Origin of the sequence: Micromonospora sp. NPDC048835 (genome assembly GCF_040649995.1) — a bacterium.
GTDB lineage: Bacteria > Actinomycetota > Actinomycetes > Mycobacteriales > Micromonosporaceae > Micromonospora.
The window spans coordinates 115,490-172,396 of record NZ_JBEZGM010000012.1 but is presented as its reverse complement, the minus strand read 5'-3'; the positions used below and the strand labels follow the sequence as shown (position 1 = coordinate 172,396).

General features: G+C 71.6%; 53 protein-coding genes and 1 tRNA gene (1 of these 54 running past the window's edge). 20 read left to right on the top strand and 34 right to left on the bottom strand.

The genetic code is table 11. From position 1 onward, the window contains the following. The first annotated feature begins 40 nt into the window (after positions 1–40). On the top strand, positions 41–538 hold the full coding sequence (gene greA / locus AB0C15_RS17095; protein ID WP_357352839.1) for a transcription elongation factor GreA: 498 nt from the start codon (positions 41–43) through the stop codon (positions 536–538). Between the two features lie 97 nt (positions 539–635). Here greA and ilvA read toward each other — a convergent pair whose 3' ends face one another. The 4 genes from ilvA to AB0C15_RS17075 all read right to left on the bottom strand — a co-directional run bounded on the left by ilvA (position 636) and on the right by AB0C15_RS17075 (position 5,831). Next, positions 636–1,856 (bottom strand): threonine ammonia-lyase, encoded by a 1,221-nt coding sequence (ilvA, locus tag AB0C15_RS17090; protein WP_357352837.1) that lies wholly within the window; start codon positions 1,854–1,856, stop codon positions 636–638. A gap of 255 nt (positions 1,857–2,111) precedes the next feature. Beyond that, positions 2,112–3,521, bottom strand: coding sequence for an amidase family protein (locus AB0C15_RS17085; protein WP_357352835.1), 1,410 nt, complete (start codon positions 3,519–3,521; stop codon positions 2,112–2,114). A gap of 12 nt (positions 3,522–3,533) precedes the next feature. Further along, positions 3,534–4,676 (bottom strand): cystathionine gamma-synthase, encoded by a 1,143-nt coding sequence (locus tag AB0C15_RS17080; protein ID WP_357352833.1) that lies wholly within the window; start codon positions 4,674–4,676, stop codon positions 3,534–3,536. 111 nt (positions 4,677–4,787) lie between these two features. Then, entirely contained in the window at positions 4,788–5,831 is a 1,044-nt protein-coding gene (locus AB0C15_RS17075; RefSeq protein ID WP_357352831.1) for a hypothetical protein, read from the bottom strand. Between the two features lie 140 nt (positions 5,832–5,971). Here AB0C15_RS17075 and AB0C15_RS17070 point away from each other — a divergent pair, with 140 nt between their 5' ends. Then, the gene (locus tag AB0C15_RS17070; protein ID WP_357352829.1) at positions 5,972–6,394 is read left to right on the top strand and encodes an HIT family protein; all 423 of its coding nucleotides are present in this window, start codon (positions 5,972–5,974) and stop codon (positions 6,392–6,394) included. A 76-nt stretch (positions 6,395–6,470) separates the two neighbouring features. Continuing rightward, the gene (msrA, locus tag AB0C15_RS17065) at positions 6,471–7,139 is read left to right on the top strand and encodes a peptide-methionine (S)-S-oxide reductase MsrA (RefSeq protein WP_357352827.1); all 669 of its coding nucleotides are present in this window, start codon (positions 6,471–6,473) and stop codon (positions 7,137–7,139) included. Position 7,140: 1 nt separating this feature from the next. Here the strand turns inward: msrA and AB0C15_RS17060 are convergent, their stop codons facing one another. Continuing rightward, complete coding sequence (locus AB0C15_RS17060) at positions 7,141–7,659, bottom strand: hypothetical protein (RefSeq protein WP_357352825.1); 519 nt, start codon at positions 7,657–7,659, stop codon at positions 7,141–7,143. Positions 7,660–8,268: 609 nt separating this feature from the next. Between AB0C15_RS17060 and AB0C15_RS17055 the strand changes: the two genes are divergently transcribed. Together AB0C15_RS17055 and AB0C15_RS17050 are read left to right on the top strand one after the other, a co-directional pair. Beyond that, positions 8,269–8,610, top strand: a complete 342-nt coding sequence (locus AB0C15_RS17055) for a hypothetical protein (RefSeq protein WP_357352823.1) — start codon at positions 8,269–8,271, stop codon at positions 8,608–8,610. Positions 8,611–8,613: 3 nt separating this feature from the next. Further along, a complete protein-coding gene (locus AB0C15_RS17050; RefSeq protein WP_357352822.1) occupies positions 8,614–8,934 on the top strand; it encodes a nucleotidyl transferase AbiEii/AbiGii toxin family protein in 321 nt (106 codons plus the stop codon). Here the strand turns inward: AB0C15_RS17050 and AB0C15_RS17045 are convergent. Together AB0C15_RS17045 and AB0C15_RS17040 are read right to left on the bottom strand one after the other, a co-directional pair. Then, positions 8,882–9,067, bottom strand: a complete 186-nt coding sequence (locus AB0C15_RS17045) for a DUF397 domain-containing protein (RefSeq protein WP_357352928.1) — start codon at positions 9,065–9,067, stop codon at positions 8,882–8,884. The genes AB0C15_RS17050 and AB0C15_RS17045 overlap by 53 nt on opposite strands. After that, positions 9,064–9,831: a DUF5753 domain-containing protein gene (locus AB0C15_RS17040; RefSeq protein WP_357352820.1), complete on the bottom strand. Its 768-nt coding sequence runs from the start codon at positions 9,829–9,831 to the stop codon at positions 9,064–9,066. Before AB0C15_RS17040 ends, AB0C15_RS17045 begins: the two co-directional genes overlap by 4 nt. Positions 9,832–10,192: 361 nt before the next feature. Between AB0C15_RS17040 and AB0C15_RS17035 the strand changes: the two genes are divergently transcribed. From AB0C15_RS17035 to AB0C15_RS17015, 5 genes are all read left to right on the top strand, one after another. Then, positions 10,193–10,492, top strand: a complete 300-nt coding sequence (locus AB0C15_RS17035) for a hypothetical protein (protein ID WP_357352818.1) — start codon at positions 10,193–10,195, stop codon at positions 10,490–10,492. Further along, the gene (locus tag AB0C15_RS17030) at positions 10,492–10,776 is read left to right on the top strand and encodes a hypothetical protein (protein ID WP_357352816.1); all 285 of its coding nucleotides are present in this window, start codon (positions 10,492–10,494) and stop codon (positions 10,774–10,776) included. The genes AB0C15_RS17035 and AB0C15_RS17030 overlap by 1 nt, the downstream gene beginning before the upstream one ends. Before the next feature lie 131 nt (positions 10,777–10,907). Then, a complete protein-coding gene (locus AB0C15_RS17025) occupies positions 10,908–11,042 on the top strand; it encodes a hypothetical protein (RefSeq protein WP_357352814.1) in 135 nt (44 codons plus the stop codon). A gap of 543 nt (positions 11,043–11,585) precedes the next feature. After that, the gene (locus AB0C15_RS17020) at positions 11,586–12,515 is read left to right on the top strand and encodes a ribonuclease Z (protein WP_357352812.1); all 930 of its coding nucleotides are present in this window, start codon (positions 11,586–11,588) and stop codon (positions 12,513–12,515) included. Next, complete coding sequence (locus AB0C15_RS17015; protein WP_357352810.1) at positions 12,512–13,021, top strand: GNAT family N-acetyltransferase; 510 nt, start codon at positions 12,512–12,514, stop codon at positions 13,019–13,021. The genes AB0C15_RS17020 and AB0C15_RS17015 overlap by 4 nt, the downstream gene beginning before the upstream one ends. A gap of 584 nt (positions 13,022–13,605) precedes the next feature. Here the strand turns inward: AB0C15_RS17015 and AB0C15_RS17010 are convergent. Both AB0C15_RS17010 and AB0C15_RS17005 read right to left on the bottom strand, forming a co-directional pair. Then, entirely contained in the window at positions 13,606–14,976 is a 1,371-nt protein-coding gene (locus AB0C15_RS17010; RefSeq protein WP_357352808.1) for a cystathionine beta-synthase, read from the bottom strand. Positions 14,977–15,048: 72 nt separating this feature from the next. Continuing rightward, the gene (locus AB0C15_RS17005) at positions 15,049–15,405 is read right to left on the bottom strand and encodes a YkvA family protein (RefSeq protein ID WP_112582466.1); all 357 of its coding nucleotides are present in this window, start codon (positions 15,403–15,405) and stop codon (positions 15,049–15,051) included. Between the two features lie 150 nt (positions 15,406–15,555). Here AB0C15_RS17005 and AB0C15_RS17000 point away from each other — a divergent pair, with 150 nt between their 5' ends. From AB0C15_RS17000 to AB0C15_RS16990, 3 genes are all read left to right on the top strand, one after another. Beyond that, positions 15,556–16,608: an SGNH/GDSL hydrolase family protein gene (locus AB0C15_RS17000; protein ID WP_357352806.1), complete on the top strand. Its 1,053-nt coding sequence runs from the start codon at positions 15,556–15,558 to the stop codon at positions 16,606–16,608. Further along, on the top strand, positions 16,605–17,417 hold the full coding sequence (locus AB0C15_RS16995) for an SGNH/GDSL hydrolase family protein (protein ID WP_357352804.1): 813 nt from the start codon (positions 16,605–16,607) through the stop codon (positions 17,415–17,417). Before AB0C15_RS17000 ends, AB0C15_RS16995 begins: the two co-directional genes overlap by 4 nt. A 78-nt stretch (positions 17,418–17,495) precedes the next feature. Further along, positions 17,496–18,758 (top strand): acetyl-CoA C-acetyltransferase, encoded by a 1,263-nt coding sequence (locus tag AB0C15_RS16990; RefSeq protein ID WP_357352802.1) that lies wholly within the window; start codon positions 17,496–17,498, stop codon positions 18,756–18,758. Between the two features lie 12 nt (positions 18,759–18,770). Here AB0C15_RS16990 and AB0C15_RS16985 read toward each other — a convergent pair whose 3' ends face one another. The 4 genes from AB0C15_RS16985 to AB0C15_RS16970 all read right to left on the bottom strand — a co-directional run bounded on the left by AB0C15_RS16985 (position 18,771) and on the right by AB0C15_RS16970 (position 21,034). Continuing rightward, a complete protein-coding gene (locus tag AB0C15_RS16985; RefSeq protein ID WP_357352800.1) occupies positions 18,771–19,091 on the bottom strand; it encodes a hypothetical protein in 321 nt (106 codons plus the stop codon). A 46-nt stretch (positions 19,092–19,137) separates the two neighbouring features. Further along, entirely contained in the window at positions 19,138–19,896 is a 759-nt protein-coding gene (locus AB0C15_RS16980; protein WP_357352798.1) for a Bax inhibitor-1/YccA family protein, read from the bottom strand. 136 nt (positions 19,897–20,032) lie between these two features. Further along, positions 20,033–20,848: a Bax inhibitor-1/YccA family protein gene (locus tag AB0C15_RS16975; protein ID WP_130407392.1), complete on the bottom strand. Its 816-nt coding sequence runs from the start codon at positions 20,846–20,848 to the stop codon at positions 20,033–20,035. A 105-nt stretch (positions 20,849–20,953) separates the two neighbouring features. Beyond that, positions 20,954–21,034 (bottom strand) — tRNA-Leu (locus AB0C15_RS16970). Positions 21,035–21,135: 101 nt separating this feature from the next. Between AB0C15_RS16970 and AB0C15_RS16965 the strand changes: the two genes are divergently transcribed. After that, positions 21,136–22,995 carry a hypothetical protein gene (locus tag AB0C15_RS16965; protein WP_357352796.1) on the top strand — a complete coding sequence of 620 codons (1,860 nt, stop codon included), beginning with the start codon at positions 21,136–21,138 and terminating at the stop codon, positions 22,993–22,995. A gap of 27 nt (positions 22,996–23,022) precedes the next feature. Here AB0C15_RS16965 and AB0C15_RS16960 read toward each other — a convergent pair whose 3' ends face one another. From AB0C15_RS16960 to eno, 16 genes are all read right to left on the bottom strand, one after another. Continuing rightward, complete coding sequence (locus AB0C15_RS16960) at positions 23,023–24,354, bottom strand: NAD(P)/FAD-dependent oxidoreductase (RefSeq protein WP_357352794.1); 1,332 nt, start codon at positions 24,352–24,354, stop codon at positions 23,023–23,025. Positions 24,355–24,456: 102 nt separating this feature from the next. Next, positions 24,457–25,020, bottom strand: a complete 564-nt coding sequence (locus AB0C15_RS16955) for a hypothetical protein (RefSeq protein ID WP_357352792.1) — start codon at positions 25,018–25,020, stop codon at positions 24,457–24,459. A gap of 96 nt (positions 25,021–25,116) precedes the next feature. After that, positions 25,117–26,559, bottom strand: coding sequence for a DUF58 domain-containing protein (locus AB0C15_RS16950; RefSeq protein ID WP_357352790.1), 1,443 nt, complete (start codon positions 26,557–26,559; stop codon positions 25,117–25,119). Further along, complete coding sequence (locus AB0C15_RS16945; protein WP_357352788.1) at positions 26,559–27,566, bottom strand: MoxR family ATPase; 1,008 nt, start codon at positions 27,564–27,566, stop codon at positions 26,559–26,561. The genes AB0C15_RS16950 and AB0C15_RS16945 overlap by 1 nt, the downstream gene beginning before the upstream one ends. Next, positions 27,566–28,150 (bottom strand): hypothetical protein, encoded by a 585-nt coding sequence (locus tag AB0C15_RS16940; protein WP_357352786.1) that lies wholly within the window; start codon positions 28,148–28,150, stop codon positions 27,566–27,568. The genes AB0C15_RS16945 and AB0C15_RS16940 overlap by 1 nt, the downstream gene beginning before the upstream one ends. After that, positions 28,147–28,932: a DUF4129 domain-containing protein gene (locus AB0C15_RS16935; protein ID WP_357352784.1), complete on the bottom strand. Its 786-nt coding sequence runs from the start codon at positions 28,930–28,932 to the stop codon at positions 28,147–28,149. Before AB0C15_RS16935 ends, AB0C15_RS16940 begins: the two co-directional genes overlap by 4 nt. Positions 28,933–28,954: 22 nt before the next feature. Beyond that, positions 28,955–29,668 (bottom strand): uracil-DNA glycosylase, encoded by a 714-nt coding sequence (locus AB0C15_RS16930; RefSeq protein WP_357352782.1) that lies wholly within the window; start codon positions 29,666–29,668, stop codon positions 28,955–28,957. Positions 29,669–29,687: 19 nt separating this feature from the next. Beyond that, positions 29,688–30,374 (bottom strand): dienelactone hydrolase family protein, encoded by a 687-nt coding sequence (locus tag AB0C15_RS16925; protein WP_357352780.1) that lies wholly within the window; start codon positions 30,372–30,374, stop codon positions 29,688–29,690. A 199-nt stretch (positions 30,375–30,573) separates the two neighbouring features. After that, positions 30,574–31,311, bottom strand: coding sequence for a hypothetical protein (locus AB0C15_RS16920; protein WP_357352778.1), 738 nt, complete (start codon positions 31,309–31,311; stop codon positions 30,574–30,576). 130 nt (positions 31,312–31,441) lie between these two features. Continuing rightward, entirely contained in the window at positions 31,442–32,482 is a 1,041-nt protein-coding gene (locus AB0C15_RS16915) for a hypothetical protein (RefSeq protein ID WP_357352776.1), read from the bottom strand. Beyond that, positions 32,479–32,811 (bottom strand): PadR family transcriptional regulator, encoded by a 333-nt coding sequence (locus tag AB0C15_RS16910; protein WP_357352774.1) that lies wholly within the window; start codon positions 32,809–32,811, stop codon positions 32,479–32,481. The genes AB0C15_RS16915 and AB0C15_RS16910 overlap by 4 nt, the downstream gene beginning before the upstream one ends. A 291-nt stretch (positions 32,812–33,102) precedes the next feature. Beyond that, on the bottom strand, positions 33,103–34,047 hold the full coding sequence (locus tag AB0C15_RS16905) for a Ppx/GppA phosphatase family protein (protein WP_357352926.1): 945 nt from the start codon (positions 34,045–34,047) through the stop codon (positions 33,103–33,105). A 103-nt stretch (positions 34,048–34,150) separates the two neighbouring features. Next, positions 34,151–34,672, bottom strand: a complete 522-nt coding sequence (locus tag AB0C15_RS16900) for an amino-acid N-acetyltransferase (protein ID WP_357352772.1) — start codon at positions 34,670–34,672, stop codon at positions 34,151–34,153. Continuing rightward, positions 34,669–35,226 (bottom strand): DUF501 domain-containing protein, encoded by a 558-nt coding sequence (locus AB0C15_RS16895; protein WP_357352770.1) that lies wholly within the window; start codon positions 35,224–35,226, stop codon positions 34,669–34,671. Before AB0C15_RS16895 ends, AB0C15_RS16900 begins: the two co-directional genes overlap by 4 nt. A gap of 34 nt (positions 35,227–35,260) precedes the next feature. Beyond that, on the bottom strand, positions 35,261–35,899 hold the full coding sequence (locus tag AB0C15_RS16890) for a septum formation initiator family protein (RefSeq protein WP_357352924.1): 639 nt from the start codon (positions 35,897–35,899) through the stop codon (positions 35,261–35,263). A 32-nt stretch (positions 35,900–35,931) separates the two neighbouring features. Next, positions 35,932–37,215 (bottom strand): phosphopyruvate hydratase, encoded by a 1,284-nt coding sequence (gene eno / locus AB0C15_RS16885; protein WP_357352768.1) that lies wholly within the window; start codon positions 37,213–37,215, stop codon positions 35,932–35,934. A gap of 213 nt (positions 37,216–37,428) precedes the next feature. Here eno and AB0C15_RS16880 point away from each other — a divergent pair, with 213 nt between their 5' ends. Continuing rightward, the gene (locus AB0C15_RS16880) at positions 37,429–38,121 is read left to right on the top strand and encodes a hypothetical protein (RefSeq protein WP_357352766.1); all 693 of its coding nucleotides are present in this window, start codon (positions 37,429–37,431) and stop codon (positions 38,119–38,121) included. 114 nt (positions 38,122–38,235) lie between these two features. Here AB0C15_RS16880 and AB0C15_RS16875 read toward each other — a convergent pair whose 3' ends face one another. The 4 genes from AB0C15_RS16875 to mfd form a co-directional block, all read right to left on the bottom strand. Further along, positions 38,236–39,855, bottom strand: a complete 1,620-nt coding sequence (locus tag AB0C15_RS16875) for a DUF885 domain-containing protein (protein ID WP_357352764.1) — start codon at positions 39,853–39,855, stop codon at positions 38,236–38,238. A 133-nt stretch (positions 39,856–39,988) separates the two neighbouring features. Next, on the bottom strand, positions 39,989–40,987 hold the full coding sequence (locus AB0C15_RS16870; protein ID WP_357352762.1) for a nucleoside triphosphate pyrophosphohydrolase: 999 nt from the start codon (positions 40,985–40,987) through the stop codon (positions 39,989–39,991). Between the two features lie 2 nt (positions 40,988–40,989). After that, positions 40,990–41,796: a hypothetical protein gene (locus AB0C15_RS16865; protein WP_357352760.1), complete on the bottom strand. Its 807-nt coding sequence runs from the start codon at positions 41,794–41,796 to the stop codon at positions 40,990–40,992. 62 nt (positions 41,797–41,858) lie between these two features. Continuing rightward, positions 41,859–45,488: a transcription-repair coupling factor gene (gene mfd, locus AB0C15_RS16860; RefSeq protein WP_357352758.1), complete on the bottom strand. Its 3,630-nt coding sequence runs from the start codon at positions 45,486–45,488 to the stop codon at positions 41,859–41,861. Between the two features lie 569 nt (positions 45,489–46,057). Between mfd and AB0C15_RS16855 the strand changes: the two genes are divergently transcribed. The 3 genes from AB0C15_RS16855 (at position 46,058) to ppc (ending at position 51,222) form a co-directional block, all read left to right on the top strand. After that, positions 46,058–46,972 (top strand): cyclase family protein, encoded by a 915-nt coding sequence (locus tag AB0C15_RS16855; RefSeq protein ID WP_357352756.1) that lies wholly within the window; start codon positions 46,058–46,060, stop codon positions 46,970–46,972. A gap of 306 nt (positions 46,973–47,278) precedes the next feature. Beyond that, a complete protein-coding gene (locus AB0C15_RS16850) occupies positions 47,279–48,307 on the top strand; it encodes a hypothetical protein (RefSeq protein ID WP_357352754.1) in 1,029 nt (342 codons plus the stop codon). A 128-nt stretch (positions 48,308–48,435) separates the two neighbouring features. After that, complete coding sequence (ppc, locus tag AB0C15_RS16845) at positions 48,436–51,222, top strand: phosphoenolpyruvate carboxylase (RefSeq protein ID WP_357352753.1); 2,787 nt, start codon at positions 48,436–48,438, stop codon at positions 51,220–51,222. Between the two features lie 222 nt (positions 51,223–51,444). Here the strand turns inward: ppc and AB0C15_RS16840 are convergent, their stop codons facing one another. After that, complete coding sequence (locus AB0C15_RS16840; RefSeq protein ID WP_357352751.1) at positions 51,445–52,245, bottom strand: hypothetical protein; 801 nt, start codon at positions 52,243–52,245, stop codon at positions 51,445–51,447. 54 nt (positions 52,246–52,299) lie between these two features. Between AB0C15_RS16840 and AB0C15_RS16835 the strand changes: the two genes are divergently transcribed. Together AB0C15_RS16835 and AB0C15_RS16830 are read left to right on the top strand one after the other, a co-directional pair. Beyond that, a complete protein-coding gene (locus tag AB0C15_RS16835) occupies positions 52,300–53,475 on the top strand; it encodes a DNA recombination protein RmuC (protein ID WP_357352749.1) in 1,176 nt (391 codons plus the stop codon). 137 nt (positions 53,476–53,612) lie between these two features. Continuing rightward, positions 53,613–56,907, top strand: partial view of a S8 family serine peptidase gene (locus tag AB0C15_RS16830; protein WP_357352747.1) — the 5' portion only. Its footprint extends 2 nt past the window's final position; 3,295 of the gene's 3,297 nt are visible here — the first part of the coding sequence; the start codon lies at positions 53,613–53,615; only part of the stop codon is in view: it crosses the right edge, with 1 base visible at position 56,907.

Here is a 56,907-nt window from a genome sequence, read left to right as displayed (position 1 = left end):
TCACCTGTCAGCCAGCCACGCACAACTGAGGAGAACGCCTGTGTCCACTGGCAACGAGGCGCCCGCCACCTGGCTGTCCCAGGACGCGCACGACCGCCTCCAGGCCGAGCTCGACGAGCACATCGCCAACCGCCCGGCGGTCGCAGCCGAGATCAACGCCCGGCGCGAAGAGGGCGACCTGCGGGAGAACGGCGGCTACCACGCCGCCCGCGAGGAGCAGGGCAAGGCCGAGGGTCGCATCCGCTACCTGCAGGAGCTGCTGCGCACCGCAAAGGTCGGCGAGGCTCCGACCGCCGACGCGGTGTCGCCGGGCATGGTCGTGACGATCTACTTCGACGACGACACCAGCGACACCGAGACGTTCCTGCTCGGTTCCCGGGAGATCGCGGCGACGACCGACCTGACCGTCTACAGCCCCGAGTCCGCGCTGGGCAAGGCGATCCTGGGCGGTCGCCCCGGGCAGACCTGCACCTACACGGCCCCCAGCGGCGCCGACATCAAGGTGACTGTGGTCAGCTTCGAGCCGTTCTCCGGCTGACCGGCGCCGAGCGCGCCACCCGACGCCGGCCGGGCCCACCAGGTCGGCACCCGCTCTCGAAACACCGCGCAACCGAGGCGTGGCACCCACCGAGGTGTCACGCCTCGGCCGCGAAGACCACCTGATAGCCGCTGGCCCGCAGGGCGCTGATCAGCGTGTCCGAGTGCTCGACGCCCCGGGTCTCCACCGACAGGGCCACCTCCACCTCGCCGAGGCCGAGGTGCGGGTTGGCCCGCTGGTGCTCCACGTCCACCACGTTGGCCCGGTGCTCGGCGATCTGGCTGAGCAGCGACGCGAGCTGCCCCGGCCGGTCCGAACAGCGGACGGTCACCCGCAGGTAACGACCTGCGGCGGCCAACCCGTGCTCGATCACCCGCAGCATGAGCAGCGGGTCGATGTTGCCGCCGGAGAGCACCGCGACCACCGGCGTCTCCACCTCGACCACGCCGGCCAGCAGCGCGGCGACACCTACCGCCCCGGCCGGCTCCACCACCTGCTTGCCGCGCTCGAGCAGCATCAGCAGGGCCCGGGAGATGTCCTCCTCGGAGACCGTGACGATCTCGTCGACCAGCTTGCGTACGTGCGTGAAGGTGATCTCGCCCGGCCGGCCGACCGCGATGCCGTCGGCGATCGTGGAGAACACGGGGAGCCGCACCGGTTCCCCGGCCACGAGTGAGGGCGGGAACGCCGCCGCACCGGCCGCCTGCACGCCGATGATCCGAACGTCGGGCCGTAACGCCTTCGTGGCCACCGCCATGCCCGAGATCAGACCGCCACCGCCCACCCCGGTGATGATCGTCTTCACGTCCGGGCACTGCTCGAGGATCTCCAGCGCCACCGTGCCCTGCCCGGCGATCACATCGGCGTGGTCGAACGGGTGGATCAGCACCGCGCCGGTGCGCTCGGCGTACGTGTGCGCGGCGACGAGCGACTCGTCGACGGTGTTCCCGGCCAACTCGACCTGCGCGCCGTACCCCTTGGTGGCGGCCACCTTCGGCAGCGGCGCGTTGACCGGCATGAAGACGGTGGCGTGCGTGCCGACCAGGCCGGCGGCGAGGGCCACGCCCTGTGCGTGGTTGCCGGCGCTCGCCGCGACCACACCGCGCTCCCGCTCCGCCGCCGACAACCGGGAGATCCGCACGTACGCGCCGCGCACCTTGTAGGAGCCGGCGCGCTGCACGTTCTCGCACTTGAGCCAGGTCGGCCCGCCGAGCGCCGCGCTGAGCGGCCGGGAGGGCTCCAGCGGGGTGGTGCGGGTGACGCCAGCGAGCAACTCCCGTGCGGCCCGCACGTCGTCGAGACCGACCAGTTCCGTCATGCCCCGATCGTGCCATCCGCGCTCCCCGACCAACCCGCCGGCCAGGCCCACCGAAGCGCCGGCCGACCAGGGAACGGGTCGTCCGGGGCGCGGGCCGTTCAGGGCGCGGACCGACCGGACCGGGTTGATCCACTCGGTATCCCGGAAAACGCGGCATCCGGGCCGTCCGGACCCCCGACGTCAAGGATCCCGAGTGGATCACGAAGCTGGCGCGACGGGCCAGGTTGCGCGTCGGTGCGCGCACACGCTAGACGATCATGCGACGGCCGCCGACCCCGTTTCGGCGCGGGGATAACCGGGAGCGTGGCGCGTCCAGGGGGCGGCCATCTCGAACTGGCCGGCCACACCGAGCAGCAGCAGCTCCGAGCCGGGCGGACCGACGAGCTGCACGGCGACCGGCAGGCCGTCCGGGCGGCGGCCGATCGGCACGACCACCGCCGGCAGGCCGGCAACGTTCCAGGGCGCGGCGTACGGGGCGTACCGGATGTTTGCCGTCATGTTCGACCGCCAGGACCGCTCCGACCAGCGTGCCGCCTCCGGTGGCGCGCTCGCCAGCGCCGGGGTGAGCAGCAGGTCGACCGAGTGGTCGGTGAAGAAGTCGACCGACCGTTGCCGCCAGGCGGCCCGGTCCGCCTCCCGCACGTAGCCGCGACGCTGCGCCCACTCGCCGAGCGCGACGTGTCGGCGGGTACGTCGTTGCAGGCCACGCCGGTCCAGACCGGAGGCACGGACGTCGGCGGCGGCCGCGGCGAACCAGGTGGCGATGCCCTGCAGGCCGAGCGCGGTGGGGTAGACCGGATCGGCCGGCACGGTGTCGTGCCCGGCGGCGGCGAGGAGCCGACCGGCGGCGGCGACCGCGTCCCGGTTGGGCGCGTCGGGTGCGACACCGCGCACCGGGGAGCGCAGCGAGACGCCCACCCGCAGCCGCTGCGGGGGGACCAACTTCTCCGGGCGCCGGCCGGCCAGCACCGAGAAGCCGACTGCCGCATCGGCGACCGTGCTGGTCAGCATGCCGTGCTCGGTGAGACCGAACCAGTCGTCCGCCCCGAGCTGGCAGGGCACCACACCCCGACCAGGCTTGAGGCCGACCAGCCCGCAGCAGGCCGCAGGGATCCGGATCGAGCCGAGGCCGTCGTTGGCGTGCGCGATCGGCACCAGCCCGGCGGCGACCGCCGCGGCCGCACCACCCGAAGACCCACCGGGGGTACGCGTGCTGTCCCACGGGTTGCGGGTCACCGCGCTCTCGTCGTCGGTGAGGGCCCACAGGCCCAGCTCCGGCATCCGGGTCACGCCGAGGATCACCGCGCCGGCGCCACGCAGCCGACGCACCACCTCGTGGTCGGCCTCCGCGACGTCGGTACGGGCGGCAGCCGACCCGTTCCAGGTGGGCAGGCCGGCGACCGGGGTGTTCTCCTTGACCGCCACCGGGACCCCGGCCAGCGGCAGGTTGGCCAGGTCCTCCTGCTCGTCGACCTTCTCCGCCTCGGTGATCGCCTCACCGCCGCGAACGGCGCGGAACGCGGCCAGCTCACGGTCGGCTCGGGAGATGTACTCGAGGTGGTCGGCGACGACCTGGGTCGCCGAGACGTCACCTCGGCGTACGCCCCGGGCGATCTGCTTGGCGGTCGCTCCGACCCAGGTCGCCATGATGTCCTGCACGGCCATCCTCCCCAGCGGTCAGCCCAGCGCCTGCTCCAGATCGGCGAGTAGGTCGTCGACCGTCTCGATGCCGACAGACAGTCGCACGAGATCGCCGGGAACTTCAAGCGGCGAGCCGGCAGCACTTGCGTGTGTCATCCGACCCGGGTGCTCGATCAGGGATTCCACGCCTCCGAGCGACTCGGCGAGCACGAAGAGCTTGGCCCGGTTGCAGATGTCCACGGCGTGGTCCTCACCACCGGCGGCGCGGAACGAGATCATGCCGCCGAACCGGCGCATCTGCTTGGCGGCCACCTCGTGACCGGGGTGCGAGGGCAGCCCCGGGTAGAGCACCTGGGCGACCTTGGCGTGCCCGTCCAGGTAGGCGGCGAGCCGCTCGGCGTTGTCGCAGTGCCGGTCCATGCGTACCCCGAGGGTCTTGATGCCCCGCAGGGTGAGCCAGGCGTCGAACGGGCCGTTGATCGCGCCCATCGCGTTCTGGTGGTAGCGCAACTCCTCGCCGAGCCCGGCGTCGGCGACGACGAGCGCGCCACCGACCACGTCGGAGTGCCCGCCGATGTACTTGGTGGTGGAGTGCACCACCACGTCCGCGCCGTAGGCGATCGGCTGCTGGAGGTACGGCGAGGCGAAGGTGTTGTCCACCACCAGCAGTGCGCCCGCGTCATGGGCCACGGCGGCCAGGGCGGCGATGTCGGCGATACCGAGCAGCGGGTTGGTCGGCGTCTCCACCCAGACGATCTTCGTGCGGCCGGGCTGGACGGCCGCCCGGACCGCGGCCGGGTCGGAGACCTTGGCCGGGCTGAACTCCAGGCCCCAGCGTTGGGCGACCCGGGCGAAGAGCCGGTACGTGCCGCCGTAGGCGTCGTCCGGGATCACCACGTGGTCGCCGGGCTGGCACACGGCCCGCAGCAGGGTGTCCTCCGCCGCCAGACCGCTGGCGAAGGCGAGCCCCACCGGACCACCCTCCAACGCCGCCAGGCACTCCTGGAGGGCGTCCCGGGTCGGGTTGCCGGAACGGCTGTACTCGTAGCCGAGCCGGGGTGCGCCGACGGCGTCCTGGGCGTACGTGCTGGTCTGGTAGATCGGTGGGATCACCGCGCCGGTGCGGGCCTCAGGGTCCTGACCGGCGTGGATGGCGAGCGTCTCGAAGCCGTGACTCATTCTGGTGAGGCTAGTGCCCCGTCGGAGAGGGCTGGAACGGAACCCGTGCTCCGGCGTGAGGGCCGGACCATCCGGCCCGACCCCCACGCCGGTCCAAGGCCGGCGGGCCGGTCAGCCAGCCGGTACGGGCAGGACGTGCAGGGTGGCCTGGTTTCTCCCGGTCCAGTCGTAGGAGAGCGCGTAGAGCCGTGCGCCGTTCGGCGACCAGGCCAGCCCTCGCGGGCTCAGCTCACCGCCTCCCAGCAGGAAGCGGGTCAGTTCGGTGCCGTCCGGCTGATAGACGAACAGGTACGAGGTGTCCGCCGCGGCGGCGATCCTGGTGCCGTCGCGGGACGGCTCGACGGCGGCCGGGTACGCGCCGGTGGGGAAGGTCGCGGAGGGGGTGGTGATGTCGGCGAACGGGAACGCCTGCACCTCGTACGGGGCACCGGCTGCGGTGTAGAGCGTGGTGGCGGTCGGGTCGAGGGCGATGTCCTGCAGGTTGCTGCCGATCACCACCGAGGTGTTCGCCCGCAGCAGGGCCAGGTTCCCCCCGGTCCCGATCGCGTACGCGTAGACCGACGCCGGGCTCAACGACACCTGCCCGGCCAGCAGCACCGAACGGTTCTGACTTGCGGCGGCCAGCAACGGAGCGCCGTAGAAGTCCTGAGTGGTGGCCATCCCCGTGGTGACCCGGGCCGGCTGGCGTCCGAGGTCGATCCGGCCAATGTTGCCGCCCCACTGGTCACAGCCGTAGCCGAACCACAGGTACCGCCCGGTCGACGCCAGCGACGACGGGCACTCGCCCGCGCCGGTGTCGTACCGGGCCGACTCGATCAGCGAACCGGTGTCGAAGGCGGCGATGGCGTTGGCGGTGGGCAGCGCCACGTAGAGCGTCCGCCGGTCGGCGCTGAGCAGCAGGTCGGTGGGGCCGGGCAGGCCCGACAGGGCACCGACCACCGTGCCGGTCGCGCTTGTCACCACGACATCCGTGGCGGAACTGCCGCCGCTGACGAAGACCCGGTCACCTGTCGACACCACGTCGGCCACGGTGTTCAGCGGCAGCAGGGTGGCGGTGGGTGCGGCGGCCGCCTGGGCGTGGCCCGGGACCGCGCCGGTGAGCAGACCGGCGGTGAGCGCCGCAAGCGCCAGGGTGGTGCCTCTTCTGATCCGCAAAGTTCGTCCTTTCGGCGCGTCGACGGGTCGGCCGGCGGCCGAGGTCGTCCGCGCTGATCCATTCAACTAGATGACTATCACAGTCGGTTCGCGCGTAGGGGGCGCCAGGACCCACGAGGTCGGCGGCATAGCCTGGCCCGATGAGCGGTTGCGTCTTCTGCGGCATCGTGACGGACGAGGTGCCGGCGTTCCGGGTGGCTGACACCCCGGACGGGGTGGCGTTCCTGGACACCCGGCCGGTGTTCAAGGGGCATGTGCTGGTGGTGCCCCGGGTGCACCTGGTCACCCTGGCGGAGTTGCCGGCCGACCTGCTGCCCGGCTACTTCGCCATGGTCCAGCGGCTGGCGGTGGCGGTGGAGACCGCTCTCGGTGCCGGTGGGACGTTCGTGGCGATGAACAACAAGGTGTCCCAATCAGTGCCCCACCTGCACACCCACGTGGTCCCGCGGACCAAGGGCGACGGGTTGCGGGGCTTCTTCTGGCCGCGCACACGGTACGAGGACGACACCGAGGCCCAGACGTACGCCGACCGGATCGGCACGGCGCTCCCGGGTGGGGCCTGACTCACGCACACGCGGGTAAGGAAGCTGAACCCTCCGGTGTTACACGCTGGGAGAGGTACGAGAGGAGATCCCCACCGTGTTTTTGCGCCGTATGAACGCCGATATGGTCTCGCCCGACCAGGCCCTGCCGGGCCGTCCGATCGCCATGCCGGTCGCCGACCGCCACGAGGTGCTGGGCACCCCGTTGAAGGGCCCGTTCCCGGAGGGCCTGCAGGTGGCGGTCTTCGGCATGGGCTGTTTCTGGGGCGCCGAGCGGTTGTTCTGGACGCTGCCCGGCGTCTACACCACCTCCGCCGGCTACGCGGGTGGCATCACCAAGAACCCGACGTACGAGGAGACGTGCTCCGGCCGGACCGGGCACGCCGAGGTCGTCCAGGTGGTGTACGACCCCAGCAAGATCAACTATGAGGACCTGCTGAAGGTCTTCTGGGAGAACCACGACCCGACCCAGGGCATGCGCCAGGGCAACGACGTGGGCACCCAGTACCGCTCGGCGATCTACACGACCACCGACGAGCAGCGGACCATCGCGGAGTCGTCCCGGGACGCGTTCCAGCCGATCGTGACGCGCGCCGGCAAGGGTGAGATCACCACCGAGATCGCCCCGCTCGGCAGCTACTACTTCGCCGAGGACTACCACCAGCAGTACCTGGCACCGACCAAGAACCCGAACGGGTACTGCAACCACGGCCCGAACGGGCTGAGCTGCCCGGTCGGCGTGGCCCGAGTCGCTGAAGCGCACTAGCTCATCGGGCGTCCTGGGGGAGGGGGACCTTGAAGTCTGGTCCCCCTCCAGCCAAAACGAAAGGCGCGAACCCGATGTCGACCGTGTCGACGGCCAGGTCCGAGAAGACCAGGGAGATGTTGTGGCCGTTCGTCCCGATGGCGGCTTCGTGAAACGGAAGATCTAGATCTTGTGACCACCGCTCCGCGTCGGGCGAGTCAGCCAGCAGTCTCATACCTGGGTACAGCTCCTGCCACTTGACGCCCCATACGTATCCGTCGAGGTCAACGCCCTGTTCATAATCAACGAGCCGCTCGTCGAGTGAGTCTTTCCAGACGGCGGGCGGTACGGCGGAGGTGGCCACGGCCCGGACGCAGTACTTGAACCGGTACCTCAGGTGCTTGGGTGCGATTCCGGTGCTGGGGTCGGCGGTGGCATAGATGAAGACGTCGTAGTCACGCATGTGGTCGGCGAAGCCGTGGAACAGGATGGCTTGATCGAATACGTCCTCGAACGCGGCCCGGATCTCGTCGATGTCCACGTCCGCATGATCGCATCACTCGGGAACCGCCCCGGCTGAGCCATCGCCGGGCCTTCCGAGCACTACATCGTCCGTCAGAGTCGAAGAACCCGAACGGGTACTGCAACCACGGCCCCACAGGGCTCACTTACTGTGCCCCTAACCTCGGGCTCAACAGCACGCCTTGATGAAGGCGGAACGCCCCGGCCAACGGCCGGGGCGTTCCTCTGTCTCCCGGCTGGACCGCCTTACCAAAACGTTTCCGTTCGGCACGTTGCGGAGATCTTGCCCTGCGTCGACACTGGGACGACGACCCCGGCCATGGTCGAGCGCCTGGAGGAGGAGCGAACCCGGCTGCGGGCGCAGGCCGCAGGGCTCGCCGCCACTCTCGAGAGGCTCGATGAGGTAGTCGTGGAAACGCGCCTGAGGCTCCTGGCGGCCTGACGTCGGGGCAGGTGATCCCCCGCTACCCGCGCACTGGCCTCGCGCATGTGCGCACTACGCGCACAGCCGGATCTCTATGCGGGTAACTGCATCCTGCACCGAACGGGCTGAGCTGCCCGGTCGGCGTGGCCCGTGTCGGCGGCTGAGTCGAGGCGTTAGCCTGATTCAGACGTACGGGAGGGCACGATGAGCGGTGACAGCGCCAGCCGTCCACACGGTTACGCCAAGCCGGTCGTCGTGCCCGAAACCCTTGATGATCTTCGCGGGCCCACATCCGGGGTGGTAGATCTACCACGCCACTTGAAGTGGTCCGGCAACTCTCGTTACGACCTTACGCAGCCCGGGCGCGTCGGCGACCTGTACCGAACCGTCCTCAACGAGGCCGCTAGTCCGACTGACCTCTACGCCTACGTCAGCCGCGACTCGCTGATCCAGCTCTGGCCATCAATGTGGTTACCCCAAGCCGTTCGCCGCGCCTGGGAAGAACGCTTCCCCGAACTCCGCAGCGTCCCTCGACGCGCCGCCTGAACGATGCTGCCGAGCCACATCAAGATCACCAGAGTCGCTCTCGCGGCTGCCGGCCGATTTGGCTTCGCCCTGGCCGGTGGCTACGCAGTGAGGGCGCACGGCATGGGCAATCGACTCAGCGGCGACGTGGATCTCTTCACGGCCTGGCATCTACGCGCCTCGTTCCCGGAAGCGGTCGACAACGTCATCAAAGCTGTGGAAGAGCACCAATACGCGCCGTCGCCCCACGCGAAAGCCCCCGACCCGGCCGGGGGCTTTCGCGGTCAGTCGTTCAGCTGGCGTCTCGCGCCATCGACACGAAGCCACGCCACGCGGCGGCGCTGAAGGTCAGCGTTCCCCCGTCGCGATCCTTCGTGTCACGGACGAGGACGACGCCCGGGAGGTTGTCGGCGACTTCAACGCACGATCCGCCGTTGTTGCCGCTCTTCGTGCTCTTACGCCACTGTGCGCCGGTCATGTCCATGATCCCGCTGCTTTCCTGATCAGGTCTAGAGACTGAAGACGGGACAAAGCCTCACTCCTGATGCGCTCCCATCTGCGATTCAGCGTAGCAATGTCCGCAGCCTGATTTACGATCTGCGCCCGCGCCTGGCTGTCGACGTGCGCCACGTGCTCGCCGTCGGGTAGCTCCGCCACGATGAACCCACCACCTAGGCCCGGATACATCCCGACGTCCCGCGGCACCACTAGCACCTGAACCGACGGCAGCGCGGCGCACTCGGCGAGGTGTTCGCACTGCTCCCGCATCAGCGCCCGATCGCCATACGCCGACTGATACAGCACCAGTTCATGAATGACCGCGACCAGCAGGGGCGGACGCTCGCGACGCGCGATGGCTTGTCGGTCCATGCGCGAAGCTACGACGTCTGCAACCTCGTCCGCGGTCAGAGCTTCGCCCGCGAGCGTTGCCCGCGCATATGCCTCGGTCTGCAACAGGCCGGGTACCCATGTGTGCTCGAACCACCGAATCGCGACCGCCTCGCGCTCCCAGTCGACCCACTCGCGCAGCCATTGCGGCTCGCGCCGTTTCAGGACATCCGGCCAGAGGTCCCCAACGTCCCGCCGGAGGATCGCTGCTAGCTTCGCGCGCCGTCGCGGTTGCGGCACACGTCCCGGGCTTATCCACCGCGCTGCTGTCTTCGGGTCAACACCCGTTTGAACTGCCAAACTCTCTGCTGTCTCGCCAGCCTCGGTCATCGCCGCCTGAAGTGCATGGTTCATCCCGCCTCCACGATGGACGTCCCGAACGTCCCCTGAGAATAGACCAACGTCGTGTACTGGTCCCATCACTGTTCGCGATGGTGGTGGGTAAGCGGCACCGCTGGTGGAGGCGCAGCCCGGCGGCGGTGTTAGCCCGGGGCCGCCTCGCGGGCGAGCACTCAGGGGCGGCCCCCCTAATCCTGACGAGGGGGAGCGCCGTGCCGGACAAGCCGAAGCCAGAACCGAAGCCTGAGCCGAAGACCGACCCGAAGCCCACGCCTCCGCCGATCCCGTGGCCGCCGGGGACCGTCGTTCCAATCTGGCCTGTCACACGCGCCAACCGTGTCCCTGACACCCGCTGGCGCCCGTCGGGGGTGGCCGCATGACGGAGGCCGTGCGCACGCCGAGGACGGGCGACGTCTTGCGCCTGACCGCCGCCGCGAGTGTGCAGTTCATGCGCCCGATCATCGTGCGCGTCATTCGGGCGCTCGATTGGCCGACCTACTACGGGTGGCTTTGGATCGACGTCTACCAGTTGGGCGCGAATGGCGACGCTGTCGAGCGACGTTCGTTGTTCGTCATGCCTGCCGGCCTGATCTGGCAGGATCCGCCCGCCCCGGCCCCGTCCGCTGGACGGACTACTCGCCGTCCGGTCGCCCGTACCCCTGTCCGGGTCGGCTGATGACCGAGCGCGCGTTCGTGGCAGGGGACGTGGTCCGCTTGACGCGGGCCGCGAGCCCTCAGTTCGTGCGCCCGATCGTTGTGCGGGTCGCTCGGGAGCTGACCGACCGGCGCAAGCCCTACGGGTGGTTGTGGCTCGAAGGTTACGAGCTGGACCCGCACCGCGGGACAGGCGCGAAGCGCGAGCTATTCGTGATGCGCGCGGGCGTGGATTTGATCGCCCAGGCCCCGCGCCGTGCCGACGAGGCCCGCATACCCTCGCCGATCCGGCCGGGGGCCGACTAATGCGGCCCCGCCCGCACCACCCCGGTATGCCGCACTGGCGGTGCACGCGCTGCGGCTCGCACTGGCCGTGCTCCGCCGCGCGGCTATCACTGCTCTCCCGCTGGCGCGGCGACCGCGTCGGGATGCTCCTCATGCTGACCACGCTCGCGCGAGAAGCGTTCACCGACGCTCTGCGGCTGGGCCTGAAGCCTGACCCGGCGGCGTACGCCGAGCGGTTCCTGGGGTGGACGCGCCCGCGCTCGGAAAGAGTCGACGAGAAAGTCTGAACGCCCCGGGACCTCCTGGCCCATACGACCGACGTCCGCACCACACGACGATTGCGCCCAGGAGGCCCCCTTGTCCGGTCGTATCGAGATGCCCAGCGTCAGCGCCTTTCGCGGCGACGGCGAGATGCACATCGTCGGGCGACGAGATCATGATCGTCTTCACCGTCGCGAAGATGCGGAGGATGGGGTACGCCGACCCGACCTTCGCCACCTGAGCAACTGGCCGGGGCATTCCCGTTCGGCCCTGTGATCGAAATCCGTTGCCGAGCCCGACGAGAACTCGATAACGTGGCCGTACACGTGAAAGGAGGTGGTCCAGACTTGTATAGCAATCGGACTCGTGAGGTGGCTGTCAGCTAGCCGCTGTCCTCGACAGTGATCGGCTCGCCGCGAGGCGGGCAAAAGCACCATCGTCGAGACCGTGTGGCAGCGGTGCGGCGAATCCACGACAGCCACCCGACCCCCGGGGTGCCGGCCAAGTCCAGCCGGCCCGCGCACATGCGCGGAGCGCCCCGGGGGTCGCTCCATATCCGGAGGCCCTCGATGTCGATGCGCGAACTGGTGGTGCTGGGGACGGCCAGCCAGGCGCCCACCCGGCAGCGCAACCACAACGGGTACGTGCTGCGCTGGGACGACGAGGTGATCCTCTTCGACCCGGGTGAGGGCAGTCAGCGTCAACTCCTGCACACCACCGTCACCGCCACCGACCTGACCCGGATCTGCGTCACCCACTTCCACGGCGACCACTGCCTCGGCCTGCCCGGCACCATCCAGCGGCTCTCGCTGGACCGGGTGGCGCACCCGGTCGCCGTGCACTTCCCCGCCGGCGGCGCCGAATACTTCACCCGGCTGCGGTACGCCACCTCGTTCTACGAGACCGCCGAGCTGCACGTCGAGCCCATTGAGGCCGACGGGCAGCGGATCGCCCTGCGCTGCGGCACGCTCGAGGCACGTCGGCTCCGGCACCCCATCGAGACGTACGGCTACCGCCTGGTCGAGCCGGACGGGCACCGGATGCTGCCGGAGAGGCTGTCCGCGTACGGCATCGTGGGGCCGGCCGTCGGCGAGCTGATCCGCGTCGGGCACCTGGACCTCGACGGACGTCGCGTCACCCGCGCCGAGGTGAGCGTGCCCCGGCCGGGGCAGCGGTTCGCGTTCGTGATGGACACCGGCCTCTGCGACGGGGTGTACGCCCTCGCCGAGCACGCCGACCTGCTGGTCATCGAGTCGACGTTCCTGGAGTCGGAGGCCGCGCTCGCCGCCGAGGTCGGCCACCTGACCGCGGCGCAGGCCGCCCGGGTGGCGACCGAGTCCGGGGTACGCCGACTCGTGCTCACCCACTTCTCCCAGCGCTACCCCGACCCGCGCCGGTTCCACGACGAGGCGCGCGCCCACTTCGACGGTGAGCTGGTCATCGCCGAGGACCTCACCACCGTGCAGCTGCCGCCGCGCCGGGTAGCCTCGGCCGGGTGACCGTCACGCTCCGCCCCGCGACCGAAGGCGACCTGATGGCGGTGGGTGCTCTGCACCAGCGCTCCCGGGTCGCCGCGTACTCCGCCTTCCTGCCGGCCGAGGCGCTTGCCGACCCGACAGCGGAGGCGATGGGGCGCTACTGGGTCGAGCGGTGGCACTGGGAGCGCGACACCCATCGGATGACGGTGGCCGAGCGGGCCGGGGCGCTGGTCGGGTTCAGCCACCTGGGCCCGGACGACGAGGACGACCCCGGCACCGGGCTGCTCAACGCGATCCACCTCGACCCGCGCGAGCAGGGCCGGGGCGTCGGTCGCGCGCTGATGGTGGACTCGCTGGACGCCATGCGCGCCCGAGGTTGGCGGCGCGGGGTGCTCTGGGTACTCCGGGACAACGCCCACGCCCGCTCCTTCTACGAGCGCGGCGGCTGGACGTCGACGGGCGTGGAGCGCGAGGAGCACATCGGCACCGCCCTCACCCCCCAGCTCCGCTACACCCGCCCCCTCTAACCCCAACTCCCACCCCACGCACCCCCACCCCCACCCGCGCCCGGCCCCGCGCCACCCGCGCCCGCGCCCTGCGCCGCCCGCGCCCGCGCCCGCGCCCGCGCCGATCTTGCATCTTCTGTTGTCGCAAAACGTGACAAGAGCGGTATTTGGGCGACAGTAAGTACAAGATCGACGGCGCGGGGTAGGGCAGGGGCGCAACGGTCCCACGGTGCCCCGCCCACGCCGACCTGCCTGGTCGATCATGGACTTGTGGTGGGCGCCTTGGTGACTTTCACCCCCTTTGCACACCACCACAAGTCCATGATCGACGCGAGCAGCCGGGGCGGGGGTCAGTGCGACGTGAGCGCGGAAGGCGGGGTCAGCGCGACGCGAGCAGCCGGGGCGGGGGTCAGTGCGGGGTGAGCGCGGAAGGCGGGGTCAGCGCGGAGGTGAGCGCGGAAGGCGGAGTCAGCGCGGGGGGTGAGTGCGGGGTGAGCGCGGGGGTGGGGTAAGCGCGGCGGTAAGGGTGGTGCGTATGCGTCAGCAGAGCAAAGGGCCGGACGGTCACCCGGTGCCCCGCCCGCAGGCGGGGCACCGGGCGGGAGTCAGTGGGCGCCCAGGTGGGCCAGGAGGTCCTGGCGGGTCAGGACGCCCTTGGGCTTGCCGTCGACCAGGACCAGGGCGGCGTCGGACTTCTCCAGCATGCCCACCGCCTCGCTCACCGGCTGACCGCCACCGATCATCGGCAGCGGGTCACCCATGTGCCGCTCGATCGTGTCGTGCAGGTGGGCCTGACCGGTGAACAGCGCGTCGAGCAGGTCCCGTTCGGCGATCGAGCCGGCGACCTCACCGGTCACCACCGGCGGCTCGGCCTTGAGGACCGGCAACTGCGAGACGCCGTACTCGCGCATGTAGTCGATCGCGTCCCGGACCGTCTCGGTGGGGTGCACGTGCACCAGCTCGGGCAGCTGGCCCGGCTTGCTTGCCAGCGCGTCGGCCACCGTCGGCTCGGCGCCGGAGTTGTCGAGGAAGCCGTACCGGGCCATCCACGAGTCGTTGAAGATCTTCGAGAGGTAGCCGCGGCCGCCGTCGGGCAGCAATACCACCACCACGTCGTCCGGGCCGGCCCGACGGGCGACCTCCAGGGCGGCGACCACCGCCATCCCGCAGGAGCCGCCGACCAGCAGGCCCTCCTCGCGGGCCAGTCGCCGGGTCATGTCGAAGGACGCCTTGTCGGAGACCTCGACGATCTCGTCGGCGACACCCCGGTCGTACGTCTCCGGCCAGAAGTCCTCGCCGACGCCCTCGACCAGGTACGGCCGACCAGTGCCGCCGGAGTAGACCGAGCCCTCCGGGTCCGCCCCGACGACCCGCACCCGACCCTCGGACGCCTCCTTCAGGTAGCGGCCGATGCCGGAGATGGTGCCGCCGGTGCCGACGCCGGCCACGAAGTGGGTGAGCTCGCCGTCGGTCTGCTTCCACAGCTCGGGGCCGGTGGTCTCGTAGTGCGAACGCGGGTTGGCCGGGTTGCTGTACTGGTTGGGCTTCCAGGCACCGGGGATCTCCCGGGTCAGCCGGTCGGAGACGTTGTAGTACGAGCGCGGGTCCTCCGGCGCGACGGCGGTCGGGCAGACCACCACCTCGGCGCCGTACGCCCGGAGCACGTCCTGCTTGTCCTGGCTGACCTTGTCGGGGCAGACGAAGACACACCGGTAGCCCTTGAGCTGGGCGACGAGGGCCAGACCGACGCCGGTGTTACCGCTTGTCGGCTCGACGATGGTGCCGCCGGGCTTGAGCAGACCGGCGGCCTCGGCGTCCTCCACCATCCGCAGCGCGATCCGGTCCTTCACCGAGCCGCCCGGGTTGACGTACTCCACCTTGGCCAGCACGGTGGCCTGGATGCCCTCGGTGACGTTACGCAGACGCACCAGAGGGGTGTTTCCGATCATGTCGACGACGTTGTCGTAGTACTGCACGGTGTGCCCTTCGTTGCGGCGCCGACGGTGGCGGCCGGGGAAGACGTTCCTCGCCGCCAAGCGTACGTGCCGTCAGGGCACCAGCCCCCCGGGGATGACCGAGCTGCGGCGGGCCTCCCACTCCAGGAAGCGGTCGGTCTCGGCCAGCACGCTGCCGGCCAACCAGGTGACCATGACGGCGTCGTCGGCCAGCCCGAAGATCGCCAGCGGGATCTCCGGGAGCAGGTCGATAGGCGAGACGATGTACGCGGTCGCCGCGGTCATCAACGCCAGCCGGAGGCCACCGTCGTACTCCCCCTTGGTGGTGGCTCGGATCATCCGGGGCAGCGCGGCCAACCGGGTGCCGATCGACGGCCCGTTGCGCGCCCCGGCCGCAAGTGCCCGCGCCAGGGCCGTGAATGCCGCGCTGCGCTTCAGTGTCTTACCCATCGTCGCGCTCCTCTCCGCCGGATCATCGTGGCGGGTCGGCGCAAGTCGGCCGGCCTCTCCCACTCAGGTACCCCGTCGCGTCGGTTTCCAGGCACCCGGGTGCCGTCACGACGACAGCGAGCTGTCGTGCCCGCGCGATAATGTCGCGGTATGGGGGTGGCACGTTCCGTCGTACCCGCTAGCGAGCGCTGGCGGCAGGCCCGGCGCGTCGCGCGGCTGGCAGCCATCGGGACAGGCGCCACCGCGGCGGCCGCGGTGGCGACCGGCGGGGTGCTGCTCGGCCAGGCCCGCCAGGCCCGCCGCACCATCCCGATGGCCGAGGCGCCGCCGCCGCGCTGCGACGGGATGTACGGTGCCAAGTTCCCCGGTCCGGCGCTCACCATGGTGGTGCTCGGTGACTCGTCGGCGGCCGGTTACGGGGTGCACCGCCGTCGCGAGACACCCGGGGCGCTGCTCGCCACCGGCCTGTCCCGTCGACTGCACCGTCCGGTGCAGCTGCACCGCTTCGCGGTGGTCGGCGCCATCTCGGCGGCGCTGCGCCACCAGGTGGAGGCGGCACTGGACTGCCGACCCGACATCGCGGTGATCCTCATCGGTGGCAACGACATCACCAACCGCACGCCGCGTGGTCTGGCGGTGCGTTATCTGATCGAGGCGGTGCACACGCTTCGCGACGCGGGGTGCAAGGTGGTCGTCGGCACCTGCCCCGACCTGGGCGCGATCCGTCCGATCCAGCCGCCGCTGCGCTGGCTTGCGCACCGCTGGAGCCGCCAACTCGCCGCCGCCCAGACGGTGGCGGTGGTCGAGGCGGGTGGCTGGACCGTCTCCCTCGGTGACCTGCTCGGCCCCCGGTTCGCGGCCGAGCCGACCCGGATGTTCGCCTGGGATCGGTTCCACCCCTCCGCCGAGGGGTACGCGATGGCCGCCGCCGCGCTTCTGCCGACGATGCTCTCCGCCCTCGGCGCGATCCCGGAACGACGGGCTACTCCGACGCGCGGCGACGGCGTACGGTCGCTGCCAGAGGCCGCGCAGGAGGCGGCCCGCCACGCCGGCACGGAGGTCAGCGGCGTCCAGGTTCGGGGCCGCGACCGAGGGCCGGCGGGCCGGTGGGCGCAGTTGCGCCGACGGGCGTTCTTCGGTGTCGGTGCGGTGCCGCAGCACGGGTCCGCCTCGGACACCTCGACAGTGGAGGGACTGGCATGAACGAGCGCAGCGCGCGGAGCGTGACCGCCGGCCTCGCCGGCCGACTGGGCCGGGCGGCGGCGTTCTCGCTGCTCGCCGGCACCGTTGGGGGCGCCGCCGTGCTCGCTGGTGAGGCGTTCGTCGCCCGGCACCGGCGCTACGCCCAACCGGAGCTGGGCCTGGCCCTGCGCGCCACGGTCGGCCGGGCGGGCGCCTCTCCGCTGCGACTGGTGCTGCTTGGCGACTCGTCGGCCCTGGGCGTGGGTGTCGACCGTCTGGAGGACACCGTCGGCGGGCAGTTGGCCAACCTCCTCGCCGAGGGCCCGACCGGCCGCCGGGTGCACCTGTCCAGCGTCGGTGTCTCCGGGTCCCGCTCGACGGACCTCGCCACCCAGGTGGCCCGCGCCCTGCTCGGTGAGCGGCCCGACGTGGCGTTGATCCTGATCGGGGCGAACGACGCCACCGGGCTGCGTCGACCGTCCGAAGCGGCGGCCTATCTCGGCGCGGCGGTGCACCGGCTGCGTGAGGCGCGCGTCGAGGTGGTGGTGGGCACCTGCCCCGACCTCGGCGCGGCACGAGCCATCGCGCCGCCACTGCGCCAGGTGGTCGGCTGGTCCGGGCGCCGGGTGGCCCGCGCGCAGACCACTGCCGTGCTCGAGGCGGGCGGCTCCGTTGTCGACCTGGCCACCGAGACCGGGCCGGTTTTCCGGGCCGACGCGGGGACGCTGTGCCAGGACGGCTTCCACCCTTCCGCCGACGGCTACCGGGTGTGGGCACACGCGCTGCTGCCCGCGATCGTCGCCGCGGCGGCGGCCACGACCCGGCGCTAGATCGCCCCGGCTGGGGGTGACATTTCCCGCCGTGCCGGCTTCTTCCGCGCCATGTTACTGGCGGGTTAACGTTGGTCCATGCCGATTGAGTCGTCCCGCGACGCCGTCATCGTCGCCACCGCCCGCTCCCCCATCGGCCGGGCGCACAAGGGGTCCCTGCGCGATGTCCGCTCCGACGACCTCGCCGCGACAATCGTCCAGGCCGCACTGGACAAGATCCCCGCGCTCGACCCGACCACGATCGACGACCTCCACCTCGGGTGCGGCCTGCCCGGCGGCGAGCAGGGCTTCAACATGGCCCGGGTGGTGTCCACCCTCCTCGGTCTGGACACTGTCCCCGGCGCCACGCTGACCCGCTACTGCGCCTCCTCGTTGCAGACCACCCGGATGGCGATGCACGCGATCCGGGCCGGTGAGGGCGACGTCTTCGTCTCCGCCGGGGTGGAGATGGTTTCCCGCTACGCCCGGGGCAGCTCCGACGGGCTGCCACCGGAGGCGCAGGCCCTGGTGGGTGGCGGTTGGGAGAACCCCCGCTTCGGCTCGGCGGGCGAGCGCTCGAAGCGCCGCGCGCAGGGCGACGCCGAGGTGTGGACCGACCCTCGGGACGCCGGCGAGCTGCCCGACGTCTACCTGAGCATGGGGCAGACCGCGGAAAACCTGGCCCAGGTGTACGACGTCACCCGCGCCGACATGGACGAGTTCGGCGTACGCAGCCAGAACCTCGCCGAGAAGGCCATCGCCGACGGCTTCTGGGGCCGGGAGATCACCCCGGTCACCACGCCGGACGGCACAGTGGTGAGCACCGACGACGGGCCCCGGGCCGGCGTCACCCTCGACGCGGTCGCTGGCCTGAAGCCGGTGTTCCGCCCGGACGGTCGGATCACCGCTGGCAACTGCTGCCCGCTCAACGACGGCGCGGCAGCCGTGGTGGTGATGAGCGCCGAGCGGGCCGACCAACTCGGGCTCACCCCGCTGGCCCGGATCGTCTCGACCGGGGTGACCGCCCTGTCGCCGGAGATCATGGGTCTCGGGCCGGTCGAGGCGTCCCGGCAGGCGCTGCGTCGAGCGGGTATGACCATCGACGACGTCGACCTGGTCGAGATCAACGAGGCGTTCGCCGCGCAGGTCATCCCCTCCTACCGCGAGCTGGGTATCCCGGAGGAGAAGCTGAACGTGATGGGCGGGGCCATCGCGGTCGGTCACCCGTTCGGCATGACCGGCGCCCGGATCACCGGCACCCTGCTCAACGCACTTGAGTGGCACGACAAGACCATCGGTCTGGAGACCATGTGCGTGGGCGGTGGCCAGGGCATGGCCATGGTGCTCGAACGGCTCAGCTGAGCCGGGTCGCCCTCAGAGCGCGCCGCGGGTCGCCGTCACCTCGGCGGCGGCCCGGGTCAGCGCCTCGGCGCCCGGGTCGGCGGCCAGCAGGTCCGCAGTGACGACCCGCAACTGGTCGGGCAGGGCCAGGTCGTTGTCGAGCCGGGGCACGACCCGACGGGGCTCCCCCTCGGCGTCGGCGGCCAGGTTGGCGACCTCCTGCACCAGGCGGTGCACCAGGTCGGCGCGGGACACGTTGCCGGCGGTCGCGATGGCAGCCCACCGGGGCTGCTGCCAGTGCGCGATCTGACCGACCAGCAACTGCACGGTCTTGTCCAACTCCGCTGCGCTCATCGCCGACGAGTCTACGGCCGACACCTGCCGCGCCGGGTCGGGCCGGTCAACGGCGCAGGTAGCTGAGCAACCGCAGGATCTGCCAGTAGAGGAAGACCAACCCGGTGAGCAGGCCGAACGCGCTCAGCCACGCGTACCGACGGGCTCGACCGTCGCGTACCGAACGCTCGACGAGGTCGAAGTCGAGGATGAAGCTGAACGCGCCGGCGATGATGGCCACCACCGAGAAGGCGTACGGCAGCCAGCCGACCTCCCCGCTGACGCTGTAGACCGCCAGACCCGCGCGCCCGGTGATCAGGTACGAGACCAGGTTGACCACGCTGAGCACGGCGATGCCGAGCAGGGTGCCGATCACCAGGCGGGCCAGCCGGGGCGTCGCCCGGATCACCCGGGCCCGGTAGAGCGCGGCCATGCCGAGGAACACGCCGAAGGTGCCGGCCACCGCCTGCACCACGATGCCCGGATAGACCTGCTCGAAGGTCCGGCTCGCCACCCCCAGCAGCAGACCCTGAAGGACGGCGTAGCCGACGATCGGCACCGGGTTCGTGATCCCCCGCAACGAGATGACCAGGACCAGCGCGATCGAGGCGAGCGCGCTGCCGGCCAGCGCGGCGCCCAGCCACACGGCGTCGGGGATCACCGCCCAGGACACCGCCGCGGCCGCTCCGGTCACGAGCAGCAACCCGACGGTACGGACCACCACGTCGTCGACTGTCATCGGCTCGACGTCACGGGCGCCGAGCACCCGGGCCTCCACCCGGCCGGTCTCATCCAGCCGCCTGAGCACCGGGTTCTCGCTGCGCACCGCCGCCTCCTCCGCCCGCGTACCCCTCGCAGTCACTCTCCCCCGGACGGACCGGCGGCGGCGGGCAAACGGCGCGGACGACGGCGCCCGCCCCCACCGGAGTGGGAGCGGGCGCCGGTCGGCAGTGCGGACGAGGTCAGTCGTCGCCCTGGAAGTAGCTCAGCAGGCGCAGGATCTCGATGTAGAGCCAGACCAGGCTGACCAGGATGCCGAACGCGGCCACCCAGGAGTAGCGCTGGGGCAGGCCCATCCGGACGCCGTCCTCGATCTCCTTGAAGCTGAGCACGAAGCTCAGCGAGGCGACCACGATGCAGACCAGGCTGAAGCCGATGGCCAGCGGGCTGCCGTCGCGCAGGCCGGTGTTGACGCCGAACAGCGCCAGCACCAGGTTGATCATCATGACCGCGAAGAGGCCGGTCATGACCGCGATCATGCCCTTGACGAACGCCGGGGTGGCCCGAATGACCTTCGCCTTGTAGAGCATCGCCATCAGGAAGAAGATGCCGAAACTGGCTGCGGCGGCCTGCAGCACGATGCCGTCGTAGGCCGTCTCGAACGCCTTGCTGACCATGCCGACGAAGACGCCCTCGACGACCGCGTACGCGATCACGAGCGCCGGGTTGGCCATCCGGGAGAACGAGATGATCAAGCCGAGGACCAGGCCGACCACCGCCGCACCGATCCAGGCGGTACCGACCAGCGCGTCGGGCACGAGCACCCAGGCGGCTGCGGCGGTGATGCCGAGGATGCCGAGCAGAGCCACCGTCTTGACGACCACGTCGTCGACGGTCATGGGCGCCACGGTCGGTGGCGCGGCCGGGTAACCGGCCTGGGACGGGTACTGCTGGGGAATGCCGGGCTGTCCGTACGGCCCGGCCGGGGCGTACCCGGCGGAGCGCTCCCGCTCGGCCGCCTGGCCGAGCCGGGCGAGCACCGGGTTCGAGGTCTTCACTGTCTGGCCTCCCTCAGGGGGTCGTTGCACGTGAACGTGCCCTCCAAGAGTAGACGGCACAGCCAAGTCCCGGAGATCACGAATGAGAATGGGTGAGTCGACAGGTGCCCGGGGCGGGGGTCGAACCCGCACGCCTTTCGGCAGCCGCTTTTAAGGCGGCCGTGTCTGCCTTTCCACCACCCGGGCGAGTGGCACCGGCGCGCCGACACGCCCTGTGCAGTGTCACCGTAGCCGGTCTACGGCGACCCGGCGTACCCCGCAGGCCTGGCCACATTAGGGTCGATGCCGTGAGCAGCGCAGCCCCCACGGCCCCCGACGCCGCCCCTGAGCAGGCATTGCGCCTCGCCGATCGGGCCAACCGCCGCCCCCGGGCCGTCCGGCTGCTGGCTGCCGTCCGCCGACACCGGGCGGACCTGCTGGCCGCTCTGATCTTCGCGGTGCTTGCCGGCTGGCTCACCCACGGGCTGTGGCCCGACCCGAGTGGCCGCACCCTGGCCCTCAACCCGGAGGACCAGACCCTCTACGAGTGGTTCCTGGCGGTGGACGCCCGCGCGCTGCTCGGTGACTTCGACCTGCTCACCGACCGGCTCAACGCTCCCGACGGCGTCAACCTGATGGCCAACACCACGGTGATCGCGCTCGGCGTCCTCCTCGCGCCGGTCACCCTGCTCCTCGGCGCACCCGTCACCTTCGCACTGCTCGCCGCCGCCAACCTCGCCGGCACCGCGCTCGCCTGGTACCTGCTGTTCCACCGGACACTGCGCGCCCGCCGGGTGGCCGCCGCACTCGGGGGCGGGCTGTGCGGGTTCGGACCCGGCATGGTCTCGCAGACGAACAGTCACCTGCACATGACCGCCCAGTGGCTGGTGCCGGTGATCATCTGGTTGGTCGTCCGGCTGCTGCGGGCGTCCGACCCGGGGCCCGGAGCACCCGACGGGGCCGGCCGGGGCCGAGCCGTCGGGCTGGACCGCCGACGGCTGTTGACCTCCGCGGCGGGGCTGGCCGGCGCGGTCACCGCGCAGGTCTTCATCGGCGAGGAGGTGCTCTTCCTCGCCGCGATCACGCTGCTGGTGATGGCGGTCGGCTACGCGGTGGCGGACCGGGACCTGGCCCGCCGGGCGCTCCCCGGGTTCGCCGCCGGGTTGGGGATCGCCGCCGGGCTCGCACTCCTGGTGCTCGGCTACCCACTGTGGTTCCAGTTCGCCGGACCGCAGGGCGTGGCCGACGGGATGTTCACCCCGGCCTACTTCTCCGCCGACCTGGCCAGTTGGTGGGCGCTGTCCCCGCTGTCGATCGCCGGCACCGACGGATCGGCCCGGCTGACCACCGGCCCCGCCGAGTACAACACGTTCCTCGGCTGGCCACTGCTGCTGGTCGCCGCGGTCTGCGTGGTCTGGGCCGGGCGACGCCGACTGGTCTTCGCCTGCGTCGTGGCGGGTCTGGTGATGGCGGCGCTCTCACTCGGCCCGGAGGTGGTGCTCGGCGGCACCAAGACGGCGATCCCCGGTCCGTACGCCCTGATCGGAGGGCTTCCGGTGGTGGACGGCGCGTTGCCGATGCGGTTCGCGTTGGCGTTGCTGCCGATCGTCGCGACGCTGCTGGTGCTCGCGGTCGACCGGGCTCTGCGCGGCTCCGGTCGCGCCCGGCGGCTGGTCCCCCTGGCCGTCGGCGTGGCGCTGCTGCCGATCTTCCCGACCCCCCTGCCGACCACCGGACGACCGGCCGTGCCGGAGTTCGTCACCGGCGGTCACTGGCGGCAGTGCGTGCCGCCGGGCGGGGTGCTGGTGCCGGTGCCGCTGCCCACGCCGAAGGAGCCGTGGCCGATGCGCTGGGCGACCGCCGCCGACGCCGGTTTCGGGCTGCCGGAGGGCTTCTTCATCGGGCCGTACGGACGCGGCGGCAGCGCGGCGATGGGCACGTTCAAGCAGCCCACCTCCGCGCTGCTGGCGGATGTCGCCCGGCGCGGCGACCAACCGGCGATCGGCGACGAGCAGCGCCGCCAGGCCGCCCGCGACGCGGACTTCTGGGGTGCCTCCTGTGTGGCGCTCACCGACGACGCCCCGCACGCCGAAGCCCTACGGGCAACCCTGGAACAGCTCTACGGCCCGGCAACCCGAATAGCCGACGCCTGGACCTGGCGCGTCTGACCCCGCCTAAGCCCAGACCCGGTGAAGCTACACGCGGGGCGCGCCGACCGGCTGGGACGCCTCGACGAACTCCTCGCGCGGGTCGTGCAACTGACCGAGGGCGACCACCTCACGCTTGAGGAAGAACGCCAACGACCAGTCCACCACCACGCGGACCTTGCGGTTGAACGACGGAATCCGGCTCATGTGGTACGTCCGGTGCATCACCCACGCCGGCCAACCGGTCATCTTGATCCCGTACACCTGGGCCACGCCCTTGTGCAGGCCGAGGCTCGCCACGCTGCCGACGTGCTTGTGCTTGTAGTCCACCGGCTCCCGGCCCCGGATCACGGCCGCGATGTTGTCGGCCATCCGGGCGGCCTGGCGCACCGCGTGCTGGGCGCTCGGCGAGCAGAAGTTGCCCGGCTCCTTGGTCAGGTCCGGAACGGCGGCGCAGTCACCGGCGCTCCAGGCACCCTCGAGCACCTGGTCACCGTCGACCACCTGAAGCGTGGGAATGCAGGTGATCCGCCGACGGTCGTCACGCGGGAAGTCGGTCGCGTCGAGCATCGGCGACGGCTTCACACCGGCCGTCCAGACGATCGTGTCGGAGCGGAAGCTGTCACCGTCGGAGAGCTTGACCACGCCGTCGACGCAGGACTCGAGCCGGGTGTCCAGCCGGATGTCCATGTTCCGCTTCAGTAGCTGCTGCACGGTGTAGGCACCCATGTCCCGGTCGACCTCGGGCAGCACCCGCTGGGTGGCTTCGACAAGCACCCAGCGCACCTCGTCCTGCTTCAGCTCCGGGTAGTAGCGCAGCGCGTCGCGAGCCATGTCCTCCATCTCGGCGAGCGCCTCGATGCCGGCGTACCCACCGCCGACGAAGGTGAAGGTCAGCGCCGACCGGCGGACGTCCGGATCCGGCGTGGCAGCCGCCACGTCGAGCCGATCCAGCACGTGGTTGCGCAGGTAGATCGCCTCACCGATGGTCTTGAACCCGATGCCCTGCTCGTGCAGGCCGGGGATCGGCAGGGTGCGGGAGACCGAACCCGGGGCCACGATCACGTGGTCGTAGGTGATCTCCCGGGCCGGGCCGCTGATCGGCTGCACGGTGGCAACCTTGCGGTCGTGCTCGATCCGCGTGACCGTGCCGGCCACCATCTTGCACCGCCGCAACTCTCGCCGCAGCGGCACCACGGAGTGCCGCGGGGAGATGTTGCCCGCCGCCGCCTCCGGCAGGAACGGCTGATAGGTCATGTGGGGTTGGGGGTCCACCACCATGACCTCAGCCTCACGGGAGCTGAGCTTCTTCGACAGGCGCAGGGCGGCGTACAGACCGACGTGCCCGGCACCAACCACAAGGATCCGCTTCGGATTCACGTTGTCTATCTTTCCCCGGCCGGCTCAGGTAATCCCGCTCGCGCCCCCCATCTGTGACGGAGCACAACCCGTGTGACCTGCGTAACCCTCATGTCGCAGCGGTCACCGCCGGCGCAGCAGCCACCCCAGCAACGCTGCCGTCCCCACCGCCACCAGCAGCCCCAGCACGGTCACCCACTGGTATCCGGCGCCACCACCCGCCCCCGCCGCCTCCAGCAGCACGACGCCGAGCACGGCGGCGCCCAACAGCACGGCGGCCGCCCGCACCAGCCAGCGCGTGATCAACTCGGGGTCCACCACCGCGTCGTACGGCAACAGCGCGGCAAGCGCGCAGAGGGTGTGACCCAGGTAGAGCAGGGCCGCGACGGCGAGCAACCGCCAGAGGGCCACCGGACGGCCGTACCCGTCGGTGGCGAGCAACCAGCCGCCAACCGTGACCAACGCCGTGAAGGTCGCCCAGATCCGACGCGGCCCGATCGCGGGCAACAGGGCGGCAACCGCCAGGAAGAGGATCGGCCGGCCGGCAAGCACCTCGGCGGGGAACGCCAGGGCGAAACCGGCGAGCACGATGACGAAGATCGCAGCCCGGACCAGCAGCGGGGCAACGCTGATGCGGGCAACGGCGCCCTGCGCCGCCCGCACCCGCCCGGTAACGGCATCGATCATCGGTGCCTGCCCTCGTTTCTCGCGCTCACCACGCCCGCCCTCACCGCGCCCGCCCTCCGTTCGCGACTGCGGGGCTCGCAAGCTCACCCCTCGCGCTCACCGGCCACCGACCCTTGGGGCCGTCGCCAGCCGGGCCACGTCCCGCAGCACCAGGTCCAGGCTGCCCGCGCCGGCCCAGCGCACCACCGGCACGCCGTGCTCCCGGAGCTGCCCGATCATGATCTCCCGGTCCAGGCGCCACAACCGGTACGCCACCTCGGCCCAACCCCGGTCCTTCGGCGACGCCAGATCGGTCGGCAACGTGTCGACCGCCACCACGAACCGCCCACCGCGGGCCAACCGGGCGAGCATCTGCGCCGACCGTTCGTCGAGCAGCGGGGTGAGCACCACCACCAACGCGTCCGAGGAGAGCAACTGCGGGCCGAAGACCTGGTCGTACGGCTCGTGCGCGGACGCGTGGACCCGGACGTCGAGCAGCCACTCCAGGACGGTCAGGTACTGCCGCCGCCCGGCGGCCGGCCGGAGCCGACGGGCTGCCGGCCCGTACTCCAGCAGCGAGACCCGGTCACCCCGGTGCAGGTAGTGCTCGGCGATCGCCGCGGTGGCCCGGACGGTGGTGTCCAGCACCGAGGCCGCGCCGTCCACCCCGCCGGAGCGGCCCGCCTCGGCGAGCACGTCGAGCAGCACCACCACCTCCGCGTCCCGGTCGGAGAGGGTGGCGGCCACGTGCAGTTGCCGCGCCCGCAACGACACCCGCCAGTCGATCCGGCGCAGCCGGTCCCCCGGGGCGAAGACGCGTACGCCGGCCAACTCGCCGCCCTCGCCAGGTCGACGGGAGTGGTGCGCCCCGACCAGACCGGCGGCGCGGGGCATCGCCTCGACCGCCTCGAACGGCTCGGTACGCGGGTACACCCGTACCCGGACCGGTTCGGAGATCACCGCCCGGGAGACCAGCAGACCTCCCGCTGTGGCGACCCGGGCACCGGCGGGGCCGATCGGGTGCCGGCCCCAGCGCAGCGCCTTGCCGGCCAACTCCAGGTCCACCGCGGCACCGATCGGCACCGAGGTGACGAACGGCCGGTCCGCCGCGGACCGACGTCCACCACTGACCGGAGCCGTCGTACCCGTCGCCGGGGTGGCGGGCGGCGCCTCGCCGTCGACCGTTGCGTTGTCGGCGAAGCCGGCCCGCTCGATCGGCAACCACGGCGACACCCGGGACCGCATCACCACCAGGTCGTAGTCGACCGTGTCCGGGTTGCCGACGCTCACCGCCGCCGTGACGTCTCCGCCCTCGACGAGCGGCCCGCCGTCACCCTGGCTGATCCACACCTGCGGCAGCGCCGTGGGCCGTCGGCGCAACGCGTACGCGGTGCCCAGCGCGAACGGGGCGGCCAGCACGATCAGGTCCACCCGACCCAGCAGCACACCGGCCACCAGCAGCAGACCGGCGAGCAGCACCGCGCGACCGAGCGCCGGGGTGGGCGCCCAGCCGGCAGCCGGTTCCGCTTCGGTGGCCCTCGGCACGGTCGGTCCGGTCATCAGTGCCGGGGCCCGCCGGCGGCGTAACTGGGCAGCGCGCCACTGGCCGGGGCGGGGGTCGACTCCAGCACCTCACCCACCACGAACGCCGGGTCGACCCGGCGCAGCCACATCTCCGGGCGCAGGGTGATCCGGTGCGCCAGGGCGGGCGCCGCCACCGACTTGACGTCCTCCGGCACCACGTAGTCCCGTCCGCCGAACACCGCGCGGACCCGGGCCAGCAGCAACAGCGCCAGCGAACCGCGAGGCGAGGCGCCGACCAGCACCGACGGGTGCTCCCGGGTGGCCGCGGTGAGCGACACGATGTAGCGGCCGATGGAGTCCTCCACCACCACGTCCTCCAGGGCGGCCTGCATGGCACGCAGCGTCGCCGCGTCGACCACCGCCTTGATGTCCGCCTCCTCCCGACGGCGGCTCATCCGGCGGCGCAGTACCTCCCACTCCTCTTCGTGCTGCGGGTAACCGAACGAGACCCGCAGCAGGAACCGGTCCAGTTGCGCCTCGGGCAGCGGGTAGGTGCCCTCGTACTCGATCGGGTTGGCGGTGGCAAGCACGTGGAACGGTTCGTCCAGCTTGTAGGTCACCCCCTCCACCGAGACCTGCTTCTCCTGCATGGCCTCCAGCAGCGCGGACTGGGTCTTCGGCGGCGTCCGGTTGATCTCGTCGGCGAGGAGCAGGTTGGTGAAGACCGGCCCGGCCCGGAAGGTGAAGTCGCCGTTGCGCTGGTCGTAGAGGAACGAGCCGGTGACGTCGGCGGGCAGCAGGTCGGGGGTGAACTGCAACCGACGGAAGTCCAACCCGAGGGCCTGGGCGAACGAGCGGGCGGTGAGCGTCTTACCGAGCCCCGGGAGGTCTTCCAGGAGCACGTGCCCGCCCGCGAGGATGCCGGCGAGGACCAGCTCCAACGCTTCCCGTTTGCCGACCACCACGGTGCCGACCGCGTCCAGGACCGCCCGAGCCAGGTGCCCGACCTCGGCGGGGGCAATGCTCCGGTCCACGTCGTTCATCAGATGCTCTCCAGTTCGGCGACGATCACCGCGAGGTCGCGCGGCGACGGGGTGCGGCGAGGCGGGGTCTCCAGGAACGTCCAGAGCCGGTCACCCAGCAGGACGCGAGCGCGGGCAGGATCCGACTCACGGGTGACGCCGTGTTTCAGACGCATCCGCTCGTCGGCCAGCTCACCGATCCGGGGCAGCACCGTCCCGGTGAACCGTTCGGGTCGGGTCGAGGACCAGTCCAGGGGCCACTCCCACCGGTTGATCGCGCTCCGCAGCGCGTCCCGGGCACCCCAGTTGTAGCTGCCGTCCTCCTCGCCCGCGCCGACCCGGCCACCGCCCGGCGGCGGGGGCGGCGGCGCGAGGAGGGCGGTGACCCGGCGTACCGCGAGCACGGCGAGCACCCCGGCGACGAGCACCGGCAGCGAGACCTGGAGACCCACCGCGCGGAGGCCGACGAGCAGGACCGCCACCAACGCGGCGGCCCACGCGAGCAGGCGCAGCACCGGACGCCACCGGGAGTCGCGCGGCTGCGGACCCACCGGCGCCGATTCCTCCTCGAACGCGAGCAGATCGTCGATGCTGGTGCTGCTCATGAGGTCACCACCGTCGTCAACTCTCCACGCAGCCGACCCAGCGCGGCGCGGGCCTGGTCCCGGGTGCTCTCACCGACCGGGTGCGTCGCGTACCGGGCCTCCCGGTAGACGTGCGCGAACTCGGCCAGCACGTCGGCGCTGGCGATGGCTGGTACGCCCGCCTCCGGGTCACCCTGCAACAGTCGGCTGACCAGATCGGTGGGGGTGTCCCCGGCGAGCCTCGGCACACCGGCCGCGGCGGCGGTCTCCTCCAGGCGTACCCAGCAGGCGATCACCGCCACCCGGGGGTCGGTGTCCCGGTCGTCGAGTTCCACCAGGCCGGCGTCGAGGGCGGCGACCACCTCGCGGGCGGTGCCCTCGGCGGTACGACGGGCCCGCTGCGCCGGCAGCGCCCGGGTGGTGCGGCGCATCGCGCCCCGGATCAGGACCCAGCACAGGTAGCCGAGTGCCGCGAGGACAGCCAGCCCGAGCAGGGCCACCGCGACCGTGCCGACCCACTGCGGAATGTGCGCCTGGGTGGCTTCGCCGGCGTCGCGCGGCTCGACCGGGATGGACGGTGACGGCTCGACGGTCGGGTACTCGGGCACCCAGGGCACGTTGTCCGCCGCCGGCGGGATCCGACTGGCCCCGATCGACGAGTGGGCGGACGCCAGCGCGGCAACGCCGAGCAGGACGGCGATCGCGCCGACCGGCCACCACCGACGGAGCAGACCGAGCACCGGGCGCAGCACACCCGGTTCGGCGGATCGTACCGGCGTGGGCGGGCGTGTTCCGTCTGTCATCGCCACCACCCCACGCGTCGTCTCAGTCCACTCCGGCCAGCTGCTTAGCCTGGCCGAAGACGTCGTCCAACATCCCTGGTGTCAACCGCCCGGTGAAGGTGTTCTGCTGACTGACGTGGTAGCAGCCCAGCAAGTCCGGAGCGTTCGTGCCGGACCAGTGTGCCCCATGACCGAACGACGGTCGCGGGCTGGGCGGGCGCTGCCCGTACACCGCTCGAAGCACCGGCCACCACGCAGCCCACGCGAACGCGCCGAGCGCGACCACGACCCGCAGGGTGGGGCGGATCAGCGTGACCTCGCGGTGCAGCCAGGGGGCGCAGGTGTCCCGTTCCGGTGGGGTCGGCTTGTTGTCCGGAGGCGCACACCTGACGGCCGCGAAGATCCGCAGGTCCCGCACGGTGAGCCCGTCGTCGGCGGCGACGCTCGTCGGCTGGTTGGCCAGCCCGGCCCGGTGCAGCGCGGCGAACAACACGTCACCCGAGCGGTCGCCGGTGAAGATCCGGCCGGTGCGGTTGCCGCCGTGCGCGGCGGGTGCCAGCCCGAGGATGGCGATCCGCGCGTCGCCGGTGCCGAAACCCGGCACCGGTCGGCCCCAGTACTCCTGGTCGCGGAAGGCGGCCCGCCGGGTGCGTGCGACCTCCTCCCGCCACTCGACCAGTCGAGGGCAGGCGAAACAGTCCCCCACCGCCGCGTCGAGGTCGGCCAGGTCGGTCGCCCGCGCTGCGCGGGCGACCACCTGTTCGGGGGTACGCGACTCAGCCAAGCTTGGCCCGGAAGAGTTCGAGGGTGCGGGCGAAGGCACTTGAGGCGGCGCGCTGGTCGAACGCCTCCGGCCGGTCGTCGTTGAAGAAGGCGTGCGAGGTGCCCGGGTAGTCGTAGAGGTGGCAGTCGCCGCCGGCCTCCTCGATGGCGCGGCGAGCGGTCTGCACGCCCTCGGCGGCCGAGGTGCCGTCCTCTTCGGAGCAGTGGATGACCGCTGCCTTGCCGGCGTAGTCGGCCCAGTCGGGACGCATCGACTCCCAGGGCAGGACGGGATAGAACCCGACGGTGGCGACGATCCGCTCGGAGACCGTGGCCGACCAGAGAGCGAGGCTGCCACCGGCGCAGAAGCCCACGGCCCCGACCTTACCGGTGACCTCGGGCCGCCCGGCGAGATAGTCGGCCGCGCCGGCGATGTCCTTCGCCGCCTCGTCCATCCGCATCGCCAGCAGGAGCCGCTGTGCCTCGTCCGGCTCGCTCGCCGTCTCACCGTGGTAGAAATCCGGCGCGAGGGCGACGAAACCGGCCTCGGCGAAGCGGTCCGCCACCGACCGGATGTGCGGGACCAGGCCCCACCACTCCTGGATGACGATGACGGCGGGGCTGGCCGTGCCGCTGGCGGGTATCGCGAGATACCCCTCGCTCGCGCCCCCGTTGCTGCGGTAGCTCACCATTTCGCCCATGGGCCGTCCTCCTAGCGGTCAGTCATCGTTGGCTGGTCGCCCAGTGGTCCTACGTGCCGGTAGCCTGCCACGACACGCGGCCCCTCGGGAAGACGCCGGAACAGTGGCATTCACCTCCTGTTCGCTAGCCGGTGACTCCGGGTACGCCGACGGCGGCGGGGTCTCCCCCGCCGCCGTCGACGCCGATCCGCCGCGCCGGTCAGACCTTCTTGGTCAGGCAGAGCACATAGCCCGTCTTGCCCGGCTCGATGCTGGAGAAGATGTACCCCTCCTGGCCCTCCTGGAAGTACTGGGTGCAGGTGGTGTCGGCCTTCGCCTGTGCCTCACTCTGGCCGTCCACCCGACCGACCACGGTGTACGCCGCCTCGGTGGAGGTGCACTCCACGACCTTGGCGCCGTCGACCTTCTCCTGCTCGTTGCCGGTGACCTCGGGCAGCTTGGCGATGCAGTCGCCGGTCTTGGCGTCCGCGGTCTCGTCCTTGTTGAAGAAGTTGCCGATCGCCGAGGCGACGCCGAACTTCAGGCCGGCGATGACGACGATGGCGAGGATCGCACCGACGATGCCGAGGACCTTCGTCGCGCCGGACTTCTCCGCCTTCGGCTCGGCCGCCTGCGGCGTTTCGGCGGTGTGCGTCTCGGCGGTTTGCGTCTCGGCCGGCTGCGGCGTCTCCGGGGTTTGCGTCTCGGCCGGCTGCGGCGTCCCGGCGGCTTGCGGCGTCTCGGCGGCTTGCGTGGCGGCCGGCTGCGGCGTCCCAGTGGCTTGCGTGGCGGCCGGCTGCGCCGCATCGGAGGCTTGCACCGCCTCGGCGGCCGGCTTCGGCTCGCCCGACGGCTGCTGCGGCACGGCAGGCTGCGGCGCGGCCGCTTGCGGCGTCTCGACGGCCGGCTCAGGGGTTCCGGCGTCGGGCGCGGGGGGCGGTGCGACCTGCTCTGGCACGGGGGTTCCTTCCGAGGGGTAGATGAGCAGACGACACCGTAACGATCATTGATTTCCGGTGCCGTCCCGCTCGCCTCGTCCGTTCAGTCATTTCCCAGCATCGGCCGCATGATCCAGTTCACACCGTCGATCAGCTCGTCGGGATGGGTGTTGGAGTGTCACTCGGCGTCGCCGTGGGTTCGCCGGGCGCTCCACTCGGCTCCAGCGTCGGTGTACCGGTCGGCCCCGGCGTCGGCGTGCCGGTCGGCTCCGGCGTCGGCGTGCCGGTCGGCTCCGGAGTGCTGATGGCGGCCGGCGCCGACGGTGGGGTTCCGCCCGGGCCTCGGGGCCCGAAGGGCGCCCGGCCCACGCAGTACGGGTACGGCCGCAGCAGCGGGTTGCCGTACTCGTCGACGCGGCCCTCGCAGTCCGGGTAGCCGAGCCGGATCGGATTGCCGTTCTGGTCGAAGAGCCTGGCGTTCTCCACCAGCCGGCCCTCGCTGTCGTAGACGAAGACGTCCTGGACGTGGTCGTACGGGCCGTTGATCGACGTCTGATCGATGCCGTAGTCGCCGTACCGCATCCGGTCCTCCGCCTGGATCAGCGCGGCGAACGCGAAGACCACAAGCACAACGCTCGCGACCTGCACCGCCGAGCGCGGCCAGCGGGTCAGCTGGGCCGAACTGCGACCGATCCAGATGGAACCGAGCACGAAGCCGACCAGCATGATCAGGCCGGCGAGCAGCTCACCGCCGAACCTCGGCAGGAGCCCGAAGTCGCCACCCGTGGTGATCACGGTGACCAGCATCGCCGCGAGATAGCCGCGCAGCACCCACCAGGCCGGGCGCAGAAGTCGGAGGAAGTCGCTTGCCGTCGCGTACCCCAGGGGTGGTCCGAGCCGGGTGTCCAGCGTGCGCAGCCGGCCGCGGGCCTGAGCCACCACGCTCGCCACCCGCTGGTCGAGGTTGCGCCCACCACCCGGCGCGGCACCGGCCGCGGCGCGCAGCTCGGCGGCGTACGTCTCGGGCTCGCCAAGCCGCTCGACCAGGGTGCCCTCGGACTCGGCGGCGACCTCGGTGAGGTGGTCGGCCAGATCCTCGATCAGCTCGTCCCGCTGCCCGGGCGGCAGGTCGGCCAGAGCGGCCCGAACGCGCGCCACATAGTCGGTGATCTCCTGCTCCGCGACGGTCATGCCGCCATCCCCCGATCGTCGAGCAGACTGTCCATGGTGGTGGCGAACGAGCGCCAGAGCTTGCCGGAGCGGGTCAGTTGGTCGCGCCCCGCAGCATTGAGCGAGTAGTACTTGCGGTGCGGCCCCGACTCGCTCGGCACGACGTAGGTGGTGAGCAGGCCGGCGGCGTAGAGGCGGCGCAGCGTCCCGTAGACCGAGGCGTCACCGACCTCCTCCATGCCGGCCTCACGAAGCCGGCGCAGGATGTCGTAGCCGTAACCGTCCTCATCACGAAGCACGGCAAGGACGGCCAGATCGAGCACGCCCTTCAACAACTGTGTGGTGTCCACGCATTGCACACTAGTGCGCAATGCGAAGTACCGTCAACGGATCCCCCACGACACGCCGGGCGGGGGCGAGGCGGCACGGGCGGGACGCGCGCACGGGCGGGACGCGCGCGCGGCCGGGGGGCGGGGGCAGGCGGCACGGGCGGGGTGCGGGCGGGGTGCGGGCGGAGAAGGACTGACGCAAGTACGGCCTGCCGTGCCGCGCGGCACATTGATCGACTCGGTTTTCAGGAAGTCGGGGCGTCCGAGGCGCCCGGACCACGCGGTTTCCTTGAAGGTGAGTTGATCAAGCGGTTAGGGCGCGGTGGTTGGCTGGAGGCTCCAGGCGATGCCGTCGAGGATGTCGTGCTCCGAGGCGACCACCGACGGCATCCCGGCCCGCTCCATGATCACGCGAAGCACCAGCGCGCCCGCGCCGATCACGTCGGCGCGGCCCGGGTGCATCACCGGGTTCGACAACCGCTGCTCACGGGTCTGCCCCAGCAGTTCCCCGGTCACCCGGGCGACCTCCTCGTACGACACCCGGGCGTGGTGGATGCGCTCCGGCTCGTACTCGCGCAGGCCCTGGGCGAGAGCGACGACGGTGGTGACCGACCCGGCGAGGCCGACCAGGGTGGCGGCCTCACGGCCGGGCACCGCGGCGAGCGCCCGGTCCACGACGGCGGCGATGTCGGCTTCGGCGGCCGCGACCTGCTCGGGCGTCGGGGGGTCGCCGGGCAGGTGGCGCTCGGTCATCCGGACGCAGCCGATGTCCACCGAGATCGCCGCGCGCACCCCGTCGGCCCGGTCACCGACCACGAACTCGGTGGATCCACCACCGATGTCGACGACCAGGAACGGCTCCTTCGCGTCGGCGGGCAGCCCGCGCACCGCGCCGGTGAACGACAGTCGGGCCTCCTCGTCGCCGCTGACCACCTCGGGCGCGACACCGAGGGTGGCCTGCACCATGTCGGTGAAGTCGGCGGCGTTCGCGGCGTCCCGGGAGGCCGAGGTGGCGCACATCCGCACCCGCTGCGCGCCGAGCTTCTCGATGTCGGCGGCGTACGACGCCAAGGCCACCCGGGTGCGCTCGATCGCCTCCGGTGCCAGCCGGCCGGTGCGGTCCACGCCCTGCCCCAGCCGGACGATCTCCATCCGCCGGGTCAGGTCGACGAGCGGCGCCGGTGGCCCGGCCGAGGCACCCGGCAGGTCGGCGACAAGCAGTCGGATCGAGTTGGTCCCGCAGTCGATGGCCGCCACACGCGTCGTCACGGCAGCAACCTTACGGCAGGACGGTCGGCCACCCGGCGGCTCGACGGCAGCAGACTCCAGCAAGCGTAGGACCAGACGCCGCACCGCCTGATCACAGCCGCAGCAGCATCCGGGTGTTGCCCAACGTGTTGGGTTTGACCCGTTCCAGGTCCAGGAACTCCGCGACACCCTCGTCGTACGAGCGCAGTAGCTGCTCGTAGACCGGCTGCGGCACCGGTGCGCCGTCGATCTCCCGGAAGCCGAACGAACCGAAGAACCGGGTCTCGAAGGTCAGCACGAAGATCCGTGCCACGCCCAACTCCCGGGCCGCGTCGATCAGCTCGCCGACCAGCCGGTGACCGATCCGCTGGCCCCGGCAGGTCGGGTCCACGGCGACCGTGCGGATCTCGGCCAGGTCCTCCCACATCACGTGCAGCGCTCCGCAGCCGACCACTGCGTCGTCCTCCGCCCGGACCGCTACCCGGAACTCCTGCACGTGCTCGTACAGGGTGACGGTGGCCTTGCTCAGCAGCCGTCGGTCGTCGGTGTAGGTGTCGACCAACCGGCGGATGCCCCGCACGTCCCCGGTGCGGGCCTGCCGTACCGTGATCTGGTCCTCGGCCTGGGCTCTCATTCGGCTGACGGCACGGCCACGCACGGCCCGGTCGCCCACCAGGGCTCGACCAGCTCCAGCGTCTCGTCGCCGAACGGGTTCACCCCCGGCCCGGCACCCAGCGCGTGCCCCAGGTGCACGTGCAGGCACTTGACCCGGCCCGGCATCCCGCCGGCCGAGATGCCGGCGATCTCCGGAACCTCACCGATCGCCTCCCGGCGGGCGAGGTAGTCCTCGTGCGCGGCACGGTAGTGGGCGGCCAGCTCCGGGTCGGTCGTGAGCCGGTCGGCCATCTCCTTCATCAGCCCCGCCGACTCCAACCTGCTGCACGCCGCGGTGGCCCGGGGGCAGGTCAGGTAGTAGAGGGTCGGGAACGGGGTGCCGTCGGCGAGGCGGGGGGTCGTCTCGACCACGTCCGGCAGGCCGCACGGGCACCGGTGGGCGACCGCCCGGGTGCCCCGGGGCGTCCGGCCGAGCTGCGCGGCCACCGCCGCCAGGTCGGCCTCGGTGGCCGGCTCGCGCTGCGGCAGGGGTACGGAATCCGCCGCCGGCTCCGACGGTGGTACGACAGTCACGGTGCCCATCTCTCCTGGTGCGCTGGTCGGTGGCTCACTTGCCCGGTTGCTGGCTGTCCGCGGCCTGCACGCTCGACCAGAGCGTGTCGTACCAGGTCGTCGGCCCGGGCGGGGCGGCCGGTCCGGCCGACTTCCCAGCGTCCCGGGCGGCGCCCTCCGGGTCGTGCAGCACCACCATCATCTTCTCGCCCGGCCGGCCCATGAAGAACCGTTCCCGAGCCTGCGTCTCGATGAACGCCTTGTCCTGCCACTTCGCGGCCCGCTCGGCGAGCTTCGCGATCTCCCGCTCCTGCGCCGCCTGGGCGGCCTCCATCCGCTCGATGTTGGCCTGCTGGTCGAGGTAGACCCGGACCGGGTAGGTGTAGGCCAGCGCGAGCGCGATCAGGACGGCGAAGAGCACGGTGGCCCGGCCGGTGAAGCGACGGGGGCGGGGTGCGGCGAGCCGCTTCACGCCACCACCGGCGGCGGTACGCCGAGCGGCGGCCGGACGGTTCGCGGAGCGCACGCCTTCGGCGCCCCGGGCAGCACCCGGCGCGCGACCGGCAGCGCGCGGCTCGGCGCGTACCCCGGCCTCCCGGACCGATCCCCGCGTGGCCCGCCCACCGCCCGGCCGACCGGACTGACCCGGTCGGCGGGCGGGACGCTGACCACCCGGTGTGCGGCGCTGCTGCATCGTCACACCCCTCCCCCGAGGCTTCGCGCGTCTCAGGCCGAACGGTAGCGCGGGAACGCGCCAGCGCCGGCGTAGCGCGCCGCGTCGGCCAGCTCCTCCTCGATCCGGAGCAACTGGTTGTACTTGGCGACGCGGTCCGAACGGGCCGGCGCGCCGGTCTTGATCTGGCCGCAGCCGGTGGCCACGGCCAGGTCGGCGATGGTGGTGTCCTCGGTCTCGCCGGAGCGGTGGCTCATCATGCACTTGAAGCCGGCCCGGTGGGCCAGGTCCACCGCGTCCAGGGTCTCGGTCAGCGAGCCGATCTGGTTGACCTTGACGAGAACCGCGTTCGCGGACTTCTCCGCGATGCCCCGGGCGATGCGCTGCGGGTTGGTCACGAACAGGTCGTCACCGACGATCTGCACCCGGTCGCCGATCGAGGCGGTCAGCGTCTGCCAGCCGCTCCAGTCGTCCTCGGCCAGCGGGTCCTCGATCGACACGATCGGGTACTCGTCGGCCAGCTTGGTGTAGTAGGTGCTCATCTCGTCGGCCGACTTCGCGGCACCCTCGAACGTGTAGGTGCCGTTGTCGAAGAACTCGGTGGCCGCCACGTCGAGCGCGAACACGATGTCGGTGCCGAGCCGGTAACCGGCCTTCTCGACCGCCTCGGCGATCAGGTCCAGGGCCGCCGCGTTGGTCGGCAGGTTGGGCGCAAAGCCACCCTCGTCACCGAGCCCGGTGGACAGGCCCTTCTTCTTCAGCACCGACTTCAGCGCGTGGTAGACCTCCGCGCCCGAGCGCAGCGCCTCCCGGAAGGTGGGCGCGCCGATCGGCGCGATCATGAACTCCTGGATGTCGACGTTCGAGTCGGCGTGCGCGCCACCGTTGAGGATGTTCATCATCGGCACGGGCAGGAGGTGCGCGTTCGGGCCGCCCAGGTAGCGGAAGAGGCTCAGCTCGGCGCTGCCGGCAGCGGCCTTCGCCACCGCCAGGGAGACCCCGAGGATGGCGTTCGCGCCCAGCTCCGACTTGCTGTCGGTGCCGTCGATGTCGAGCATCTTCTGGTCGATCAGCCGCTGCTCGCTGGCCTCGTACCCGATGATCTGGTCGACGATCTTGTCTTCGACGTTGGAGACCGCCTTCTCCACGCCCTTGCCCTGGTAGCGGTCGGCGTCACCGTCGCGCAGCTCGATCGCCTCGAAGGCGCCGGTGGAGGCGCCGGAGGGCACGGCGGCGCGGGCCACCGTGCCGTCGTCCAGGCCGACCTCGACCTCGACCGTGGGGTTGCCCCGCGAGTCGAGAATCTCCCGGGCGACGATTCCCTCGATGGTTGCCACTAAGTCGCTCCTCGTTGTTGTGATCCGGTCCGTGGGTGGGCCGCGACGGTGCGGCTGAGGCAGGTGTTGAACGCAGCGTATCGGGCGGCGGGAACGAGCACGGCGTCGCCCGCGCACCCGAGTCACCCCGCGTTGACGGACATTCCCGGATTTCCGGGCGTCAACCGGCAACGGGTTTGCGCTGCGCGGACCAGATCCACCAGGCTGGTCGCCATGCCCGCCGCCTCGACCACCCTCCGCATGCTCGCCGTGTCGGTCATCGCGTCGCTCACGGTCACCGGCTGTCAGACATTCGAGGACGCCGGAGTCGCCATGGGCCGCTCGGAACTCGTCAACGACCTCGCCGCCCGACTCGATCGGGCCCTGGAGTTGACCTACTCGGCCGACTACCAACTGCCCGGCGGCCAGACCGCGGCGATCGTGCAGGCACAGGACCCGGCCCGATCCACGTACACCTACCCGGGTGGGCAACTCACCGTCACTCCGGATGCCATCACCAGGTGTACGACGACCGGCGCCCGCCCGCAGTGCACGCTCGTCGCCCCGCCCAGCCCGGGCAGCAAGCCCACGGTGACGCTGTTCGGCGAGGCCAACCGGCAGGGCCTCGTCACGCCGCCGGTGGTGGTCGGGCTGCTCACCGCCGCCGCGCTCGACCCGCAAGCGGTGATCGAGCAGAAGGACACCACGGTCGCCGGGCACCACGCCGCCTGCGTCGCGGTGGAGAGCGCGTCCGGCGACTTCACCGCCTGCGTGACCACCGAGGGTGTGCTCGGCAGCTTCACCGGGCCGGTCGACGGCAAGCCGATGGAGCTGGCCCTGAGCGACTACTCGGCGACCGTCGACGAGGACGCCTTCGACCCGCCCGCCGGTGCCGGCGTCGTCGACCGCCGCCCCGGCGGCTCGTGACCAACCCCACGTCGACCGCGCGACTGCCGCCCGCGTACTCCATCTCGCGCTGGCTGATCGACGCGACGGTGACCGGCGCGCGGCGCCGAGCCGACGCGGCCCCGGCGTGTCTGCTCAGAGACCGAGCAGGGTGCGCAGGTGGCGCGGGGGCGGGCAGTCGTGGGCGAGCATCGCGTCGTGCCAGTCGCGGACGGACACCCCGTCCGGGCGGGCGGCGGCGATCTCGGCCACCTCGCTGTACCCGACGAAGTAGGTGGAGAGCTGGGTGGAGGTGAGCTGCGCCCGCCGCCACTTGCCGGCCGCCTCGCCCTCCTCCTGGAAACCGCGCCCGGTCATCAACGCCATCGCCTCGACCTCGGGCAGGTCCTCGGCGTGCACCAGTTGGTCCAGCAGAGCGTTGATGGTCATCCGGAGCTGCATCTTGAGCTGCTGCAACCGCACCGGCAGACCCCCGAAGCCGAGCCCCGTCATCACCTCCTCCGCGTAGACCGCCCAGCCCTCGATGAACGGGCCGGACTCGGCCAACGCGCGAACCCGGGTGCCGCCGACGTAGCGGCGGGCGTGGGCGAGTTGCAGGAAGTGCCCCGGCATCGCCTCGTGCACCGTCAGGTTGCGGATCATGTGGTCGTTGTACTCGCGGTAGAACGACTCCACACGCCCCGCCGACCACTCCGACGGGGTCGGCGCGATGCAGTAGAAGGTCGGCACGACGGCGGTCTCCAGCGGGCCGGGCGCGTCGCAGTACGCCACCGCGACCCCCCGGGCGAACTCCGGCATCTCCTGGATCACACACCTGTCGTCGACGAGGGTGACCAGGTCGTGTGCGCGGACGAAGTCGGTCGCCTCGTCCAGGGTCACCCCGGCCAGCTCGACAACGGTCGCGTCGTTCGGGTGCTCGGCGGCGAGCAGGTCCAGCGCCCGGCGTACGGTCGCGTCGTCGGCCGGGCCGCCCACCAGCTCCACTGCGGCCTCGCGGATCTCCGCGGTGACCCGGTCCAGGTTGGCCCACGCGCGGCGCTGGATCTCGGCGGCGCCCAACTCGGTGTCGAGGGTGTGCCAGAGCCGGGCCTCCCACCGACGCCGACCCAGTCGGGGGTCACGGCCGGGGCCGGCATCGGCGGCCAGGCCGGCGCGCAGCCAGGCGACGAACTCGTCAAGGGCGGCGATCGCGGCGGTGGCCGCCGGCTCGACCCGGTCGAGGTGGCCCGGTGCCTGGGCGAGCAGCGCCGGCACCTCGTCCCGGATCAGGGCGGCGGTGCCGGTGAACTGCCCGACCGCCGTCTCGGCGTGGATCCGCGGCATGTCCCGCAGCGTCGCGCGGGCGGTGGCCAGGGCGTCCGGTACGGCGGCGAGCCGGCCGGCGAGGCTGGTCAGCCGGACGTCGGCCGGGGCGAACGGGCGGGCGAGGAGAGCGTGCAGCAGCGGGCCGGGGTTGTGCCGCAACGGGTTCCACTCGTGCGACCGGATCTCGGTCAGCTCGAACAGCTCGCGATCGACGAGTGAGGTGAGCAGCGCGTGGTCGACCTGATCGTCGACGTCGAGCGCGTCCGGGTCCAGTTCGGACAGCGCGTTGCCCGCGTCGGTGAGCATCGCCCGGTCGGCGGTCAACCCGTCGGCGGACAGGTCCGGCAGCCGACCGTCGAAGCGGTGGTCACCCGCCGCGGTGGCAACCCCCGGCCGCGATTCCAGAAGAGCCTCGACGACCCGCTCAGCCAGCACCCCAAACGCTTCCACCAGCTAACCCTACCGACCACCAAGCCCCCGCCGCCCAGTCCCGCCCCCACCCCACCCCACCCCACCCCACCCCAGTGGGTTGATCAAGAGGTTTGCGTCAGATCTGAGCCGAATCTTGACGCAAACCTCTTGATCAGCGAGAGCCGGCGGGTGGGGGTTCGGGTTCGGGTTCGGCGGCGCGGATGGTTTCGGCTTGGGTTAGGGCGGCGCGGCGTAGGGCTGCCTCCGGGTCTAGGCCCGCCTCGCGGGCCGCCGCCACCGTGGCCAGCAGGTCGGCACCCAACCTTGCCTCGGCGTCGGCGTCGGTTCCGGCCGACGGGGGCGGGACCTCGATGCCTCGGCGGGCGGCGCGGTCCAGGATCTGCGCGGCAAGAGAGAGCGCGGGCTGGCTCAGGGCCACACCGTCGAGCACCGAGTGGCGCGCCTTCTCCGCGCGCTTGATCCGCTCCCAGTTCTCGGTGATCTCCTCCAGGGTGCCCACCTCGGCGCCGGCGAAGACGTGCGGATTGCGCCGGATCATCTTGTCGACCAGGCCACCGGCCACGTCGTCGATGGTCCACCGCTCGCCCTCGGGCAGCTCCTCCGCCAGCCGCGCGTGCAGGACCACCTGCAACAACACGTCGCCCAACTCCTCGCGCAGCGCGTCGGTGTCATCAGCGCTTATCGCGTCGTACGCCTCGTAGCTCTCCTCAAGCAGGTAACCGGCGAGGCTGCGGTGCGTCTGCGCCCGCTTCCACGGGTCACCACCCGGAGAGGCCAGTCGATCCAGCACGGCCACCGCGTCGAGTAGCCGGGCACCCGGCGGATCCCACGAGCCGTACATCAACTCCATCTCGGCCAACCCCGGCTGCCGAGCCAACCGCAGACCCAACTCCCGGGCCAACGCCTCGTCACCCGCCGGGCCGGCCAACCACACCACCGTGCCGTGCGCCGCCACCGCGTCCAGCAGTGGCTGCGTCGCCGGACCCTCCACCACCGTGACCTCGGCGCCCGCCTGACGCACGGCCGTGACCAACTCGCTGTCCGCCCCGGTCAACACCGGGTGCTGGCGTACGACGTCCCACGCCGCGGAGGTCAACAGGCCCGCCGGCAACCGGGGTGAGGTGACCAGGAGGACGATCCGTGCGGTCATGCTCAGCTGGCCGTGCCCTGATCCGGTGCGGGAGCCTCGGCGCTCGGAGCGTCGCTCGACGGGAGCGGCTCCGGGGTGGAGATGTCGGTGACCGGGCCGGCCTCGTTGATGTACGGCAGCGAGTAGAAGATCAGCGACTGGCCGCTGCTCACCACCGACGGCACGCCCACCGCCCGGTAGCGCGGGTTGATCGTCACGTCGATCCGGCTCGCCTCGTCCTCGAGCGCGGTGCTGAGGGCGGTGGCGCTGCGGACGAAGCCGCCGTCGCCGAACGCCTGACGAACGTCGGCCACCGACATGCCAGCGTTGATCGCCCCGGTCTTCGTCAGCGCGTCGTAGACGGCCATCAACGAGTCGTCGCTCAGCTCGGCCGGCGGGAGCTGCTGGTTGAGCACCTGGAGCAGGTCGATCCACTCACCCCACAGCTTCGCGAACTCGGTGCTGGCCGGCAGCCGCAGGTTCTGCTCGAGCTGCTGCGGGCTGACCTCGTCGGGCACCTGAAGGTTCTTCGCCGCGGCGACCCGCTTGCCGAGATCCAGGCTGACCAGCAGGTTGACCACGTCCTGACGGGTCACCCCGGCGCGCAACTGCTCGGGCGACGGCGTCGCCCCCGCCTGGCCGGCCTCCCGCCGCACCGCGTCGCCGTACTTCGCCTGCGCATCGTCGTAGATCGCGTCCACCCGGTCCACCGAATAGGTGGTGTCACCCACGTACGCGGCGACGTTCGGTGCGGACTTGCCGCAGGCAGCGAGGGAGAGGACACCCAGGGCCGCGACGCTGGCGGCGGCGATCACACGGCGAGCACGCATACCCGTCACTCTCTCATGCCCTCTCCCCGGCTGTGACGGCCCCCACCGCACCGACCTCCGCCTCAACCCGCCGCGACGGCGAGTGGGGCGGGAGCACCGAGCACATCGGAGAGCAGTTGCGCGCACCACTGCAGCAACGCCTGGTCACGCAACGGCTCGCCACCGATCCGACGGGTGCTCGGCCGGGGCACGCTGACCTGGTCGGTGGCCTGCTTGTAGACGGCGTCCGGGTGGTAGCGCTTGAGCCGCAACTGCTTCGAATCCGGTAGCGGCAGCGGGCCGAACCGGACGTGTTTGCCCTGCATGGACACGTCGGTCAGGCCGTAGCGGCGGGCCAGCAGGCGGAACCGGGCCACCTCCACCAGGTTCTGCACCGGGGCTGGCGGCTCGCCGTACCGGTCGGTCATCTCGGCGATCACCTCGCCCAGCCGCTCCTCGTCGCGCGCCTCGGCGAGCTTGCGGTACATCTCCAGACGCAGCCGCTCCACACTCACGTAGTCGTGCGGCAGGTGCGCGTCGACCGGCAGGTCGATCTTGACGTCGGTCTCCTCCTCCGGCCGCTCACCCTTGAACGCGGAGACCGCCTCGCCGACCATCCGCACGTACAGGTCGAAGCCGACGCCCTCGATGTGCCCGGACTGCTCACCACCGAGCAGGTTGCCGGCACCCCGGATCTCCAGGTCCTTCATCGCCACGTACATGCCGGCGCCCAACTCGGTGTGCTGGGCGATGGTCGCCAACCGCTCGTGGGCGTGCTCGGTGAGCGGCTTCTCCGGCGGGTAGAGGAAGTAGGCGTACGCCCGCTCCCGACCCCGACCGACCCGGCCCCGGATCTGGTGCAGCTGGGCCAGGCCGAGCAGGTCGGCCCGCTCCACGATCAGGGTGTTGGCGTTCGGGATGTCGATGCCCGACTCGACGATCGTGGTGCAGACCAGGACGTCGAACTCCTTCTCCCAGAAGCCGACCATCACCTTCTCCAGGGCTTCCTCGCTCATCTGGCCGTGCGCCACCGCGACCCGCGCCTCGGGCACCAGCTCGCGCAGCCGCCGCGCCGCCCGGTCGATCGACTCGACCCGGTTGTGCAGGTAGAAGACCTGCCCGTCGCGGAGCAGCTCACGGTGGATGGACGCGGCCACCTGCCGGTCGTCCTGCGCGCCGACGAAGGTGAGCACCGGGTGCCGCTCCTCCGGCGGGGTGGCGATGGTGGACATCTCCCGGATGCCGGTGATCGCCATCTCCAGGGTGCGCGGGATCGGGGTGGCCGACATGCTCAGCACGTCGACAGACGCGCGCAGCGTCTTCAGGTGCTCCTTGTGCTCGACACCGAAGCGCTGCTCCTCGTCGACGATCACCAGGCCCAGTTGCTTGAAGCGGGTCGCCGTCTGCAACAGCCGGTGCGTACCGATGACGATGTCGACGGTGCCGTCGGCGACCATCTCCAGCGTCCGCTCGGTCTCCTTCGCCGTCTGGAACCGGGACAGCTGCCGGATCTGCACCGGGAACTGGCTCATCCGCTCGGCGAACGTGTTGTAGTGCTGCTGCACCAGCAGGGTGGTCGGCACCAGCACCGCCACCTGCTTGCCGTCCTGCACCGCCTTGAACGCCGCCCGGACCGCGATCTCGGTCTTGCCGTAGCCGACGTCACCGCAGATCAGCCGGTCCATCGGGACGGTCTGCTCCATGTCCCGTTTGACCTCGTCGATCGCGGCGAGCTGGTCCGGCGTCTCCTGCCAGGGGAAGGCGTCCTCCAACTCGCGCTGCCACGGGGTGTCCGGGCCGAACGAGTGCCCCTTCGACGCCTTGCGGGCGGCGTACAGCTGGATGAGCTGCGCGGCGATCTCCCGGACCGCCTTGCGGGCCCGGGCCTTGGACTTCTGCCAGTCCGAGCCACCCATCTTGTGCAGGGTCGGCTGCTCGCCGCCCACGTAACGGGAGAGCTGGTCGAGCTGGTCGGTCGGCACGAACAACCGGTCGCCGGGCTGGCCCCGCTTGCTGGCCGCGTACTCGATGACCAGGTACTCCCGGCTCGCGCCGTTGACGGTGCGCTGCACCAGCTCGACGTAGCGGCCGATGCCGTGCTGCTCGTGCACCACGTGGTCGCCGGTCTTCAACTCCAGCGGGTCGATGGTGTTGCGCCGCCGGCTCGGCATCTTGCGCATGTCCCGGGTCGAGGTGCCCCGACCACCTGTCACGTCGTTGCCGGTGAGCAGCACGAAGCGGGACGCCTCGTCGACGAACCCGCTGCTCAGCGCACCGCAGCTGACCACCAGCTCGCCGGGGACGGGCGCGGTCGGCACCTCCTCGGTCAACCGGGCACCCAGGCCGGCGTCGCGCAGCACCTCCACCGCCCGCTGGGCGGGGCCGTGCCCCTCGAACACCAGCGCGATCGACCAGCCCTCACCGGACCAACGCTTGAGGTCCTCGACCACCCGCGAGGTCTCGCCGTGATAGAGCGGTGCCGGCTGAGCGGACAGGGTCACCGCGATGGCGTCGTCGGGAGTGACGGCGGCCTGATCCGGCGCATCTTCCCAGGGCTGCCGCGTCTCGGCGGTCTCCCCCTCGACCAGGCCGAACGGGGACAGCGTCCACCACGGCTGACCGAGCTTGCCAGCGGCCGCGCGCACCTCGCCGAGAGTGCGGAAAGCGGCGGCGCCGACGTCCACCGGGGCCTGGCCGCCGACCGCGGCTGCGGCCCAGCTGGCCTGCAAGAACTCCTCCGAGGTACGCACCAGATCGTGCGCCCGCGTGCGGATCCGCTCCGGGTCGCAGAGCAGGACGTGCGTGCCGGCCGGCATCGCGTCCAGCAGCAACTCGAGCGAGTCGGGGCCGACAAGCACCGGAGCCAGCGACTCCATCCCCTCCACCGGGATGCCCTCGGCCAGCTTGTCGAGGATCTCGGCCAACTCCGGGTGCTGCTCGGCGAGTGCGGCGGCCCGGTCCCGGACCGACGGGGTGAGCAGCAGCTCCCGGCAGGGCGGCGCCCAGAGCAGCGGGACCTGCTCGATGGTCCGCTGGTCGGCGACGGCGAAGGTACGGATCTCCTCCACCTCGTCGCCCCAGAACTCGACCCGGGACGGGTGCTCGTCGGTCGGCGGGAAGACATCCAGGATGCCGCCGCGCACCGCGAACTCGCCGCGCTTGGTGACCAGGTCGACCCGGGCGTACGCCATGTCGACCAGGCGGTGGGCGACCTCCTCCAGGTCCGCCTCCTCGCCGGCGGCGAGCTGCACCGGCTCCAGGTCACCGAGGCCCTTAAGCTGGGGCTGAAGCAGCGAACGCACCGGGGCCACGACCACCCGCAGCGGCCCGGCGTTGCCGTGGGCGTCGGCGGACTCGGGGTGCGCGAGGCGGCGCAGCACGGCCAGCCGCCGGCCGACCGTGTCCGAGCGTGGCGACAGCCGCTCGTGCGGCAGCGTCTCCCAGGAGGGAAAGACCACCACCTGCTCGGCCGGGAGCAACCCGCCCAACGCGGCAGCCAGGTCGTCGGCCTCCCGGGTGGTGGCGGTCACCGCCAGCACCGGCCGACCGGCCCCGTCGTTGTCGGCGGCGACCGCCGCGACGGCGAACGGGCGCAGTGCCGCCGGGGCGGTGATGTCGAGGCCGTCGACCTGCGCGGCACCGGAGCGCGCCAGGTCACGCGCCCGGGCCAGCCCGGGGTCGGCCAGGGCGGCGGTGAACAGACCGGTCAGCAAGGGAGTCCTTCCAGGGGGAGTCGACGCACACGACGGCGGCCCCTCGTCCAGCCGGACGGGGGGTGCACGACAACAAGCCTAGCCCCGTCGACCGACAGCCACCCCCTTCCGCCGAGGTCCGCCGCCACTACGGCGCGTCGCCCTCGTGGCCCTGCGCCCCGCGCCCCGCGCCCCGCGCCCCGCGGCGCCAAGATCGTGCTCGAACCAGGATGTAGTGGACCCGGGCGCTCGCCGAGACCACTACATCCCTGATATTGCGCGATCTAGGGAACGAATCGGCCTTCGTCGGATCAAGATCCGCTCAACTTCGGGGAACTTGCGGGGTCACCGCGCGCCGGGGCAGCACTTTCCGTGTAGTTGAGCGGATCTTCACGGACCCGGCCGGCGCAGCCTGCGGACCCGGGCGGCGCAGCCCCCGGACCCGGCCAGCGCAGCCCCCCGGACCCGGCCGGAGCGGCCGCGAGCCCAGCCGGCGCAGCCCCCGGACCCGGCCGGGCCCGATACCCGGCGGCCTGCCGTCGTGTCTCGCGGATCTTGACGGTTGTCGGCTCCCGTGGTCGGGTTTCGGGATGGGTGAGCAGTGGCGGGCACAGTTCGACGCGGAGGTGAGCTTCGCCAACGGCGGCGGGCTGCGTACCGAGGGGTTCCGGCTGGACATTCCCGGTCGGGACATCAGCGACGAAGACCTGGCGGCGTTGTTCGTCCGGCACCTTGGGCTGCTGTTGGTCGCCGAAGTCCGGATCAGCGCCAAGACGATCATCGAGGAGCCGCACAAGGGCGGCCGGAGTGTGGCCGTCGACAAGCCAACGTCCGGCCGCAGGCTGGTCGAGTTGAGCCACGTGATCAGCGACGGCATGACCACCCTGCCCGGCTGGCCCGGCCCCCGGATCACCGACTGGTTGACCTTCGCGGCATCCCGCGAGCGGTACGCCCCGGGCACCGAGTTCCACGTGGCCCGCATCGAAATGATCGCCAACACCGGCACGTACCTGGACACGCCCGCCCACCGCTGGGCCGGCCGTGACGACCTGACCGGGGTGCCGCTGGACCGTCTGGCCGACCTGCCCGGGGTGGTGGTCCGGGTGCCGGCCGGCACCCGAGCGGTGGACCGGTTCATGCTGGCCCCGTACGAGGTGGCCGGCCGAGCGGTACTGCTGCACACCGGGTGGGATGTGCACTTCGACACCGAGCGGTACGGCGCGCCGGAGGCGCCCTATCTCACCGGTGACGCGGCCCAGGCGCTCGTCGACGCCGGGGTCGCCCTGGTCGGCATCGACTCGATCAACATCGACGACATGAGCCCGGCGGCCGGAGGTCTACGCCCCGCACACAGCACACTGCTCGCCGCCGGCATCCCGATCGTGGAGCACCTGACCGGCCTGGACGCGCTGCCGCCGACCGACTTCCGGTTCACCGCGGCCCCACCGATGGTGGCCGGCATGGGTACCTTCCCGGTCCGCGCCTTCGCCGTCGTCAACCCCTGACGCCACCCACGACGCTGACGCCACCCACGACCCCTGACACCACCAGCGGCGCCTGCCGCACGGCCAGCGGCGCGGTCACTACCGGACCGGGGGCCGACGCCCGGACCACGGGCACGACACGGGAACCACGCGCACGACACGGGAACCACGGGCACGACACGGGAACCACGGGCACGACACGGGAATGACGGGCACGACGCCCGGACCACAAGCACGACGCCTGGACCACGGGCACGACGCCTGGACCACGGGCACGACGAGATGGTTCCACCCCGAGGTCTACAAAAAGGGCCATAGGGTAACAACGTGGACAGGGAATCGCACGGCCCGGCTCGCGACTGGGCGCCGCGCAGCATCGGGCTGCTCCTTGGCACGCTCGCGCTGGCCACCGCGTTCATCGCGGCCTACGTCGGAGCACTCCATCAGCCCACACCCCGCGACCTGCCGATCGGCGTCGTCGCCAGCGACCAACGCGCGCGGGCGACGCTCGACGCGGTGCGCAACCAGACCAACCTCCTCGAACCCATCGAGTACGACGACACGAGCGCCGCCGACCGCGGGCTGCTCAGCCGCGCGGTGTACGCCGTGCTCGGCAGCGGACCCGACAACGGTCTGCTCCTCACCGTGGCGAGCGCCTCCGGCCCGTCCGCCACCAGCGCGATCAAGGAGGTCCTCGGCACCGCCGCCACCCGCACCGACACTCCGTTGCAGATCGTCGACAAGGTGCCGGTCCCCTCGACCGACCCGCGCGGCGTGGTGCCGTTCTACCTGAACGTCGGGTACGTGCTCGGTGGCTACCTCGCCTCGACCGTGCTCGGGATCTCCGCGGGCACCACTCCCCGTTCGGCCCGGAGGGCCGGGCTGCGCATCGCCGCCCTGGCGGTCTACAGCGTGTTGCTCGGCCTCGCCGGTGCGATCGTGGTGGGGCCCGGCCTGGACATCTGGCACCACGACGTACCGACGATCGCCGCCATCGGCGCGTTGGCCGTCTTCGCCGCCGCGATGTTCGCGAGCGCCATTCAGGGCTGGCTCGGCGTCGCGGGCACCGCGCTGGTCATCCTGCTGCTGGTGGTGCTCGGCAACCCGGGCTCCGGCGGCATCTACGCGCCCGAGTTCCTGCCCGGGGTGCTGCGCGGCATGCACAGGTGGAACATTCCGGGGCTCGCCAACGACCTGACCAAGGCGGCGGTGTACTTCGACTGGCGATCCGCAGGCTGGCCCGCGACCGCCCTCGCGCTCTGGGCGGTGGCCGGCATCGTCGGGTTGATCACCGCCAGCATCGTCCGGGGTCGCCGGACCCCCGCCAGCCACGCACCGGGCCAGGACGGTGGTTGAGATCACGTCGAAAACGACACCTCGGAGCCGCTCGATCGGCCCGGGGCCCTCCGCACATCCGTTGCGCGCGGATACCATCCAGTAAGTCGGACAGCGCTGTCCTTCGTCACCACGTAAGGGAGCGCATCGTGACCGATCAGCACGACCACGACGGCCCGGACGCCGCGCTGCGCGCCGACATCCGCCGGCTCGGCACCCTGCTCGGCCAGACCCTGGCCCGCCAGGAGGGTCGCCCACTGCTCGACCTTGTCGAGGAGATCCGCGCCCAGGTCCGCTCGGACGCCTCGGCGGCGGCTCAGCGCCTCGGCGGGCTCGACGTGACCACCGGCACCAAGCTGGCCCGCGCCTTCTCCACCTACTTCCACCTGGCCAACATCACCGAACAGGTGCACCGTGCACGGGACCTGCGTCGCCGCCGCGCGGTGCAGGGCGGCTGGCTGGACCAGGCCGCCAAGATGATCGCCGAGCGTGGGGTGCCGGCCGACGAGATCGCCAACGCGGCCCGGCGGCTGGCGGTGCGACCGGTCTTCACCGCGCACCCGACCGAGGCGGCCCGCCGCTCGATCCTGTCCAAGCTGCGGGCGATCGCCGACGAGCTGGACACCGAGACCGCTAACGCCATCCTCTACGGCGCCAGTGACGAGGGCCCGGCCAACCGCCGGCTGGCCGAGCTGCTGGACCTGATGTGGCAGACCGACGAACTGCGGCTCGACCGGCCCGATCCGACCGACGAGGCCCGCAACGCGATCTACTACCTGCGCGACCTGTACGCCGAGGCCGCCCCGCAGGTGCTCGACGACCTGGCCGACACGCTGCGCACTCTGGGCGTGGAGACCTCGCCGACGGCCCGCCCGTTGAGCTTCGGCACCTGGATCGGCGGTGACCGCGACGGCAACCCGTTCGTCACCCCGGCGGTCACCCGCGAGGTGCTTACCATCCAGCACGAGCACGGCATCGCGGCGACCGAGAAGGCGATGGACCACCTGATCGACGAGGTGTCGGTCTCCCGCCGACTGCGCGGGGTCTCCCTGGATCTCTCCGCCAGCCTCGCCGCCGACCTGGACGCGCTGCCCGAGGTGGCGCAGCGCTTCCGCCGGGTCAACGCGGAGGAGCCGTACCGGCTCAAGGCGCGCTGCGTGAAGGCGAAGCTCGCCAACACCCGGCTGAGGTTGCGCCAGGGCACCGCACACGTACCCGGCCGGGACTACCGGGGCTCCGCCGAGCTGATCGCCGACCTGGACCTGCTGCGCGCCTCGCTGGCCCGCAACTCCGGTCAGCTCACCGCGGTCGGCCGCCTGGCCTCCACCATCCGTACGGTCTCCGCGTTCGGCCTGCACCTCGCCACCATGGACGTCCGGGAGCACGCCGAGGCGCACCACGCGGTGCTCGCGCAGCTCTACGAGGCGGTCGGCGAGGTCTCCGACTACCCGGCGCTGACCCGGCTGGAGCGCACCAAGCTGCTCGCCGACGAGCTGACCGGCCGCCGGCCGCTGTCCACGGTGGACACCGCGTTGTCGGAGCCGGCCCGCAAGACGTTCGACGTGTTCGGCACCATCCGGGAGGCACAGGACCGCTTCGGCGCCGAGGTAATCGAGTCGTACATCATCTCGATGACCCTGGGTGTCGACGACGTGCTGGCCGCCGTGGTGCTGGCGCGCGAGGCCGGCCTGGTGGACGTACACAGCGGGCGGGCCCGGATCGGCTTCGTGCCGCTCCTGGAGACCCCCGCCGAGCTGAACGCCGGCGGCGAACTCCTCGACGAGCTGTTGTCGCTGCCCGCGTACCGGGCGTTGGTGAGCGCCCGGGGCGACGTGCAGGAGGTGATGCTTGGCTACTCCGACTCGAACAAGGAGGCCGGGATCACCACCAGCCAGTGGTCGATCCACCGCGCGCAGCGCGCGCTGCGCGACGTGGCCGCCCGGCACGGCGTACACCTGCGGCTGTTCCACGGCCGGGGCGGCACGGTCGGGCGTGGCGGTGGGCCGACGCACGAGGCGATCCTGGCGCAGCCGTACGGCACCATGGACGGCGCGATCAAGGTGACCGAGCAGGGCGAGGTGATCTCCGACAAGTACACCCTGCCCTCGCTGGCCCGGGAAAACCTGGAGCTCACCCTCGCCGCGGTACTCCAGGCGACCCTGCTGCACACCGCGCCCCGGCAGCCGGCCGAGATGTTGGAGCGCTGGGACGCGACGATGGACGTGGTCTCCGAGTCGGCGTTCCGGTCCTACCGGACGCTCGTCGAGGACCCGGACCTGCCTGCGTACTTCTGGGCGTCCACCCCGACCGAGCTGCTCGGGGCGCTGAACATCGGCTCCCGGCCGGCGAAGCGCCCGAACACCGGGGCCGGGCTGTCCGGTCTGCGGGCCATCCCGTGGGTGTTCGGCTGGACGCAGACCCGGCAGATCGTGCCCGGCTGGTTCGGCGTCGGCTCCGGCCTGGCCGCCGCACGCGAGGCCGGGCTGGCGGATGTGCTGGCCGAGATGCACCGCAACTGGCACTTCTTCCGCACGTTCCTGTCGAACGTGGAGATGATGGTGACCAAGACCGACCTGAGCATCGCCCGTAGGTACGTCGAGACGCTGGTGCCGAAGAAGCTGCACCCGATCTTCGAGCAGATCGAGCAGGAGTACGAGCTGACCAAGCGGGAGGTGCTGGCGATCACCGCAGCACCGGCCCTGCTGGAGAACTCGCCGGTGCTCCAACGCACCCTTGCCGTCCGCGACACCTACCTCGAGCCGCTGCACCACCTCCAGGTGGCGCTGCTGCGGCAGTACCGGGAGTCGGGCGCGGCCGGCCGTGCGATCGCCACCGCCCCGGGCGGCCGACGCGCGCCGAGCGACGGCACCGCCCTGGAGCGTGCACTGCTCACCACCGTGAACGGCATCGCCGCCGGAATGCGCAACACCGGCTGATCAAGGGGTACGAGCACTAGGCCCCGGCCCCGGCCCGGCCTCGTCGATGGCCCGGCCCTGGCCTGGCCCTGGCCCGGCCCTGGCCTGGCCTGGCCTGGCCTGGCCTGGCCTGGCCTGGCCTGGCCTGGCCACGTCGATCATGGAGTTGTGGTGCCTCGCGAAAGCCGCCGACAGGGGCGAATCGCCCACCACAACTCCATGATCGACGCCGATTGGGCGGGGTCAGAAGTCGCCGCCGCCAAAATCGCCGCCACCGAAGCCGCCGCCGCCGAAGCCGCCGCCGCCGAAGTCGCCGCCGGCGTAGTCGCCGCCGCCGAAGTCGCCGCCCTGGTCACCGCCACCGTCGCCGCCGTCGCCCTGGTCGAAGCCGTCGCCGAAGCCCTCCTGGTAGCCGGCGTCGTAGCCGTACCCGGGGTCGGCGAAGGCGGGTGAGAAGAGCGCGTCGGCGATCAGGATGCCGCCGAGCACACCGGCGCCGGCACCCAGCGCCGTCTTCCACCACGGCGTCGAATACCAGCCGGCGGGCACCGGGCGACCCTGATAACGCCCACCGGGGTAGTAGTAGGGCGTTTCCCGGCCGGGTTGCGGTCCGGCCCGGAAGGTCTGCCCCTGCACGTCGACCTCGCGTTCCTTGGTGAGCTGCCCCACCCCGCGGGCCGCGGCCAGGGTGGGCAGCTCGGGGCCCGGGTCGATGCCCAGCGCCGTACGCGCCGCCCGGATGTACGCCAGCCCTTCCAGCGCGGTCTCCCGGGCCAGCCCGAACTGGTGCGGCGTGGACGCCTGCTCCAGCTGCGAGCCCGCCGCGTTGTACCGCTCGCCGGCGTCGGCGAGCGCCTGGCGTACCGCCGGGTCGTCGCCGTGCAGGTTCATCAACTGGCCGCCGAGGCGCTCGTACCAGCGCTGCGCGTCCGCCCGGGCGTCGCCGAGAGCGGTGCGTCGACGCGCGTTGTTCCGGGAGGCGGCGAGCACTCCGGCACCCACCACGGCGATGACGATGACCGCGAGGCACAGCACAGCTTCCATGCCTTCGAACGTACCCCCGGGTGTCACGTCGTATCCGTCTGGCAAGCTCCGGTGATGGACGTCTCGACGCTGCTCCTGGTGGTCGTGTGCCTCGGTGTCGGCGGGGCGGTGGGCTGGCTCGCGGCCCGGTCCCGGTCGGCGGCCGACATCGCCCGCCTGGACGCCACCCTGGCCGCCACCCGCGAGGGCGAGGGCCGGCTGGAGCAGTCCATGCGGGCGTTGAGCTACGAGGCGACCGCGCAGTCCCAGGAGGCGGTGGCCAGGGCGGTCGCGCCGCTGCACGAGACCCTGCGCCGCTACGAGCAGCGGGTGGCCGAGCTGGAGCACGACCGCGTCGACGCGTACGCCGAGCTGCGGGAGCAGGTCCGCTCGATGACCGTGGTCTCCGGTGAGCTGCGCACCGAGACCAAGCAGCTGGTGGCGGCGCTGCGCGCGCCGCAGGTGCGGGGCCGCTGGGGCGAGCACCAGCTCCGCCGGATCGTCGAGGCGGCCGGCATGCTGGAGCACTGCGACTTCTCCGAGCAGGTCACCGCCGCCACCGATGAGCAGGTCGTCCGACCGGATCTGGTGGTCCGGCTGCACGGCGGTCGCTCGGTGGTGGTGGACGCCAAGGCCCCGTTCGACGCGTACCTGACCGCCATGGAGGCCCGCGACGAGCGCAGCCGGGACACCCACCTCGACGCGCACGCACGGCACCTGCGGGGGCACGTCGACGCCCTGGCCGCCAAGTCGTACTGGTCGGCGTTCGACAGCTCACCGGAGTTCGTGGTGCTGTTCGTGCCCGCCGACCCGTTCCTCGATGTCGCGCTCCAGCGGGACCCGACGCTGCTGGAGCACGCCTTCGCCCGCAACGTGGTGCTCGCCACGCCGGCCACGCTTGTCGCACTGCTCCGCACGGTCGCCTACTCGTGGCGGCAGGAGGCGCTGGCCCGCAACGCGGTCGCCGTGCACACCCTCGCCCGGGAGTTGTACGGCCGGCTCTCCACCCTCGGCGACCACGTGGGCAAGCTGGGGTCCTCACTTGCCGGCGCGGTGACCGCCTACAACCGGGCGGTCGGTTCGTTGGAGGCCCGGGTGCTGGTCAGCGCCCGCAAGCTCGCCGAGTTGGGCGTCTCGGACGACGAGTTGGCCGCACCGGCCCAGGTCGAGTTGACGCCGCGGCAGCCGCAGGCGCCCGAGCTGGCCGAACCGGCCGACGACGAGGTTTCGACCCGCACACCAATCATGTGACAGTGCGTATAGCCGCATGTCACGAAGTGGTCACAAGGGACTGACCAGTAGTGACAGTGCTCGTCGATACCCCGAAAGATTCTGCTCACCCGAGCGCCCCTCTCTGAGGGGCCCTGTTCTCTGGAGGTAGAGAGAACGTGAGCAGACCCCGCAACCTGAGCCGGCGCACCTCAGCCGGGCTCTTCGCGTCGGTCCTGGCGGCGAGCGCCATGACGACGATGGGTGGTGCCGCCACCGCGGCCGCCGCTCCCGCCACCACACCTGACGCTTCCCCGGCCACCGCCGCCGAGACGCTGGGCGCCCACGACGCCAAACTGCTCAGCGAAGCCCGCGCCAAGAAGGCCCCGACCGTCACCCTGATCGTCGCCACCGACAAGGGTGCGGCCGGGGACGTCGCCGACAGCCTCACCAAGCTGGGTGGCACGGTCAGCCAGCGGCAGGACCGGGTCGGTTTCGTGTTGGCCAAGGTTCCGACCGACAAGGCCCTCAAGGCGGCGCGACTGCCCGGCGTCGCGGCCGTCGACCTGGACGAGGTCATCCAACTGCCGGACCCGGCCCCGGAGCGCGCCCCCGCCGGCACGGCTGGCGCGCGGCAGGCCACCGCCGAGGCGCCCGGAGGGGCCACCCCGGCCGAGAACCCCTACATGCCGACGAACGAGACCGGCGCGGTGGCGTTCACCGCGGCCCACCCGGCGTGGGACGGCCGGGGCGTCACGATCGGCATCATGGACTCCGGTGTGGACCTGGCCCACCCGGCGTTGCAGCAGACCACCACCGGCGAGCGCAAGATCGTCGACTGGGTCACCGCGACCGATCCGCTTGAGGACGGCACCTGGCGGCGGATGCAGGCCGAGGTCGCCGGGCCCTCGTTCACCATCGCCGGCGGCACCTGGACGGCACCGGCCGGCTCGTACCGGTTCAACCTGTTCAGCGAGTCGGTCACCACCAACAGCGACGCCCGGGGTGACGTCAACCGCGACGGCGACACGACCGACACCTGGGGTGTGCTCTTCGACCCGGCCACCAACAACATCCGGGTGGACGCCAACCAGAACCTCAACTTCACCGACGACCCGGTCATGCGGCCGTACCGGGAGAAGTACGACATCGGATACTTCGGTACGGACAACCCGGCGACACCTGTCGCCGAGCGGCAGCCGTTCGTCGTCGAGTTCCGGAAGAACGTGAACACCACGCCCATCGGGCTGCCGGGCACCTACGACTACGTCAACATCGGCATCGTCGAGAGCACCCACGGCACCCACGTCGCCGGCATCACCGCCGCCAACGACATGCTCGGCAACGGAGCCTTCGACGGGGCCGCGCCCGGCGCCAAGCTGGTCTCCGCCCGCGCCTGCTCCTGGGGCGGCGGTTGCACCGCGGCGGCCCTGACCACCGGCATGATCGACCTGGTGGCCAACCGTGGTGTCGACATCGTCAACATGTCGATCGGTGGCCTGCCGGGCCTGAACGACGGCAACAACGCGAGGACCAACCTCTACAACGAGCTGATCGAGACGTACGGCGTGCAGTTGGTCCTTTCGGCCGGCAACTCCGGCCCAGGTCTCAACACCGTCGGCGACCCGTCCGTCGCCAGCAACGTGATCAGCGTCGCCGCAAACATCAGCAAGGACACCTGGCTGGCCAACTACGGCTCGGTCGTCAAGAAGAAGAACGCCCTGTTCAACTTCTCCTCCCGTGGTCCGCGCGAGGACGGCGGCTTCAAGCCGAACATCGCCGCCCCCGGCTCGGCCATCTCCACCGCACCTACCTGGCAGCTCGGCGCCCCGGTTCCCGAGGCCGGCTACGCGCTGCCCCCGGGCTACGCGATGCTGAACGGCACCTCGATGGCGTCCCCGCAGACCGCCGGCGCCGGCGCGCTGCTGCTGTCGGCAGCCAAGGCCACCGACCGGGGTGTCAGCCCGGCTGCGCTGCGGCGGGCGCTGTTCAGCTCGGCCAAGCCGATCGCGGACGTGCCGACGTACGCGCAGGGCTACGGCATGGTCAACGTGCCGGGTGCCTGGCAGCTGCTGCGCCAGGGCGTCGAGACCCGGTCGTACGTCTCCGACGCGCCGGTCTGCAGCCCGCTGGCGGACCAACTGACCATCTGGAACGGTGTGAAGTTCGTGCCGAACCCGGGCCGGGGCACCGGGGTCTACAACCGCTGCGCCGCGGCTGCCGGTGGCCACAAGGTCGGCCAGAGCAAGACCTACCCGGTCAAGCTGACCCGCACCAGCGGGCCGGCCGGCACCATCAAGCACGACGTCACGTTCCAGGGCAACGACGGCACCTTCAAGGCGCCGAAGACGGTCGCGCTGCCGCTCAACCAGGCCGTCACCATCAGCGTCACCGCCAAGCCGGCCACCGAGGGCGCGCACGGCGCGATCATGCGAATCGACGACCCGGCCACGAACGTGGTCGACTTCGAGGTGTCCACGGTGGTGGTCGCCTCGAACGACGTGAAGAAGCCCACCTTCTCGTACGCCAACGAGGGCTCGGTCGACCGGAACGGCTTCACGTCGTACTTCGTCACCGTGCCGGAGGGCGCCAAGGCACTCCAGGTGAACCTCTCCGGGATCGCCACCGGCTCGCAGACGCGATTCATCGCGATCAACCCGCTGGGTGTGCCGGTGGAGGCCACCACGAGCACCGTCTGCTACACCAACTTCTCCGATGTCAACGTCTGCAAGCCGCAGGAGCGTGACTACCAGAACCCGCTTCCCGGGGTCTGGGAGATCGAGGTGGAGTCGCGGCGGACCTCCCCGGCGCTGAACAACCCGTTCAAGCTCCAGGTGCGGGTGCAGGGCCTGACCGTCGAGCCGGCGCTCGTCGAACTGCCGAGTGTCGAGGCCGGCGAGCCGACCCCGGTGAGCTGGACCGTCACCAACGCGTTCGGGCCGGTCTCGGTCAGCGGCCGCAGTGGCGCGCTGACCGGTGTGCGCACCGAGCGTCCGACCATCACCGAGGGCGGCCCCAACCAGGAGTGGACCGTCGAGATCCCGGCGGGTACCTCGACGTTCACCGCCCGGATCGGGAACCCCGCCAACGCGGGCGCCGACCTGGACCTGTTCGTCTACCGGGGTGCCACCGAGGTCGGCCGGTCCGCGGACGGTGACTCGGAGGAGGCGGTCACCGTGACCAACCCGCCGGCCGGCACCTACCGTGTCGTGGTGGAGCCGTACGGGGTCGACGGGCCGGGGACCAGCACGGCCTACGACTACTACGACGCGTTCGCGTCGGCGTCGCTTGGCACGATCACCGCTCCGACCGTCGCGGTGCCGCTGATGCACGGCGAGTCGGCCACCATCACCGGCACGGTGACCGCGGTGGCCGTCCCGGCCGACGGGCGTCAACTCTCCGGTGAGCTGGCGATCGTCACCACCGAGGGTGCGGTCGTGGGTCGCGGCAACGTGTCCATCGGCGCCGTGAACT

Excerpts from the sequence above, each read along its gene's own strand:
- ilvA (WP_357352837.1), bottom strand. The coding sequence starts at position 1,856 with ATGACGGAACTGGTCGGTCTCGACGACGTGCGGGCCGCACGGGAGTTG.
- AB0C15_RS17085 (WP_357352835.1), bottom strand. The coding sequence starts at position 3,521 with ATGGCCGTGCAGGACATCATGGCGACCTGGGTCGGAGCGACCGCCAAG.
- AB0C15_RS17080 (WP_357352833.1), bottom strand. The coding sequence starts at position 4,676 with ATGAGTCACGGCTTCGAGACGCTCGCCATCCACGCCGGTCAGGACCCT.
- AB0C15_RS17070 (WP_357352829.1), top strand. The coding sequence starts at position 5,972 with ATGAGCGGTTGCGTCTTCTGCGGCATCGTGACGGACGAGGTGCCGGCG.
- AB0C15_RS17055 (WP_357352823.1), top strand. The coding sequence starts at position 8,269 with ATGAGCGGTGACAGCGCCAGCCGTCCACACGGTTACGCCAAGCCGGTC.
- AB0C15_RS17050 (WP_357352822.1), top strand. The coding sequence starts at position 8,614 with ATGCTGCCGAGCCACATCAAGATCACCAGAGTCGCTCTCGCGGCTGCC.
- AB0C15_RS17045 (WP_357352928.1), bottom strand. The coding sequence starts at position 9,067 with ATGACCGGCGCACAGTGGCGTAAGAGCACGAAGAGCGGCAACAACGGC.
- AB0C15_RS17040 (WP_357352820.1), bottom strand. The coding sequence starts at position 9,831 with ATGAACCATGCACTTCAGGCGGCGATGACCGAGGCTGGCGAGACAGCA.
- AB0C15_RS17035 (WP_357352818.1), top strand. The coding sequence starts at position 10,193 with ATGACGGAGGCCGTGCGCACGCCGAGGACGGGCGACGTCTTGCGCCTG.
- AB0C15_RS17030 (WP_357352816.1), top strand. The coding sequence starts at position 10,492 with ATGACCGAGCGCGCGTTCGTGGCAGGGGACGTGGTCCGCTTGACGCGG.
- AB0C15_RS17025 (WP_357352814.1), top strand. The coding sequence starts at position 10,908 with ATGCTGACCACGCTCGCGCGAGAAGCGTTCACCGACGCTCTGCGGCTG.
- AB0C15_RS17020 (WP_357352812.1), top strand. The coding sequence starts at position 11,586 with ATGTCGATGCGCGAACTGGTGGTGCTGGGGACGGCCAGCCAGGCGCCC.
- AB0C15_RS17005 (WP_112582466.1), bottom strand. The coding sequence starts at position 15,405 with ATGGGTAAGACACTGAAGCGCAGCGCGGCATTCACGGCCCTGGCGCGG.
- AB0C15_RS17000 (WP_357352806.1), top strand. The coding sequence starts at position 15,556 with ATGGGGGTGGCACGTTCCGTCGTACCCGCTAGCGAGCGCTGGCGGCAG.
- AB0C15_RS16995 (WP_357352804.1), top strand. The coding sequence starts at position 16,605 with ATGAACGAGCGCAGCGCGCGGAGCGTGACCGCCGGCCTCGCCGGCCGA.
- AB0C15_RS16990 (WP_357352802.1), top strand. The coding sequence starts at position 17,496 with ATGCCGATTGAGTCGTCCCGCGACGCCGTCATCGTCGCCACCGCCCGC.
- AB0C15_RS16985 (WP_357352800.1), bottom strand. The coding sequence starts at position 19,091 with ATGAGCGCAGCGGAGTTGGACAAGACCGTGCAGTTGCTGGTCGGTCAG.
- AB0C15_RS16955 (WP_357352792.1), bottom strand. The coding sequence starts at position 25,020 with ATGATCGATGCCGTTACCGGGCGGGTGCGGGCGGCGCAGGGCGCCGTT.
- AB0C15_RS16950 (WP_357352790.1), bottom strand. The coding sequence starts at position 26,559 with ATGACCGGACCGACCGTGCCGAGGGCCACCGAAGCGGAACCGGCTGCC.
- AB0C15_RS16945 (WP_357352788.1), bottom strand. The coding sequence starts at position 27,566 with ATGAACGACGTGGACCGGAGCATTGCCCCCGCCGAGGTCGGGCACCTG.
- AB0C15_RS16940 (WP_357352786.1), bottom strand. The coding sequence starts at position 28,150 with ATGAGCAGCACCAGCATCGACGATCTGCTCGCGTTCGAGGAGGAATCG.
- AB0C15_RS16935 (WP_357352784.1), bottom strand. The coding sequence starts at position 28,932 with ATGACAGACGGAACACGCCCGCCCACGCCGGTACGATCCGCCGAACCG.
- AB0C15_RS16925 (WP_357352780.1), bottom strand. The coding sequence starts at position 30,374 with ATGGGCGAAATGGTGAGCTACCGCAGCAACGGGGGCGCGAGCGAGGGG.
- AB0C15_RS16915 (WP_357352776.1), bottom strand. The coding sequence starts at position 32,482 with ATGACCGTCGCGGAGCAGGAGATCACCGACTATGTGGCGCGCGTTCGG.
- AB0C15_RS16900 (WP_357352772.1), bottom strand. The coding sequence starts at position 34,672 with ATGAGAGCCCAGGCCGAGGACCAGATCACGGTACGGCAGGCCCGCACC.
- AB0C15_RS16890 (WP_357352924.1), bottom strand. The coding sequence starts at position 35,899 with ATGCAGCAGCGCCGCACACCGGGTGGTCAGCGTCCCGCCCGCCGACCG.
- AB0C15_RS16880 (WP_357352766.1), top strand. The coding sequence starts at position 37,429 with ATGCCCGCCGCCTCGACCACCCTCCGCATGCTCGCCGTGTCGGTCATC.
- AB0C15_RS16870 (WP_357352762.1), bottom strand. The coding sequence starts at position 40,987 with ATGACCGCACGGATCGTCCTCCTGGTCACCTCACCCCGGTTGCCGGCG.
- AB0C15_RS16865 (WP_357352760.1), bottom strand. The coding sequence starts at position 41,796 with ATGCGTGCTCGCCGTGTGATCGCCGCCGCCAGCGTCGCGGCCCTGGGT.
- AB0C15_RS16855 (WP_357352756.1), top strand. The coding sequence starts at position 46,058 with ATGGGTGAGCAGTGGCGGGCACAGTTCGACGCGGAGGTGAGCTTCGCC.
- AB0C15_RS16840 (WP_357352751.1), bottom strand. The coding sequence starts at position 52,245 with ATGGAAGCTGTGCTGTGCCTCGCGGTCATCGTCATCGCCGTGGTGGGT.
- AB0C15_RS16835 (WP_357352749.1), top strand. The coding sequence starts at position 52,300 with ATGGACGTCTCGACGCTGCTCCTGGTGGTCGTGTGCCTCGGTGTCGGC.